The organism is Microbacterium panaciterrae (genome assembly GCF_039541635.1).
Taxonomy (GTDB): Bacteria; Actinomycetota; Actinomycetes; order Actinomycetales; family Microbacteriaceae; genus Microbacterium; species Microbacterium panaciterrae.
In genome coordinates, this window is the sequence record NZ_BAABGP010000008.1 from 111,507 (window position 1) to 166,281 (window position 54,775).

At 69.9% G+C, this 54,775-nt stretch carries 59 protein-coding genes and 1 tRNA gene (2 of these 60 only partly in view); 36 read left to right on the forward strand and 24 right to left on the reverse strand.

Going from position 1 to position 54,775, the window contains the following annotated elements:
- Positions 1-138, reverse strand: partial view of a hypothetical protein gene (locus tag ABD882_RS05435; protein WP_345185126.1) — the beginning only. Its footprint begins 318 nt before the window's first position; only the first 138 of its 456 coding nucleotides appear in the window; its start codon is at positions 136-138; its stop codon lies beyond the left edge, outside the window.
- A gap of 134 nt (positions 139-272) precedes the next feature.
- A complete protein-coding gene (locus tag ABD882_RS05440) occupies positions 273-1,241 on the reverse strand; it encodes a COX15/CtaA family protein (RefSeq protein WP_345185128.1) in 969 nt (322 codons plus the stop codon).
- Positions 1,242-1,476: 235 nt separating this feature from the next.
- On the opposite strand from ABD882_RS05440, the gene sufB reads away from it, so the two are divergent.
- From sufB to ABD882_RS05470, 6 genes are all read left to right on the forward strand, one after another.
- Positions 1,477-2,895: a Fe-S cluster assembly protein SufB gene (sufB, locus tag ABD882_RS05445; RefSeq protein WP_345185130.1), complete on the forward strand. Its 1,419-nt coding sequence runs from the start codon at positions 1,477-1,479 to the stop codon at positions 2,893-2,895.
- Between the two features lies 1 nt (position 2,896).
- Positions 2,897-4,117, forward strand: a complete 1,221-nt coding sequence (gene sufD / locus ABD882_RS05450) for a Fe-S cluster assembly protein SufD (RefSeq protein WP_345185131.1) — start codon at positions 2,897-2,899, stop codon at positions 4,115-4,117.
- Positions 4,114-4,449, forward strand: coding sequence for a non-heme iron oxygenase ferredoxin subunit (locus tag ABD882_RS05455; protein WP_345185134.1), 336 nt, complete (start codon positions 4,114-4,116; stop codon positions 4,447-4,449). The genes sufD and ABD882_RS05455 overlap by 4 nt, the downstream gene beginning before the upstream one ends.
- Positions 4,450-4,507: 58 nt before the next feature.
- Entirely contained in the window at positions 4,508-5,278 is a 771-nt protein-coding gene (gene sufC / locus ABD882_RS05460; RefSeq protein WP_345185136.1) for a Fe-S cluster assembly ATPase SufC, read from the forward strand.
- A gap of 9 nt (positions 5,279-5,287) precedes the next feature.
- Positions 5,288-5,617: a metal-sulfur cluster assembly factor gene (locus ABD882_RS05465; RefSeq protein WP_345185138.1), complete on the forward strand. Its 330-nt coding sequence runs from the start codon at positions 5,288-5,290 to the stop codon at positions 5,615-5,617.
- Positions 5,618-5,695: 78 nt separating this feature from the next.
- Positions 5,696-6,853 carry a MalY/PatB family protein gene (locus tag ABD882_RS05470; RefSeq protein ID WP_345185140.1) on the forward strand — a complete coding sequence of 386 codons (1,158 nt, stop codon included), beginning with the start codon at positions 5,696-5,698 and terminating at the stop codon, positions 6,851-6,853.
- Positions 6,854-6,886: 33 nt separating this feature from the next.
- Here the strand turns inward: ABD882_RS05470 and ABD882_RS05475 are convergent, their stop codons facing one another.
- Positions 6,887-7,474 carry a TetR family transcriptional regulator gene (locus ABD882_RS05475; RefSeq protein ID WP_345185142.1) on the reverse strand — a complete coding sequence of 196 codons (588 nt, stop codon included), beginning with the start codon at positions 7,472-7,474 and terminating at the stop codon, positions 6,887-6,889.
- 72 nt (positions 7,475-7,546) lie between these two features.
- Here ABD882_RS05475 and ABD882_RS05480 point away from each other — a divergent pair, with 72 nt between their 5' ends.
- The 4 genes from ABD882_RS05480 (at position 7,547) to abc-f (ending at position 11,142) form a co-directional block, all read left to right on the forward strand.
- Complete coding sequence (locus ABD882_RS05480) at positions 7,547-8,164, forward strand: biotin transporter BioY (protein WP_345185143.1); 618 nt, start codon at positions 7,547-7,549, stop codon at positions 8,162-8,164.
- Positions 8,161-8,841, forward strand: a complete 681-nt coding sequence (locus tag ABD882_RS05485; RefSeq protein ID WP_345185145.1) for an energy-coupling factor ABC transporter ATP-binding protein — start codon at positions 8,161-8,163, stop codon at positions 8,839-8,841. Before ABD882_RS05480 ends, ABD882_RS05485 begins: the two co-directional genes overlap by 4 nt.
- The gene (locus tag ABD882_RS05490; protein ID WP_345185146.1) at positions 8,838-9,431 is read left to right on the forward strand and encodes an energy-coupling factor transporter transmembrane component T family protein; all 594 of its coding nucleotides are present in this window, start codon (positions 8,838-8,840) and stop codon (positions 9,429-9,431) included. Before ABD882_RS05485 ends, ABD882_RS05490 begins: the two co-directional genes overlap by 4 nt.
- Positions 9,432-9,543: 112 nt before the next feature.
- A complete protein-coding gene (gene abc-f / locus ABD882_RS05495; RefSeq protein ID WP_345185149.1) occupies positions 9,544-11,142 on the forward strand; it encodes a ribosomal protection-like ABC-F family protein in 1,599 nt (532 codons plus the stop codon).
- A 36-nt stretch (positions 11,143-11,178) separates the two neighbouring features.
- On the opposite strand, the gene ABD882_RS05500 is transcribed toward abc-f, so the two are convergent.
- Genes ABD882_RS05500 through ABD882_RS05515 form a run of 4 tightly spaced genes read right to left on the reverse strand, consistent with a single transcriptional unit; the run spans position 11,179 to position 13,170 of the window.
- On the reverse strand, positions 11,179-12,003 hold the full coding sequence (locus ABD882_RS05500) for an SURF1 family cytochrome oxidase biogenesis protein (protein WP_345185151.1): 825 nt from the start codon (positions 12,001-12,003) through the stop codon (positions 11,179-11,181).
- Entirely contained in the window at positions 12,000-12,218 is a 219-nt protein-coding gene (locus ABD882_RS05505; protein ID WP_425563330.1) for a hypothetical protein, read from the reverse strand. The genes ABD882_RS05500 and ABD882_RS05505 overlap by 4 nt, the downstream gene beginning before the upstream one ends.
- The gene (locus ABD882_RS05510) at positions 12,215-12,577 is read right to left on the reverse strand and encodes a DUF3099 domain-containing protein (protein ID WP_345185153.1); all 363 of its coding nucleotides are present in this window, start codon (positions 12,575-12,577) and stop codon (positions 12,215-12,217) included. The genes ABD882_RS05505 and ABD882_RS05510 overlap by 4 nt, the downstream gene beginning before the upstream one ends.
- A 38-nt stretch (positions 12,578-12,615) precedes the next feature.
- A complete protein-coding gene (locus ABD882_RS05515; RefSeq protein WP_345185155.1) occupies positions 12,616-13,170 on the reverse strand; it encodes a DUF4190 domain-containing protein in 555 nt (184 codons plus the stop codon).
- 116 nt (positions 13,171-13,286) lie between these two features.
- On the opposite strand from ABD882_RS05515, the gene fabG reads away from it, so the two are divergent.
- A complete protein-coding gene (gene fabG, locus ABD882_RS05520; protein ID WP_345185157.1) occupies positions 13,287-13,997 on the forward strand; it encodes a 3-oxoacyl-ACP reductase FabG in 711 nt (236 codons plus the stop codon).
- A 33-nt stretch (positions 13,998-14,030) separates the two neighbouring features.
- Here the strand turns inward: fabG and ABD882_RS05525 are convergent, their stop codons facing one another.
- From ABD882_RS05525 to ABD882_RS05535, 3 genes are read right to left on the reverse strand one after another with little or no spacing between them, the layout of a single operon-like run.
- Positions 14,031-14,723 carry an alpha/beta fold hydrolase gene (locus ABD882_RS05525; RefSeq protein ID WP_345185160.1) on the reverse strand — a complete coding sequence of 231 codons (693 nt, stop codon included), beginning with the start codon at positions 14,721-14,723 and terminating at the stop codon, positions 14,031-14,033.
- A gap of 33 nt (positions 14,724-14,756) precedes the next feature.
- The gene (serB, locus tag ABD882_RS05530) at positions 14,757-15,392 is read right to left on the reverse strand and encodes a phosphoserine phosphatase SerB (protein WP_345185162.1); all 636 of its coding nucleotides are present in this window, start codon (positions 15,390-15,392) and stop codon (positions 14,757-14,759) included.
- Between the two features lie 43 nt (positions 15,393-15,435).
- A complete protein-coding gene (locus ABD882_RS05535; protein WP_345185164.1) occupies positions 15,436-16,680 on the reverse strand; it encodes a glucose-1-phosphate adenylyltransferase in 1,245 nt (414 codons plus the stop codon).
- Positions 16,681-16,726: 46 nt separating this feature from the next.
- On the opposite strand from ABD882_RS05535, the gene glgA reads away from it, so the two are divergent.
- The 3 genes from glgA to ABD882_RS05550 all read left to right on the forward strand — a co-directional run bounded on the left by glgA (position 16,727) and on the right by ABD882_RS05550 (position 19,093).
- Positions 16,727-17,911, forward strand: coding sequence for a glycogen synthase (glgA, locus tag ABD882_RS05540; protein ID WP_345185165.1), 1,185 nt, complete (start codon positions 16,727-16,729; stop codon positions 17,909-17,911).
- A 16-nt stretch (positions 17,912-17,927) separates the two neighbouring features.
- Positions 17,928-18,713 (forward strand): ABC transporter ATP-binding protein, encoded by a 786-nt coding sequence (locus ABD882_RS05545; RefSeq protein WP_345185167.1) that lies wholly within the window; start codon positions 17,928-17,930, stop codon positions 18,711-18,713.
- A 122-nt stretch (positions 18,714-18,835) separates the two neighbouring features.
- Entirely contained in the window at positions 18,836-19,093 is a 258-nt protein-coding gene (locus tag ABD882_RS05550; RefSeq protein ID WP_345185168.1) for a type B 50S ribosomal protein L31, read from the forward strand.
- 171 nt (positions 19,094-19,264) lie between these two features.
- Here the strand turns inward: ABD882_RS05550 and ABD882_RS05555 are convergent, their stop codons facing one another.
- Complete coding sequence (locus ABD882_RS05555; protein ID WP_345185170.1) at positions 19,265-19,996, reverse strand: 3'-5' exonuclease; 732 nt, start codon at positions 19,994-19,996, stop codon at positions 19,265-19,267.
- A 91-nt stretch (positions 19,997-20,087) separates the two neighbouring features.
- Here ABD882_RS05555 and ABD882_RS05560 point away from each other — a divergent pair, with 91 nt between their 5' ends.
- Positions 20,088-20,987 (forward strand): alpha/beta fold hydrolase, encoded by a 900-nt coding sequence (locus ABD882_RS05560; protein WP_345185172.1) that lies wholly within the window; start codon positions 20,088-20,090, stop codon positions 20,985-20,987.
- Here ABD882_RS05560 and ABD882_RS05565 read toward each other — a convergent pair.
- A complete protein-coding gene (locus ABD882_RS05565; protein ID WP_345185174.1) occupies positions 20,959-21,432 on the reverse strand; it encodes an Lrp/AsnC family transcriptional regulator in 474 nt (157 codons plus the stop codon). The two genes, ABD882_RS05560 and ABD882_RS05565, sit on opposite strands and share 29 nt — an antisense overlap.
- Before the next feature lie 160 nt (positions 21,433-21,592).
- Between ABD882_RS05565 and ABD882_RS05570 the strand changes: the two genes are divergently transcribed.
- The 3 genes from ABD882_RS05570 to ABD882_RS05580 are packed head-to-tail and all read left to right on the forward strand — an operon-like array spanning position 21,593 to position 25,111.
- Positions 21,593-22,702 carry a thiamine pyrophosphate-dependent enzyme gene (locus ABD882_RS05570; protein WP_345185176.1) on the forward strand — a complete coding sequence of 370 codons (1,110 nt, stop codon included), beginning with the start codon at positions 21,593-21,595 and terminating at the stop codon, positions 22,700-22,702.
- Between the two features lies 1 nt (position 22,703).
- Entirely contained in the window at positions 22,704-23,729 is a 1,026-nt protein-coding gene (locus ABD882_RS05575; RefSeq protein ID WP_345185178.1) for an alpha-ketoacid dehydrogenase subunit beta, read from the forward strand.
- On the forward strand, positions 23,726-25,111 hold the full coding sequence (locus ABD882_RS05580; RefSeq protein ID WP_345185179.1) for a dihydrolipoamide acetyltransferase family protein: 1,386 nt from the start codon (positions 23,726-23,728) through the stop codon (positions 25,109-25,111). Before ABD882_RS05575 ends, ABD882_RS05580 begins: the two co-directional genes overlap by 4 nt.
- A 1-nt stretch (position 25,112) precedes the next feature.
- Here the strand turns inward: ABD882_RS05580 and ABD882_RS05585 are convergent, their stop codons facing one another.
- The 3 genes from ABD882_RS05585 to ABD882_RS05595 all read right to left on the reverse strand — a co-directional run bounded on the left by ABD882_RS05585 (position 25,113) and on the right by ABD882_RS05595 (position 27,893).
- Positions 25,113-26,390, reverse strand: coding sequence for an MFS transporter (locus ABD882_RS05585; RefSeq protein ID WP_345185842.1), 1,278 nt, complete (start codon positions 26,388-26,390; stop codon positions 25,113-25,115).
- Between the two features lie 94 nt (positions 26,391-26,484).
- Complete coding sequence (locus tag ABD882_RS05590; RefSeq protein WP_345185180.1) at positions 26,485-27,069, reverse strand: histidine phosphatase family protein; 585 nt, start codon at positions 27,067-27,069, stop codon at positions 26,485-26,487.
- The gene (locus ABD882_RS05595) at positions 27,066-27,893 is read right to left on the reverse strand and encodes a Sir2 family NAD-dependent protein deacetylase (RefSeq protein WP_345185843.1); all 828 of its coding nucleotides are present in this window, start codon (positions 27,891-27,893) and stop codon (positions 27,066-27,068) included. Before ABD882_RS05595 ends, ABD882_RS05590 begins: the two co-directional genes overlap by 4 nt.
- A gap of 92 nt (positions 27,894-27,985) precedes the next feature.
- On the opposite strand from ABD882_RS05595, the gene ABD882_RS05600 reads away from it, so the two are divergent.
- On the forward strand, positions 27,986-28,801 hold the full coding sequence (locus ABD882_RS05600; protein ID WP_345185182.1) for a TrmH family RNA methyltransferase: 816 nt from the start codon (positions 27,986-27,988) through the stop codon (positions 28,799-28,801).
- 21 nt (positions 28,802-28,822) lie between these two features.
- On the opposite strand, the gene ABD882_RS05605 is transcribed toward ABD882_RS05600, so the two are convergent.
- The gene (locus tag ABD882_RS05605) at positions 28,823-29,644 is read right to left on the reverse strand and encodes an SGNH/GDSL hydrolase family protein (protein ID WP_345185183.1); all 822 of its coding nucleotides are present in this window, start codon (positions 29,642-29,644) and stop codon (positions 28,823-28,825) included.
- Positions 29,645-29,715: 71 nt separating this feature from the next.
- Positions 29,716-30,963 carry an LCP family protein gene (locus ABD882_RS05610; RefSeq protein WP_345185185.1) on the reverse strand — a complete coding sequence of 416 codons (1,248 nt, stop codon included), beginning with the start codon at positions 30,961-30,963 and terminating at the stop codon, positions 29,716-29,718.
- A 199-nt stretch (positions 30,964-31,162) separates the two neighbouring features.
- On the opposite strand from ABD882_RS05610, the gene ABD882_RS05615 reads away from it, so the two are divergent.
- Together ABD882_RS05615 and ABD882_RS05620 are read left to right on the forward strand one after the other, a co-directional pair.
- A complete protein-coding gene (locus ABD882_RS05615) occupies positions 31,163-32,905 on the forward strand; it encodes a DEAD/DEAH box helicase (protein ID WP_345185187.1) in 1,743 nt (580 codons plus the stop codon).
- A gap of 167 nt (positions 32,906-33,072) precedes the next feature.
- Positions 33,073-34,179 (forward strand): VIT1/CCC1 transporter family protein, encoded by a 1,107-nt coding sequence (locus tag ABD882_RS05620; RefSeq protein WP_345185190.1) that lies wholly within the window; start codon positions 33,073-33,075, stop codon positions 34,177-34,179.
- A 68-nt stretch (positions 34,180-34,247) separates the two neighbouring features.
- Here ABD882_RS05620 and ABD882_RS05625 read toward each other — a convergent pair.
- A tRNA-Leu gene (locus ABD882_RS05625) sits at positions 34,248-34,332 on the reverse strand.
- A 109-nt stretch (positions 34,333-34,441) separates the two neighbouring features.
- On the opposite strand from ABD882_RS05625, the gene ABD882_RS05630 reads away from it, so the two are divergent.
- Together ABD882_RS05630 and ABD882_RS05635 are read left to right on the forward strand one after the other, a co-directional pair.
- Positions 34,442-35,743, forward strand: coding sequence for a M20/M25/M40 family metallo-hydrolase (locus tag ABD882_RS05630; RefSeq protein ID WP_345185191.1), 1,302 nt, complete (start codon positions 34,442-34,444; stop codon positions 35,741-35,743).
- A 9-nt stretch (positions 35,744-35,752) separates the two neighbouring features.
- A complete protein-coding gene (locus tag ABD882_RS05635; protein ID WP_345185193.1) occupies positions 35,753-36,577 on the forward strand; it encodes an undecaprenyl-diphosphate phosphatase in 825 nt (274 codons plus the stop codon).
- Between the two features lie 38 nt (positions 36,578-36,615).
- Here the strand turns inward: ABD882_RS05635 and ABD882_RS05640 are convergent, their stop codons facing one another.
- On the reverse strand, positions 36,616-37,461 hold the full coding sequence (locus ABD882_RS05640) for a PAC2 family protein (RefSeq protein ID WP_345185194.1): 846 nt from the start codon (positions 37,459-37,461) through the stop codon (positions 36,616-36,618).
- A 109-nt stretch (positions 37,462-37,570) separates the two neighbouring features.
- On the opposite strand from ABD882_RS05640, the gene ABD882_RS05645 reads away from it, so the two are divergent.
- The 9 genes from ABD882_RS05645 to lnt are packed head-to-tail and all read left to right on the forward strand — an operon-like array spanning position 37,571 to position 47,452.
- Positions 37,571-38,257, forward strand: a complete 687-nt coding sequence (locus ABD882_RS05645) for an HAD family hydrolase (RefSeq protein WP_345185196.1) — start codon at positions 37,571-37,573, stop codon at positions 38,255-38,257.
- On the forward strand, positions 38,254-39,300 hold the full coding sequence (locus ABD882_RS05650; protein WP_345185197.1) for a tRNA (adenine-N1)-methyltransferase: 1,047 nt from the start codon (positions 38,254-38,256) through the stop codon (positions 39,298-39,300). Before ABD882_RS05645 ends, ABD882_RS05650 begins: the two co-directional genes overlap by 4 nt.
- 10 nt (positions 39,301-39,310) lie before the next feature.
- Positions 39,311-40,255 (forward strand): FKBP-type peptidyl-prolyl cis-trans isomerase, encoded by a 945-nt coding sequence (locus ABD882_RS05655; protein WP_345185199.1) that lies wholly within the window; start codon positions 39,311-39,313, stop codon positions 40,253-40,255.
- Positions 40,256-41,245: a helix-turn-helix transcriptional regulator gene (locus ABD882_RS05660; RefSeq protein WP_345185201.1), complete on the forward strand. Its 990-nt coding sequence runs from the start codon at positions 40,256-40,258 to the stop codon at positions 41,243-41,245.
- Positions 41,245-42,249, forward strand: a complete 1,005-nt coding sequence (locus ABD882_RS05665; protein WP_345185203.1) for a helix-turn-helix transcriptional regulator — start codon at positions 41,245-41,247, stop codon at positions 42,247-42,249. The genes ABD882_RS05660 and ABD882_RS05665 overlap by 1 nt, the downstream gene beginning before the upstream one ends.
- A 37-nt stretch (positions 42,250-42,286) precedes the next feature.
- Positions 42,287-42,553: a Sec-independent protein translocase subunit TatA gene (tatA, locus tag ABD882_RS05670; RefSeq protein ID WP_345185205.1), complete on the forward strand. Its 267-nt coding sequence runs from the start codon at positions 42,287-42,289 to the stop codon at positions 42,551-42,553.
- Between the two features lie 59 nt (positions 42,554-42,612).
- Complete coding sequence (gene tatC / locus ABD882_RS05675; protein ID WP_345185207.1) at positions 42,613-43,368, forward strand: twin-arginine translocase subunit TatC; 756 nt, start codon at positions 42,613-42,615, stop codon at positions 43,366-43,368.
- Entirely contained in the window at positions 43,365-45,839 is a 2,475-nt protein-coding gene (locus ABD882_RS05680) for a DEAD/DEAH box helicase (protein WP_345185209.1), read from the forward strand. The genes tatC and ABD882_RS05680 overlap by 4 nt, the downstream gene beginning before the upstream one ends.
- Positions 45,840-45,853: 14 nt before the next feature.
- Positions 45,854-47,452: an apolipoprotein N-acyltransferase gene (gene lnt, locus ABD882_RS05685; protein WP_345185211.1), complete on the forward strand. Its 1,599-nt coding sequence runs from the start codon at positions 45,854-45,856 to the stop codon at positions 47,450-47,452.
- On the opposite strand, the gene ABD882_RS05690 is transcribed toward lnt, so the two are convergent.
- The 4 genes from ABD882_RS05690 to ABD882_RS05705 all read right to left on the reverse strand — a co-directional run bounded on the left by ABD882_RS05690 (position 47,449) and on the right by ABD882_RS05705 (position 50,200).
- Positions 47,449-47,832: an RNA polymerase-binding protein RbpA gene (locus ABD882_RS05690; protein WP_345185213.1), complete on the reverse strand. Its 384-nt coding sequence runs from the start codon at positions 47,830-47,832 to the stop codon at positions 47,449-47,451. The genes lnt and ABD882_RS05690 overlap by 4 nt on opposite strands.
- Before the next feature lie 118 nt (positions 47,833-47,950).
- Positions 47,951-48,733 (reverse strand): glycerophosphodiester phosphodiesterase family protein, encoded by a 783-nt coding sequence (locus ABD882_RS05695; protein ID WP_345185215.1) that lies wholly within the window; start codon positions 48,731-48,733, stop codon positions 47,951-47,953.
- Complete coding sequence (locus ABD882_RS05700) at positions 48,730-49,704, reverse strand: SPFH domain-containing protein (RefSeq protein WP_345185216.1); 975 nt, start codon at positions 49,702-49,704, stop codon at positions 48,730-48,732. Before ABD882_RS05700 ends, ABD882_RS05695 begins: the two co-directional genes overlap by 4 nt.
- 19 nt (positions 49,705-49,723) lie before the next feature.
- Positions 49,724-50,200 (reverse strand): NfeD family protein, encoded by a 477-nt coding sequence (locus ABD882_RS05705; protein WP_345185218.1) that lies wholly within the window; start codon positions 50,198-50,200, stop codon positions 49,724-49,726.
- Between the two features lie 139 nt (positions 50,201-50,339).
- Here ABD882_RS05705 and ABD882_RS05710 point away from each other — a divergent pair, with 139 nt between their 5' ends.
- On the forward strand, positions 50,340-51,104 hold the full coding sequence (locus ABD882_RS05710) for an SDR family oxidoreductase (RefSeq protein WP_345185219.1): 765 nt from the start codon (positions 50,340-50,342) through the stop codon (positions 51,102-51,104).
- Positions 51,105-51,176: 72 nt separating this feature from the next.
- Here the strand turns inward: ABD882_RS05710 and ABD882_RS05715 are convergent, their stop codons facing one another.
- Positions 51,177-51,761, reverse strand: a complete 585-nt coding sequence (locus tag ABD882_RS05715) for an HdeD family acid-resistance protein (RefSeq protein ID WP_345185220.1) — start codon at positions 51,759-51,761, stop codon at positions 51,177-51,179.
- A 120-nt stretch (positions 51,762-51,881) separates the two neighbouring features.
- Between ABD882_RS05715 and ABD882_RS05720 the strand changes: the two genes are divergently transcribed.
- From ABD882_RS05720 to ABD882_RS05730, 3 genes are all read left to right on the forward strand, one after another.
- Positions 51,882-52,322 (forward strand): helix-turn-helix transcriptional regulator, encoded by a 441-nt coding sequence (locus ABD882_RS05720; RefSeq protein WP_345185223.1) that lies wholly within the window; start codon positions 51,882-51,884, stop codon positions 52,320-52,322.
- A gap of 10 nt (positions 52,323-52,332) precedes the next feature.
- Positions 52,333-52,743, forward strand: coding sequence for a VOC family protein (locus ABD882_RS05725; protein ID WP_425563340.1), 411 nt, complete (start codon positions 52,333-52,335; stop codon positions 52,741-52,743).
- A 99-nt stretch (positions 52,744-52,842) separates the two neighbouring features.
- Positions 52,843-54,775: the 5' portion of an ATP-binding cassette domain-containing protein gene (locus ABD882_RS05730; protein ID WP_345185225.1), read on the forward strand. Its footprint extends 422 nt past the window's final position; the window shows 1,933 of its 2,355 coding nt (coding positions 1-1,933); its start codon is at positions 52,843-52,845; its stop codon lies off the right edge, out of view.

The following is a 54,775-nucleotide window of genomic DNA, read 5'->3' on the forward strand; positions in this document are numbered from 1 at the left end:
GCCGAGGGTCTTCGTCATAGTGCCGAGATGCTGGGCGATCAGGACCGCTCCGCCGGCGGCCAGACCGACCGAGGCGACGAGAAGGATCCAGAACGGGACGCTGCGGATCAGAGCGGGACGGGACTGTAGGGGTTTCATGCCCCCAGGGTTCCTGGCGCACCCATGCACGGCCTCTGCATCGGCTATGAGCCGAATATGTGCGCTGACGGGACGGGGGGAACGGTCCCGGCATTTCGGGTGCCGGGACCTGCGTGGGTGACGCCGTGGAATTCTCAGTCGATCGCGATCGCGTCGTCCGTGTCGATCGGCCGCTTCAGCTGCAGCACGAGGGCGGTGCAGACCGCGACGAGGACGGCGGCGAGGACCATGTGCACGCCGACGGCGAGCGGCGGCAGCGCGTTGCGGGCCTGGTAGAGGCCGATCGCGATCTGCACCAGCTCCACCGCCAGCAGGCCGATCGCCCAGGCGCGGATCGCCGTGAGACCACGCAGGAACGCGATCACCACCAGCACGAGCGTGAGCGCGAACAGGGTGTACGCCGGCCACGAGTGCACATGCTCGAGCACGGTCGCGTCGAAGCCGTTGCGGAGCGTCACGGCGGGGTCGCCCGAGTGCGGACCGGCACCGGTGGTCAGCACGCCGACGACGACCGTGACGGCCAGCACGAACGAGGTGATGTGGGTCAGGATCGCGACGCCTGGGGGCACCGTCCGCTCGCGCGCCCCGCGGGGCCGGTCCATCCGCACCAGGAACGCGGCCGTGACAGCGACGAGCCCGAGCGAGACCAGGTAGTGGAAGGCGACCATGTTCGGGTGCAGCGCGAAGATCACCAGGATCCCGCCGACGACGCCCTGCAGCAGCACGCCGCCGAACACGATCCAGGCCATCGTCCAGAGGTCCTTGCGCTGGGTGCGCAGCCGCGAGATCAGCACGATCACCAGGACCGCGGCGAGCCCGACGAAGAAGCTCAGCCCGCGGTTGCCGAACTCGATCAGGGAGTGATAGCTCTGCTGCGCCGTGGGGAACAGCGAGTCCGGCGTGCACAGCGGCCACTCGCAGCCCAGCCCCGAATCCGTCAGCCGCACGGCGCCGCCCGTGCCCACGATCGCGATCTCGAGCACGAACGAGATCCACGCCACGACGCGGACCCTCGCGTCGACGCGATCCGGCAGCCACTCACGGATGCGGCCCAGGAATCCGGGTCGTGCAGCGGCAACGGGCGAGGTCGCGGTCTCGGGCATAGCTCCTCCGGACCCTCCCGGCGCGGCGGACTGCGGCCCGCATGTCAGGGGGAACCTGTAGAATCTTGGGTGTGTGGTGATGGCCGCGGAAGCGCGGGCAGCATCCCGCACAGTTTAGGCGCGAACGCTATGCGTCCATGATGAGGGCCCAGAGCGGCACCCGCTTCCCGCAGACTCGGCGGGATCGACGGTGTGCCGGGGCGGATGAACCGTTACGGCCCAAGAGGAGAGTGTGATGTCGGATGTGCTGATCGACCGCCCGGAACTGGATGGGCTGGGGGTGTACGAATTCGGCTGGCACGACGCAGATGCGGCGGGCGCCAGCGCGCGTCGCGGCCTCTCCGAGGGCGTCGTGCGTGACATCTCGGCGCTCAAGAGCGAGCCCGAATGGATGCTGAAGAACCGTCTGAAGGGTCTCGCGCTCTTCGGCCGCAAGCCGATGCCGACCTGGGGTGCCGACCTCAGCGAGATCGACTTCGAGAACATCAAGTACTTCGTGCGCTCCACCGAGAAGCAGGCGCAGTCGTGGGAAGACCTCCCCGCCGACATCCGCGAGACCTACGAACGACTCGGGATCCCCGAGGCCGAGCGCCAGCGACTGGTCGCGGGCGTCGCCGCTCAGTACGAGTCCGAGGTCGTGTACCACCAGATCCGCGAGGACCTGGAGGCGCAGGGCGTGATCTTCATGGACACCGACACGGCGCTGCGCGAGCACCCCGAGTTCTTCACCGAGTACTTCGGCACCGTGATCCCCGCGGGCGACAACAAGTTCGCCGCTCTCAACACCGCGGTCTGGTCCGGCGGATCCTTCGTGTACGTGCCCAAGGGCGTGCACGTGGAGATCCCGCTGCAGGCGTACTTCCGCATCAACACCGAGAACATGGGCCAGTTCGAGCGCACGCTGATCATCGCCGACGAAGACAGCTACGTGCACTACATCGAAGGCTGCACGGCGCCGATCTACAAGTCGGACTCGCTGCACTCCGCGGTCGTCGAGATCATCGTGAAGAAGAACGCCCGGGTGCGCTACACGACGATCCAGAACTGGTCGAACAACGTCTACAACCTGGTCACCAAGCGCGCGGTCGCGTACGAGGGCGCCACCATGGAGTGGGTCGACGGGAACATCGGATCCAAGGTGACGATGAAGTACCCGTCCATCTACCTGATGGGTGAGCACGCCAAGGGCGAGACGCTCTCGGTCGCCTTCGCCGGCCCCGGTCAGCACCAGGACGCCGGCGCCAAGATGATCCACATGGCGCCGTACACGCAGTCCTCGATCGTGTCGAAGTCGATCGCCCGCGGCGGTGGCCGCGCCGGCTACCGCGGTGAGGTCCGCGTCGACGCGAACGCGCACCACTCCGCGAACACGGTCCGCTGCGACGCACTGCTCGTGGACACCAAGTCCCGCTCCGACACGTATCCCGCGATCGACATCCGTGTGGACGACGTGCAGCTCGGCCACGAGGCCACCGTGTCGAAGGTCAGCGAGGAGCAGCTGTTCTACCTGCAGTCCCGCGGCATGCCCGAGGACGAGGCGATGGCGATGATCGTGCGCGGCTTCATCGAGCCGATCGCGCGCGAGCTGCCCATGGAGTACGCGATGGAACTGAACAAGCTCATCGAGATGGGCATGGAAGGATCGGTCGGCTGAGATGACGGCCCCCACCACCGCACCCGAGGCCACCGCGCCCTCCGAGGTACAGGACACCCACGCCCATGTCGATCCGGCCGCCCAGGTCGCGCACGCCGGAAAGACGATTCCCGTGCAGACCCGCTCGGAGCGCCTGCACTCGTTCGACCCCGCCGAGTTCGGTGCGCCGACTGGCCGCGAGGTCAACTGGAAGCACACTCCGGTCGCGCGGCTGACACCGCTGTTCGAGATCGCAGGATCCGGCGCAGGGGTCGCTGTCGAGATCAGCGACGAATCGTTCCTGCGGCCCGCGCTCGGGTTCGGCGACGCCCCTCGCGGCGAGGTCTTCCGGCCGGAGGACGTCGTGGCAGCCGTGGCCTGGCAGGGCACCGCCGAGGCGACCCACCTCGCGATCCCCGCCGGCGACGAGATCACGGAGCCGATCTTCGTGCGCCTGACCGGCCAGGATGCGGGGATCCGCGCCGATGAGCATCTCGTCATCGAGGCCGGCGTGAACAGCTCGGCCACGGTCGTGCTCCAGCACACCGGTGCCGCCCAGCTCGCGCAGAACGTCGAGATCCTGGTCCGCGACGCCGCCAAGCTCACCCTGGTGACGGTGCAGCAGTGGCAGGACGACGCGATCCATGCCTCCTCGCACCAGGCGCGGATCGATCGCGACGCGCATCTCACGCACATCGTCGTCAGCTTCGGCGGCGGCGTCGTGCGCGTGAACCCGACCGTCGAGCTCGCCGGAGCCGGCTCTGAGGCGCGCCTGTACGGCCTGTCGTACGCGGACGCCGGGCAGCACCTCGAGAGTCAGGTCTTCCTGCACCACAAGGGCGCGCACACCACGGGCGACGTGCTCTACAAGGGCGCGCTGCAGGGTGCGGGCGCGCACAGCGTGTGGATCGGCGACGTGCTGATCGGCCCCGACGCCACCGGCACCGACTCTTACGAGGCGAACCGCAATCTCGTGCTCACCGAGGGTGCGCGCGCCGACTCGATCCCGAACCTCGAGATCGAGACGGGCGACATCCTCGGAGCCGGGCACGCCAGCGCGACAGGTCGTTTCGACGACGAGCAGCTGTTCTACCTGCAGTCTCGCGGCATCGACGAGCAGGAGGCGCGCCGGCTGGTGGTGCTCGGGTTCCTCAGCGACATCGTCCAGCGCGTGCGCATCCCGGCCCTGGAGGAGGAGCTCCTGCAGGCGATCGAGGTCGAGCTGGCGGCGGTGGACGCGTGAGCGCGCAGCGCGCCTGCGCGGTCAGCGAACTGCAGGAGGACACGCCGCTGCGCGTCGTGCTGGACGACGTTCCGATGGCGGTCGTGCTCGATTCCGAGGGCGTGATCCACGCGATCGGCGACACCTGCACGCACGGCGACGTCTCGCTCTCGGAGGGTTTCGTCGAGGGCAAGACTCTGGAGTGCTGGGCCCACGGATCCGCCTTCTCGCTGTGCTCCGGCAAGCCGCTGAACCTGCCGGCCTACGAGCCGGTCCCGGTCTACATCGTCGAGATCGACGGCGACGACGTCATGATCGACCCCACTCTCACGAAGGACGTCAGCGCTCTCTGAGCGCCGGTCACCGCACCGCGTCCCCTTACGAAGCTTCACGACAACGAAGGAATCATCCATGTCTGTCCTCGAGATCACCGACCTGCACGTCACGGTCGAGACCGACGCCGGCACCACGCCGATCCTGAACGGGATCACGCTGACCATGCGCACGGGCGAGACCCACGCGATCATGGGCCCGAACGGATCCGGCAAGTCGACGCTCGCCTACACGATCGCCGGCCACCCGAAATACACCGTCGCGAGCGGCTCGATCACCCTCGACGGCGAGGACGTCCTCGCCATGACCGTCGACGAGCGCGCCAGGGCCGGCCTGTTCCTGGCCATGCAGTACCCCGTCGAGATCCCCGGTGTCACCGTCACCAACTTCCTGCGCACGGCCAAGACCGCGCTCGACGGCGAGGCGCCCGCGATCCGGCAGTGGACGAAGGACGTCAAGCACGCCATGTCGAACCTGCGCATGGACCCGAAGTTCGCGCAGCGCAATGTGAACGAGGGTTTCTCCGGCGGCGAGAAGAAGCGCCACGAGATCCTGCAGCTCGAGGTGCTCAAGCCGAAGATCGCCGTGCTCGACGAGACCGACTCCGGCCTCGACGTGGACGCGCTGAAGATCGTCTCGGAGGGCGTGAACCGCGCCAAGGAGCAGACGAATCTCGGTGTGCTGCTGATCACGCACTACACCCGCATCCTGCGCTACATCCGCCCGGACTTCGTGCATGTGGTGGTCGCGGGCAAGATCGTCGAAGAAGGCGGCGCCGAGCTCGCCGACCGGCTCGAGGACGAGGGCTACGACCGCTTCCTCGACCCCAGCGCCCCCGTCGAAGCGTAGGCTGGAACCATGACCGCGACCCTGACCGGAGAGAAGTACGACGAGGTCACCGAGGCGCTCAAGGACGTCGTCGATCCCGAACTCGGGATCAATGTCGTCGACCTCGGTCTCATCTACGATCTGTCCTGGGACGAGGAGAACGACGCCCTCGTCATCCACATGACGCTCACCAGCGCCGGCTGCCCGCTGACCGACGTGCTCGAGGAGCAGACGGGCCAGGCTCTCGACAACGTCGTGGACCAGTTCCGCATCAACTGGGTGTGGATGCCGCCGTGGGGTCCGGAGCGGATCACCGACGACGGGCGCGACCAGATGCGCGCCCTCGGCTTCGCGATCTGAGCCGACGCGCTTTCGAAGGCCTGACGCCGTATGACGGCGCCGGGCCTTTGGCGTCGCTGCGCTCGATAGGCTCGGACGGTGACGATCGCCCCGCTCCAGGCTCTGCCGCTCGACCAGCTCCGCCGCCGTTCCAGCACGAAGTGGCGCACCTATCCGGAGGATGTGCTGCCGCTGTTCGTCGCCGAGACCGACTTCCCGCTCGCCGACGCGGTCACGCAGCGGCTGCGTGACGCGCTCGACCTCGGCGACACCGGCTACACCCCGCCGGACCCGGGGCTGCGTGACGCGTTCGCCGCGTATGCGCAGCGCCGCTTCGACTGGACGGTGCAGCCCGACCGGATCCGCTCCACGTGCGATGTGATGATGGGCGTCGTCGAGATCCTCCGCGCCGTCATCGCCCCCGGCGACCGGGTGATCGTCACCCCACCCGTCTATCCGCCGTTCTACGACTGCGTAAAGGAGGCGGGCGGCGTCGTCGAGCGCGTGCCGCTCGTCGACGTGGACGGATCCTGGGCGCTCGATCTCGACGGGATCGAACGATCCCTGGCCGCGGGTGCGCGCGCCGTGCTGCTGTGCAACCCGCACAACCCGACCGGCACCGTGCATGCGCGGGCCGCGCTCGCGCGCCTGGCCGAGATCGCCGCCGCGCACGGAGCCGTCGTGGTGAGCGATGAGATCCACGCCCCGCTGGTGCAGCCGGGCGTTCCGTACACCCCGTTCCTGGCGGCGTCGCCGGAGGCGGCGGAGATCGGCTACACCGTCACCAGCGCCAGCAAGGCCTACAACCTGGCCGGTCTCAAGTGCGCGATCATGGTGACCGCGAGCGAGCAGACGGCGGCGGTCGTGCGGGCGCTCCCGCCCGAGGTCGAGTGGCGCACCGGCCTGTTCGGAGCCCTCGCCGGCGTCGCCGCGTGGAGCCAGGACAGCGACGCGTGGCTGGATGCGCTCCTCGCCGCCCTGGACCGCAATCGCCGGCTGCTGGCCGAGCTGCTGGCCGAGCATCTGCCGGAGGCCCGGTACCGGATGCCGGACGCGGGCTACCTCGCCTGGGTCGACCTGCGCGACCTGGGCTGGGGTGACGACCCTGCGGGCCGGATCCTGCGCGATGCGCGTGTCGCGCTGAATCGCGGCCCCACCTTCGGCGACGAGGGCCACGGGCACGTGCGCATCAACCTCGGCTGCGCCCCGGAGGTGCTCACCGAGGCCGTGCAGCGGATCGCTGCGCTGCGCGGCTGAGCGGACTGCCCGTCGGCCTGATCCCGGGCCGGATCATCCCCGCGCCGCGGACCGAGGGACCGCGCCGCGGCTGAGCATCCCGATGCCGGCCTCGAAGACCGCGGCGGAGTCGTCCGGCACGGCATCGCCGGGCGTCGCGGCGGCGCCGTGGCTCTCGCCGTGCATGCGCTGCTGCACGAGGGAGGCGTGGCCGAGGATGAACTGCAGAACAGCCGCGGCCGCGAGGTCGGGCGCGTCGACGCCCGCAGAACGCAGCGCGGTGAGCAGCACCTCGTGCGCGCGGGTCGAACTCGGACGCAGAGCCGCCGAGCTCATCACGACCTCCGCGCCGTCGCGATAGGCGAGCAGCGCGTCGCGCACACTGCGCGCCGCGGGGAGAAGCGCGTCGTCCCCGTCGTGGGCCAGAAGGGAAGGCGCGATTCGGGCGAGGATCCGCTCCGCGACCGCGGCGAGCAGGTCCTGCTTGCTCGAGAAGTGCCAGTACAGCGCGCTGGGCTGCACATCCAGCTCCGTCGCCAGGCGCCGCATCGTGAGGTCGGGGAGGCCGTACCGATCCAGCAGGTCGAGGGCGACGCTCACGATGTGCTCGCGGTCGTGCCGTCCGGTGCGCGCAGGGGTCATGCGATGAGTATACTGAACGCCGTTCAGGTGAACAGTGTTCAGGTACCGATCCCACTCTCTCGAGGAGCCCGCATGACAGCCACGACCTCCCGGCCCGCCGCACGCCTCGGCGCCGCGGACCTCGCCCGCATCGCCGTGTTCGCCGCCCTGATCGTGGTGCTCGGAGCCGTCGTCGTTCCGCTGGCCGGGGGAGTGCCCGTCACCGGGCAGACGCTCGGAGTGATGCTGGCAGGCACCGTCCTCGGGGCGCGGCGCGCGCCCTGGGCCGTGCTGCTGGTGCTGGTGCTCGCCGCGGTGGGGCTGCCGGTCCTCGCCGGAGGGCGAGGCGGCCTCGGCGTGTTCGTGGGGCCCAGCGCGGGGTACCTACTGGGCTGGCTGGCGGGCGTGGTCGTGATCGGGTTGATCGCGCGCTCCGGTGCTGGGCGGCTGCAGTGGTGGCGTGTGGCGCTCGGCTGCCTCGTCGGCGGCGTCGGCGTCGTGTACCTGTTCGGCGCACCCGTGCAGGCACTCGTGCTCGGCACCCCGTTCTGGCCGACCGCGCTGGCCAGTCTCGTCTTCCTTCCCGGCGATCTGATCAAGGTCGCGCTGGCCACGGTCCTGACTCTCTCCCTCGCCCGCGCCTACCCCCCGGCGTTCGGGACGGCCTTCCGGCTGCGCGAGGCCGCGCCGCGGGGGATCGCGGCCCCGTGACCGTGACCCGGATCCTGCTCGATTCCGTCTCCGTGATCCGCGACGGCCGGCGGATCCTCGACGATGTGTCGCTGGACCTGGACAGCTCCAGGATCGCCGTGATCGGCGAGAACGGATCGGGCAAGTCCACGTTCGCGCGGCTGCTGAACGGGCTGCTGACACCCTCGCACGGCCGGGTGATCGTGCACGGCCTGGATCCCGCGCGCGACGGGGCCGCGCTGCGCCGCAAGGTGGGGTTCGTGTTCACCGATCCGCAGGCCCAGATCCTGATGCCGACGCCCGCGGAGGACCTCGCACTGTCGCTGCGCGGGCTGCCGCGTGCCGAAGCCGCCCGGCGCGTGGCCGAGACGCTCGCCGAGCACGGCCTCGCCGAGCGGGCGGACGTGCCGGCGACGGAGCTGTCCGGAGGGCAGAAGCAGCTGCTCGCACTGGCCTCGGTGCTCATCACGGAGCCGGCGCTGCTCGTCGCCGACGAGCCCACCACTCTGCTGGATCTGCGCAACGCCCGGCGGATCGGCGATCTGCTGCTCGCCCAGGAATCGCAGCTGGTCGTGGTGACGCACGATCTCGAGCTCGCCGCGCGCTGCGACATCGCGGTGCTGTTCCGGGATGGTCGGGCCGTGGCGGTCGGGGCTCCTGCGGAGATCCTCGAGGAGTATCGGATGCAGTGCGCATGATCTCGCTCTACGTGCCGGGCAGGAGCGTGGTGCATCGCCTGCCCGTGGGCGCGAAGCTCGTGATCCTCGCGATCTGCGCCCTGGTCATCTCGCTGCTCCCGCAGGACGGGATCGTCGGGGCCGTGTGCCTGCTCGTCGTCTGCACGCTGTATCCGCTCGCGCGGCTGCGGTGGCGCGTGCTCGGCGCAGAGCTCTGGCGACCGCGCTGGCTGGTGCTCGTCCTGGGGGCCGCGCTGTGGATCTTCGCCTCGCCGCTCGCCGCCTGGGTCAGTACGACGCGGGTGGTCGCGCTGGTGCTGCTCGCGAGTCTGCTCACGCTCACGACCCGGATGGGAGAGCTGATGGCGGTGCTGGTTCGGATCCTGCATCCGCTGCGGCGGCTCGGCGTGGACCCGGATGCCGCCGCTCTCGCGGTGTCGCTGACGATCACGATGATCCCGGTGGTAGCGGGCTTCGCGGCGCAGCTGCGCGAGGCGCAGCGTGCGCGGGGTGTGCGCTTGGGCGTCCGTGGGGTCGTGCCTCTGCTCGTGCGCACGCTGCGGCACGCGGATCAGGTCGGCGAGGCGCTCAGCGCCCGCGGCCTCGGGTGATCCGCCCCGCCCTGCCTGAGGGCGCACGCAGATCGGAATCCGTGACCGCGCCTATACTGGGAGGCTGGCCATCCGGCCGCCGAACCCCCTTGCTGAAGAACGGACGTCTGCTGTGCTCGCCGTGCACGACCTCGAGATCCGCGTGGGTGCGCGCCTGCTCATGGAGAACGTCTCCTTCCGCGTCGCCGACGGCGACAAGATCGGCCTGGTCGGCCGCAACGGCGCCGGCAAGACCACGCTCACGAAGGTGCTCGCGGGGGATCTGATCTCCGCCGACGGCAAGGTCGAGCGCAGCGGCGAGCTGGGCTACCTGCCGCAGGACCCCCGTTCCGGCGATCCGGAGATGCTCGCGCGCACCCGGATCCTGGACGCGCGCGGTCTCGGCTCCCTGCAGCTGGGCATGCGCGAGGCCTCCGAGCAGATGGCGTCGTCCGACCCCGCGGTCGCCGAGAAGGCGATGAAGCGGTTCGGCAATCTGACCGAGCGCTTCGAGGCGCTGGGCGGGTACGCGGCCGAGGCGGAGGCCGCGTCGATCGCGAACAACCTGTCGCTGCCGGATCGGATCCTCGACCAGCCGCTGAAGACCCTCTCCGGCGGTCAGCGCCGTCGCATCGAGCTCGCCCGGATCCTGTTCTCCGACGCGCAGACGATGATCCTGGACGAGCCCACCAACCACCTCGACGCGGACAGCGTGGTGTGGCTGCGCGAGTTCCTGAAGGGCTACAAGGGCGGGCTGATCGTGATCAGCCACGACGTCGAGCTGGTCGGCGAGGCCGTCAACCGGGTGTTCTACCTGGACGCGAACCGTCAGACCATCGACATCTACAACATGAACTGGAAGAACTATCTGCGCCAGCGGGTGGCGGATGAGGAGCGCCGCAAGAAGGAGCGCGCGAACGCCGAGAAGAAGGCGACCTCGTTGCAGCAGCAGGCGGCCCGCTTCGGGGCGAAGGCCAGCAAGGCCGCGGCCGCGCATCAGATGGTCGCCCGCGCGGAGAAGCTGCTCAGCGGCCTCGACGAGGTGCGCCAGGTCGACCGCGTCGCGAAGCTGCGCTTCCCCAAGCCCGCGCCCTGCGGCAAGACCCCGCTCATGGCGTCCGGCCTGTCGAAGTCCTACGGCTCGCTGGAGATCTTCACCGACGTGGATCTCGCGATCGACCGCGGCTCCAAGGTCGTCGTGCTCGGCCTCAACGGCGCGGGAAAGACCACGCTGCTGCGGATCCTCGCCGGGGTCGACAAACCGGACACCGGCGGACTCGAACCGGGGCACGGTCTGAAGATCGGGTACTACGCCCAGGAGCACGAGAACCTCGACGTCTCGCGTTCCGTGCTCGAGAACATGATGTCGGCCGCCCCGGACATCAACGAGACCGAGGCGCGCAAGGTGCTCGGATCCTTCCTGTTCACCGGCGACGATGTGCTCAAGCCCGCGGGCGTGCTGTCCGGTGGGGAGAAGACCCGGCTGTCGCTCGCGACGCTGGTCGTCTCCGCGGCGAACATGCTGCTGCTCGATGAGCCGACGAACAACCTCGACCCGGCTTCGCGCGAGGAGATCCTGGGTGCGCTCGCGCACTACGAGGGCGCCGTGGTGCTCGTCTCGCACGACCCTGGAGCGGTGGCCTCGCTGAATCCGGAGCGCGTGCTGATCCTGCCCGACGGCGTCGAGGACATCTGGTCGAAGGACTATCAGGACCTCATCGAACTCGCCTGAGGTCCGCCCTGCCGCGCCTCGGGCGCCGCGGGCGAGTCACCGGTCGACGGCGTCGAGCAGCGCGTCCTCATCGTCCATGTCGCGGTCGCGGCGCCGACGCGGTTCACGGGGCGGACGTCCGGCCGCCTCGTCGCGATGCTTGATGACCTCGGTGCGGATCACGTAGCCGATGAAGATGAAGCCCATCACGGCGAAGAGGATCCACTGGATGGCGTACGACAGGAAGGGTCCCGGATCGTTCGACGGCGCGTCGAAGGCGAACGGACGCGAACTCGGCGCCGGCGATTCGGAGACCAGTTCACCGTAGGCACTGGTCTCGACCGGAACGGATCCGCCGATGGTGTCGGCGACGAGCGGGAGGTTGATGCTCGGCACCTGACCGGCAGGGGCGCCCCGGCCGGAGGGAGGCAGCGGCTCGCCGGGACGCAGGCGAGCCGTGAGCGTGACCTCGCCCTTCGGCGGAACGGGCACCGAGGTCGGCACGTCCTTCTCGCCCGGAGGGACCCAGCCCCTGTTCACGATGAACAGCCGGCCGTCGTCGGTGCGGAACGGCACGAGCACCTCGAACGCGCTTGTGCCGCCGTGCGGGCGGTTGCGCACGAGCAGCTGATCCTGCGGCTCGTATCGGCCGTGCACCTGCACGGGATGCCACTCGTCCGAGGGCCGCATGGTCGCGCCGGGCGCGAGCAGCGAGGTGAGCGGCACCGGCTTCGCGTCGTAGTTCTGCTGGACGAGTTCGAGCTGGGTCTGACGGCCGTCGTTGCGGGTGAACTGCCAGTTCGACAGATAGGCGCACACGAGGGCGAACAGGATCGCCACGACGAGATAGGCACTCCAGCGGAGCAGACGCTGACGCATCATCCGAGTTCGCCCTCCGCGATCCGGGTGTCGACGCTGACCGGGAAGTCCCGGGCGCTCAGATAGTCGCGCAGGAATGCGAGGTGCTCGTCGCACGCGAGCCAGACCTTCTGCCGTTCAGGGCCGTGGATGCGCGGATTGCGCCATACGATGCGGTACGTCGCCGGCGCACGGCACCCCGCCCGCGAGCACTTCGCCGCGGTGTTCTTCACGATCACGGGCGCGACTCGGCGCCGTGCACGGTCGGCGCCGTCTCGGAAAGCGTGATCACGTCGTGCGCGGGGGGCGTCTGCTGATCCGCGCCCGACGCGGCCTCGATCCCGATCCGCGGCGACTCGACCGTCGTGACGACCGAGTCGTCACCGGCGTTCGCGAACACGACGGCGATGTAGGGCAGCACCGCGGCGGCGATCCCGAACACCCAGGTCCACCAGCCGATCGGCTGCACGAAGAACATCAGCAGGAAGCACACCATGCGGATCGACATCGTGATGACGTACTGGCGCACGCGTCCCTGCGCCTCGTCGCGCGGTGCGCGCGGGAGGGAGGTCACGGCGGCGTCTGGAGTCCTTCTCACGATGACTCCAGCCTACGCCGCCGCGACCGCGGCGGCGCTCAGTACGAGCTGCCGCTCTGCGAGATGGCGAAGATGAGGCCGATGATCACGAACCCGCCGATGATGAGGTTGAGCGCGGCGCCGACGTATCCCAGTACGAGGCCGGTGATGCCCAGGCCCTTGCCGCCCAGCTCGGGGTCGCGCTTGATCCGGCCCAGGCTCATGTGGCCGGTGATGATCGCGGCGACCGATGCGAGGAACGGAAGGACCAGATAGGCGACGATGCAGAGCACTACACCGGCGATGCCGCAGATGAGCGCGGTGATCGCCAGTCCGTTGGACTTCTTCGGCGTCGCGTAGGGCTGCCCATAGGGCTGGGCGTACGGCTGGCCATAGGCGGGGGCGCCGGGCGGTGCATAGCCCGGTGCGGCGGGTGCTGCTCCAGGATAGGTCGGTGCCGCCCCGGGATAGGCGGGGGCGGGCGGAACCGGCGCCTGCGGGGCGGGAGCCGCACCCGGATACGCAGGCTGCTGCTGCGGAGGCACGGGCGCGCCGGGATACGGGGGCGGCTGCTGCCCCGGGTTCTGCGGGTATCCGCCCTGGTCATTGCTCATGGGAATGTCCTCCTGGTTCACCTCAAAGATTCCGTGCCGCCAGGGCCGTGTCAATTCCCGGAGCAGGATTCCGTCGCTAGGCTTGCGTGCCGTACACCTCACTCTGGGAGACCTGCATGAGCACTGATCGAGTCGTCCTCGTCACCGGCGGCAACCGCGGCATCGGCCGCGCCATCGCCGAGCGCTTCGTGCGGGACGGATACCGGGTGGCTGTGACGGCCCGCAGCGGCGAAGGACCGGAAGGAACCCTGACCGTCCGCGCCGACGTGACCGATGCCGCCGCCGTCGACGCGGCGTTCACCGAGGTCGAGCAGAAGCTCGGTCCGGTCGAGATCGTTGTCGCCAATGCCGGCATCACCAAGGACACCCTGCTGCTGCGCATGAGCGAGGACGACTTCGACAGCGTCGTCTCCACGAACCTCGGCGGATCCTTCCGCGTCGTGAAGCGGGCATCGAAAGGAATGCTGAAGGCGCGGTTCGGCCGGGTGATCCTCATCTCCAGCGTCGTCGGGCTGTACGGCTCCGCAGGGCAGGTCAACTACTCCGCCTCGAAGAGCGGCCTCGTCGGTTTCGCGCGCTCACTCACGCGGGAGCTCGGCGCGCGCGGCATCACGGCGAATGTCGTCGCTCCCGGCTTCATCGAGACCGACATGACGGCCGAACTCCCCGAAGACACCCAGAAGCAGTACAAGGCGAGCATCCCCGCCGGACGGTTCGCGTCGGCGGATGAGGTCGCCGGCGTCGTCACCTGGCTCGCGTCCGACGACGCGGCCTACATCTCCGGTGCCGTGATCCCCGTCGACGGCGGCCTCGGCATGGGCCACTGACCCGCCCCCTTCTCCGCCTGGGCTGACCCCGCGTCAGCGCACCGCCGCCACGAGCAGCTCGGCGAGCCTTTCCGGCACCGAGAACTGCGGCCAGTGCCCGGATCCGATCCGGACGACCTCGACATCGCGGATCTTCCGATACTCGTCGCCGTAGGCGCCCCACCGGGCGACATAACCCTCCACCTCGTTCTGCGTGAGCGAGCCCATGAGCAGCGTGACGGGCACGTCGTAACGGCGCTCGTCGGAGAGCACGATCGGATCCGTGGGCACGTGCGCGGGCACGCTGAGCGCGGTGCGCGCCGTGGCGGCCCTGGTCGGCACATCGAGGTCGCGCACCTCTTCATCGGGGAAGAACTCCCATCCCGGGAACGGGATCACGCCGTCGACGAGGTCGAACTCGCTGATGCCGGAACCCGCCGGCGGTGGCACCGAGTCGACGAACACCGCTCGGGCGACCCGATCGGGACGTGCGTCGACCGCACCCCAGATGACGTTGCCGCCCCCGGAGTGCCCGACGAGCACGACCTCGTCCTCGGCGCGATCGACGGCGTCGATGACCGCATCGATCCAGTCCTGCAGGCGGATCCCCGAGGAGGACGCGGCGCCCTGCCCGAGCCCGGGCATGGTCAGCGCGACCGGGGTGTGGCCCGCCTCATGCAGCGGGCCGACGACCGGCGCCCAGGAGTCGCCGTCGAGCCAGAGTCCGGGAACGAGGATGATGTCCATGATCCGACGCTACGACGGGCCACGGACATGGTGCTACGGCAGCAGCGGGATGACCTCGGCCAGATCCCGCGGACCGATCACGAGCGCCGCGGCCGCGCGCACCGCCGGCTTCGCGTTGAACGCGAGGCCGAGCCCCGCGACGGCCATCATCCGGAGGTCGTTCGCGCCGTCCCCGATCGCGATCGTGGCGTGCGGAGCCACACCGAGCTCGGCGGCCCACTCCTGCAGGGCGACGGCCTTCGCCTCGGCGTCGACGATCCCGCCCTCGACCCGGCCGGAGAGGGCGCCGTCGATCACCTCCAGCCGATTCGCACGCCAGCGATCCACGCCGAGATCGGGCGCGACCGTGTCGAGGATCTCGTGGAAGCCCCCGGAGACGACGCCGACGACACCGCCGCGCGCATGCACCTCGGTGATCAGTTCACGCACGCCCGGCGTCGGCTCGATGCGCGACAGCACGCGCGCGAAGGCCGCGACGGGCACACCGGCCAGCGCAGCGACGCGCGAGCGCAGGCTCGTGGCGAAATCGACCTCACCGCGCATGGCGGCCTCGGTGGCAGCCTGGACCTCGTCGCGGCGGCCGGCCTCTTCCGCGAGGAGCTCGATCACCTCGTTGCGGATCAGCGTGGAATCGGCATCGAGGACGACGAGGAAGCGCGCGGAGGTCACCCGACGAGCGTAGCCGCCGAGGCGGGCGCGACGTGGCGGTGTGTCAGCGCTCGACGGTCACGCCCTTGCCGACCACGGTCAGTCCGGTGTCGGTGATCGTGAAGCCACGGGCGAGGTCGCGCTCGCGATCCACGCCGACGGTCGCGCCGTCCAGCAGCACCACGTTCTTGTCCAGGATCGCGCGGTGCACACGGGCGCCCTGACCGACCCGCACGCCGTCGAACAGCACGGAGTCGGTGATCGTCGATCCGCCCGCCGCGAGCGTCCACGGTCCGACGACGCTGCGCTCCAGGTGCGTGCCGGAGAGCACCGATCCGAGCGACACGATCGAGTCAATGGCGTTGCCGATGCGGCCGACCGAGTCGCGCACGAACTTGGCGGGCGGCGAGTTCACCGCCTGCGAGTGGATCGGCCACTCCATGTTGTACAGGTTGAAGATCGGCAGCGTGGAGATGAGATCCATGTGCGCGTCGAAGAACGACTCGATCGTGCCCACGTCCCGCCAGTACGAACGGTCGCGCGGGGAGGATCCCGGCACCTCGTTCTGCTTCATGTCGTAGAAGGCGGCCTCGCCGCGGTCGACGAAGTAGGGCACGATGTCCCCGCCCATGTCGTGGTTCGACGTCGCCAGCTCGCCATCGGACTCGACCGCCTCGATGAGCGCGTCGGTGTCGAAGATGTAGTTGCCCATGGATGCGAGCACCTCATGGGGCGAGTCCGGCAATCCGGTCGGATCGGACGGCTTCTCCAGGAACTGGTTGATGCGCCCCGATCCGTCGGCGGCGACGTCGATCACGCCGAACTGGGAGGCGAGGGCGAGTGGTTGGCGGATGCCGGCCACGGTCGCGCGTGCTCCCGATGCGATGTGCGCGTCGAGCATCTGCTGGAAGTCCATCCGGTACACGTGATCGGCGCCGATGACGATCACGATGTCGGGCTTCTCGTCGAGGATCAGGTTCAGGCTCTGCAGGATCGCGTCCGCAGACCCGGAGAACCAGCGCTTGCCCAGACGCTGCTGGGCCGGCACCGAGGCCACGTACGAGTCGAGCAGCGCCGACATCCGCCAGGTCTGGGAGATGTGCCGGTCGAGACTGTGCGACTTGTACTGGGTCAGCACCACGATCTGTCTCAGCCCGGAGTTGATCAGATTCGAGATCGCGAAATCGATCAATCGATACTGCCCGCCGAACGGAACAGCTGGCTTGGCGCGATCCGCGGTCAGGGGCATGAGGCGCTTGCCCTCGCCCCCGGCGAGGATGATCCCGAAGACCTTCTTTGGTGCCGACATGCGTCCACCATAGAGCCAGGTCGATGCATGTACTAGCGTTCACGACATGCGCGTCGACATCATCACCAAAGAGTACCCACCGGAGATCTACGGAGGGGCCGGTGTGCATGTCGCGGAGCTCGTGAAGGCCCTGCGTTCGAGCATGGAGGTGCGGGTCAGAGCCTTCGGCGCGGAGCGGGATGAACAGGGCACGACAGCATACCGAACGCCAGATGAACTCGCCGGCGCGAACGCCGCGCTGCAGACCCTGGGCACCGACCTCGTGATCGTTCCCGACGTCGCCGGGGCGGACGTCGTGCACAGCCACACCTGGTACGCGAACTTCGCCGGGCACATCGCCGCGCAGCTGCACGGCATCCCGCACGTGCTGACCGCGCACAGCCTGGAGCCGCTGCGCCCGTGGAAGGCCGAGCAGCTCGGCGGCGGGTACGCGGTGTCCAGCGGCATCGAGCGGCTCGCGTACGAGAACGCGGCGGCGATCATCGCCGTGAGCGCCGGGATGCGCGCCGATATCCTGCGCAGCTACCCCCAGGTGGATCCGGCGAAGGTGCGGGTCATCCACAACGGCATCGACGTCGAGGCCTGGCACCCTGTCGAGGATGCCGACTTCGTGCGCGCGCAGGGCATCGATCCGGATCGCCCCTCGATCGTCTTCGTGGGCCGGATCACTCGCCAGAAGGGCCTGCCGTACCTGCTCCGCGCCGCGGCGCTGCTGCCGCCCGAGGTGCAGCTCGTGCTGTGCGCCGGCGCCCCGGACACCCCGGAGATCATGGCGGAGGTGCAGGAGCTCGTGCGCGGGCTGCAGGGCACTCGCCAGGGCGTGGTGTGGATCGAGCGCATGCTCCCGCGCCACGAGCTCTCGGCGATCCTGACGGCCGCGACGACGTTCGTGTGCCCGTCGATCTACGAGCCGCTGGGCATCGTGAATCTCGAGGCGATGGCCTGCGGCGCGGCCGTCGTCGGCACCGCGACAGGGGGGATCCCGGAGGTCGTCGACGACGGCGTCACCGGGCGTCTGGTCCCGATCGAGCAGGTGCAGGACGGCACCGGGACCCCGGTGGATCCCGACCGCTATGTCGCCGACCTGGCGGCGGTGCTCACCGATGTCGTCTCGGATCCGGCACGTGCGAAGGCCTACGGCGAGGCCGGCCGGATCCGCGCTGCCGCGGACTTCAGCTGGGCCGCGATCGCCGACACGACGCGGGCGCTCTACGAGGAGCTGACGGCCTGACCGATAGGCTGGCACCATGCCTGCCGTCCTCGAATTCTCGGATGTCGTGGTCCGCCGCGACGGCCGCAACATCGTCGATCACCTCACCTGGACGGTCCAGGACGACCAGCGCTGGGTGGTCCTCGGGCCCAACGGCGCGGGCAAGACCACGGTTCTCCAGCTCGCCGACACGCTGATGCACCCGACCACGGGCCGAGTCGACATCCTGGGGGAGACCTTGGGCCGCACGGACGTGTTCGAGATCCGGCCTCGGATCGGGTTCGCGTCCTCGGCGATGGCCCGGCGCATCCCCGGTGACGAGACCGTGCTGAACACCGTGATGACGGCGGCGTACTCGGTGATGGGCCGCTGGAACGAGAGCTACGAGTCGCTCGACGAGCGGCGTGCGATGCGCGTGCTCGAGCAGTGGCACCTCGAGCATCTGGCGGAGCGGTACTTCGGCACGCTCAGCGATGGCGAGCAGAAGCGCGTGCAGATCGCGCGCGCCGTGATGACCGATCCGGAGCTGCTGCTGCTCGACGAGCCCTCGGCCAGCCTCGACCTGGGCTCGCGCGAAGAGCTGCTCGGGCTGCTCAGCGGCTTCGCCCAGTCGCCGACCACGCCCGCGATGGTGATGGTCACGCACCACGTCGAGGAGATCCCGGTCGGGTTCACGCACGTGCTGCTGCTGCGCGACGGCGCGATCGTCGCCGCCGGACCCATCGAGCAGACGCTCACCGCCGAAGCACTGAGCCAGGCGTTCGGCATGCCGATCGCGCTCGACCGCGTCGACGGCCGCTACGCCGCGCGCGCCGCGTCCTGACGGCAGCTCGCGACCGGGTTCCTGAGCCCGGCGGAGGACTGCTAAACTAGACCCTCGGTGCTTTCTGCACCACAGACTTCCCTCGTCCCTGGCACAATCCAGGGCACCACGTAAGGAATCCCATGAAGACTGACATCCACCCCGACTACCAGGCTGTCGTGTTCCGCGACCTCGGCTCGGGCGACACGTTCCTGACCCGTTCGACGGTGACCAGCGACAAGACGATCGAGCTGGACGGCGTGGAGTACCCCGTCATCGACGTCGAGATCTCCTCCGCCTCGCACCCGTTCTACACGGGCAAGCAGCGCATCATGGACTCGGCCGGCCGCGTCGAGAAGTTCAACCAGCGCTTCAAGAACTTCGGCGGTTCCTCCAAGTAATCGCCTGTGCGAAGGCCCCCGGCTCCTCGGAGCCGGGGGCCTTCGTCGTATCCGCGGGTGTGTGCGTGGATGCTCGGGAGCGAGCGCTTCGCGCGGAGAAGTACGCCAGCTTCGGACTGATGCGCGGATTCGGTCCGAACTTCGTGCACATCTCCGAGGCAGGCGCCCGGGTCACACGTCGAGGCGGATCCGGTCGTCGTCGCGGACGGGCCAGCGGCCGTCGAGTCGCTCTGCGGGATCGATCCGGCCGATGCGCACGAAGTAGTCCGTGAGGCTCGCGGCCTGGGCGCGGGCCCAGCCGATCTGACGGGTGTGCAGCTCGCCCGCGCTCTCCGGCATCGGGAACCGCTGCGCGAGCGCCTGCGCGACCCGTCCCGCGGCGACCGCGTCGGCCGAGGCGTCGTGCGCGCCGGTGAGGTCGACACGGTAGTGCGCGGCGACGATCTCCAGCGTGCGCTTGCCGGGACGGTAGCGGTCGTAGGCCTTGTCGATGACGAGCGGATCGATCACGGGCGACGGCGACTCCAGCGGCGCGATCCCGTGCCGCCGCGCCTCGTGCGTCAGCAGCGAGAAGTCGAACGCGGCGTTGTACGCCACGATCGGCACGCCCTGATCCAGCAGCGACCGCAGCGCGCCCACGATCCCGGCCACGACCTGCGCGGCGGGTGCGCCGTTGCGGCGCGCCCGCTCGGACGTGATGCCGTGGATCGCGGTGGCGGCGTCCGGGATCGGGATGCCCGGATCGGCGAGCCAGGTGCGGGCGGCGATCTCGGCGCCGTGGTGGTCGAGGACGCCGACGTGCGCGCTCACGATCCGGTCGCGGGTCACATCGATGCCGGTCGTCTCGAGGTCGAACACGCCGACGCGGGTCAGCCACGAAGGGAGGGCCGGGGAGGTGCTCATGCCGCCACGGTAGAGGGAGTCGCCGACATCGCGATCCTGACGCGCGGTGCAGGCGCAGAGCGGCTCCGCGACCCGCCCGTAGACTCGAGGAATGCCTGCACCCTCGCCCTATGCCGCGCGCCTGGACCTCGTGCCCGTGCAGCGGCGCGAGGCCGAGATCCTCGGCGGACGCACGGCGTACTGGACCTATGGGCCCGAGGATGCCGCGGTCACGGTGCTCGCGGTGCACGGTTTCCGGGGAGAGCACCATGGCCTGGAGCCGGTCGTCGCGTACCTTCCGGAACTGCGCATGATCATGCCGGATCTGCCGGGATTCGGCGAGACGGCCCCGCTGCCCGGCCGGGAGCACGACGTCGACGCATATGCAGAGTGGCTCACGGCGTTCGCGTCCGAGGTGGCCCCCGGCGCCGTGATCCTGGGGCACTCGTTCGGTTCGATCGTCGCGTCCGCGGCCGTCGCCCGGGGACTGCCCACACCGCGGCTGATCCTGGTCAATCCGATCGGAGCCCCGGCGCTGGAGGGACCGAAGGCGGTGCTCACGCGCCTCGCGATCCTCTACTACGCACTCGGCGCACGCCTCCCGGTGGGGATCGGCACCGAGCTGCTGCGCAACAGGATCATCGTGCGGATCATGAGCATCGCGATGGCTAAGACCGCCGATCCTGCGCTGCGTCGTTTCGTGCATGACCAGCACGACACGTACTTCTCACGGTTCTCCGACCGCGAGGTGCTGCGTGAGGCGTTCGTCACGAGCGTGTCGCATGACGTCCGCGAGTTCGCGCCCGAGATCGCCGTTCCCACGCTGCTCGTCGCGGCGCAGCGGGACGACATCACGCCGATCGAGGCGGAGCGCGCCCTGGTGGAGATCTTCCCGGACGCGTCCCTCGTCGAGATCGCGCATGTGGGGCACCTGATCCATTACGAGACCCCGGCCGAGGCGGCCGGCGCGATCAGGCGGTTCCTCACGCCTCTCGGCGCGCCAACCCCATGAGGCCGCCGACCCGGAACGGGATCACCTCGCCCATCGCGAGGGAGGTCTCGGTGCGCTCCACGCCGTCGATCGACAGGATCCGCGCGTCCGTGTCGAAGAGGTGCCGGGCATCCCGGCAGGCGACCAGCGCCAGCAGATCGATCGATCCGCTCAGCCCGTAGGCCTGCACCACCTCCGGCACACGCGCGAGTTCGGCGATGATGCGCGGCAGTTCGGTCTGCCGCACGCCGATGCTGATGAAGGCCTGCAGCGGGAACCCGAGAACGCCGGGGGAGAAGGCGCGCTCGTAGGGGAGGAACACCCCGGTCTGATCGAGCCGGGCCATGCGCGCCTGGATCGTGTTGCGGGACAGCCGGAGCTTCTCCGCGAGGGCGACGACGGTGGTGCGCGGGTCGGCGGACAGGATCTCGAGGATGTCGAGGTCGGTGCGGTCGAGGACTGGCATGTTGCCAAAGGGTAGCACTCGTCGAGGGTCGCTTTCTTGGCAACATGCTCAACGGACTCGAGGATGCTTGGGCGAGGTGCTGAATAGACGTACGCTCAAGCCATAGCGAAGATGCGCTGGACGCCGCCCCACGAAGGCGGATCCCTTGAGGAGGACGATGATGTCTACACACCTTGATCCCATCACCGACTTGGCTGTCGGGCTGGAGCAGCCGGTGAGCCTGATCGATCCGCATGGCCGGCGTCTGCAGGATCCGCGGCTGGCTCCCTACGCCGCGGACGTCGCCGCGGCCGACCTGCTCGCGCTGTACCGCGACATGGTCGCACTGCGCCGGATCGACACCGAGGGCGTCGCCCTGCAGCGTCAGGGCCAGCTCGGCCTCTGGGCGCCGTGCCTGGGCCAGGAGGCCGCCCAGATCGGATCCGCCCGCGCCCTCAGGAACGACGACGTCGTCTTCCCCAGCTACCGCGAGACGGGCGTGATGCTCGCACGCGGCGCGCAGCCGGGAGACTACGTGCGGATGTGGCGCGGCGAGGAAGGCTCCTCGTACGACCCCGCTGTCATGCACATGGCGCCGCTGCAGATCATCATCGGCGCGCAGACCCTGCATGCGGTCGGCTACGCGCTCGGCATCCTGCACGACGGATCCGACCAGGCTGCGGTCACGTACTTCGGCGACGGCGCGACCAGCCAGGGCGACGTCAACGAGGCCATGGTGTTCGCCTCGTCCTACGGCGCTCCGGTGGTGTTCATCTGCCAGAACAACCACTGGGCGATCTCCGAGCCGGTCGCCGTGCAGTCGCAGCATCCGATCGCCGGGCGGGCGCCGGGCTTCGGCATCCCCAGCCTGCGGGTCGACGGCAACGATGTGCTCGCCGTGTTCGCCGCGACGCGCTGGGCGCTCGAGCAGGCGCGCGCGGGCTCCCCGGCGTTCCTCGAACTCGTCACCTACCGGATGGGCCCGCACACCACGGCGGACGACCCTACCAGGTACCGGGATCCGGCCGAGCTCGAGTACTGGCGCGGCAGGGACCCGCTCGCCCGGCTCGAGGCGCTGCTGCGTGTGGAGGGCACACTCACCGACGAGATCGCCGCGGGTCTCGCATCCGACGCGGATGAGGCGGCGATGCAGATGCGCGCGGCGTGCCTGGGCATGACCACGCGGGCGCCGCTCGCGGTGTTCGACGGCGTGTACGCCGAACCGCACACCGGTCTCGACGAGGAGCGCGCCGACTACGCGCGCTACCTCGCGACGCTCGCGGAGGCGTGACATGACGCAGATGACGATGGGCAAGGCGCTCGGCGCCGCTCTTCAGCGATCGCTGCAGGACGACCCGAAGGTGCTCCTGCTCGGTGAGGACATCGGCAAGCTCGGCGGCGTGTTCCGGATCACCGACGGCCTGCTGGACGAGTTCGGTGCGGAGCGCGTGATCGACACCCCCCTCGCGGAGTCCGGGATCGTCGGCACCGCCGTGGGGCTGGCGATGCGCGGCTACCGTCCGGTCGTCGAGATCCAGTTCGACGGCTTCGTCTATCCGGCGTTCGATCAGATCGTCTCGCAGGTCGCGAAGCTGCACTATCGGACGCAGGGTCGTGTGCCGATGCCGATCACGATCCGGATCCCGTGGGCCGGCGGGATCGGCGCGGCCGAGCACCACTCCGAGTCGCCCGAGGCGCATTTCGTGCACACCGCAGGGCTCCGCGTCATCGCCGTCTCCAACCCGCAGGACGCGTACGCGTGCCTGCGCCAGGCGATCGCGAGCGACGACCCGGTGATCTTCTTCGAACCCAAGCGCCTCTACCACGCCAAGGGCGAGGTCGACCTGCAGACGCCGCTCGCCGATGTCGCCCCGATGGGGCTCGCGACGGTGGTGCGCGAGGGGTCGGACGCCACGATCATCACGTACGGGGCGATGGTGCGCACGGCCCTCGACGCCGCCGAGGCCGCCGAGGCGGAGGGCCGCTTGCTGGAGGTCATCGACCTGCGCTCGCTCTCGCCGATCGACTACGGCACGGTCTGCGCCTCGGTGCGGCGCACCGGACGTGTCGTGGTCGTGCATGAGGCCGCCCGCGAGGCCGGTGTGGCCGCCGAGGTCATCGCCAGCATCACGGAGAAGTGCTTCACCTGGCTCGAGGCGGCGCCGCTGCGCGTCACCGGTCATGACATCCCGTATCCGCCCGCGAAGCTGGAGAAGTTCCACCTGCCGGACCTGGATCGGATCCTCGACGCCGTCGACCGCGTGCTCGACGACGACCAGCTGCTGGCGACCCAGCCGATGAACGGGGCGGAGCGATGAAGCAGGAGTTCCGTCTTCCGGATCTCGGCGAAGGGCTCACCGAAGCCGAGATCGTGCAGTGGCTGGTCGCCGAGGGCGACACCGTCACGCTGAACCAGACGCTCGCCGAGGTCGAGACCGCGAAGGCGATCGTCGAGCTGCCCTCGCCGCACGCCGGAGTCATCACGGCCCTGCACGCCGCCGCCGGAGACGTCGTCCTGGTGGGATCGCCCCTGGTGGGATTCGAGATCGAGGGTGCGGAGGATCCGGTGCCCGCAGCGTCTCCCGCCGCAGGATCGGCCGCCTCGGCTGAGGACGGCTCGGGACCGAACCTGGTCGGCTACGGCGCGGCGCCGAGCACGGGCCGTCCGATGCGACGGGCGCGGCGCAGTGCGGCGGCGGTCGCGACGGCGGACGTCGACGTCCGCGTCGCCGCGCCGCACGACGCGATCGATGAGACGCCTGCCGTGCCCGAGCAGCACGAACGGCCGCGTTCGACGCCCCCCGTGCGCGCCTACGCCAAGGGGCACGGCGTGGATCTGGCCCTCGTCGCGGCCGCGCTCGGCGATCGGGTGATCACCCGCGCCGATGTCGACACCTACCGTGAGCGGGTCGCGCAGCGGAGCATCGGTGCGGCGACAGCCCCGCCGAGCGTCGCTGTCGCGCCGACCACCACCGCGCGCCCCGTCATGGCGGGAGAGCGCAGCACCACCCGGATCCCGATCCGCGGCGTCCGCAAGCACACCGCGGAGGCGATGGTGCAGAGCGCATTCACCGCCCCGCACGTCACGACGTTCCACACGCTCGATGTCACGGCGACCACGGAGCTGATCGCGTCGCTGCGTGCGAGTGCCGCACCGGATGCACCGCGCATCGGCGTGCTCACCGTGGTGGCGAAGGCCGTGTGCCTCGCGCTCGCGCACTACCCGGGACTCAACGCGCGCTGGGACGGCGAGGCGGGCGAGATCGTGCAGCAGCACTTCGTCGATCTCGGCATCGCCGCGGCCACCGAGCGCGGGCTCATCGTACCGATCATCCGGGATGCGGAGCGGATGACGCTCGGCGGGCTCGCCGCCGCCGTCGCCGAGCTCACCCGCACGGCGCGCAGCGGCAAGACCGCGCCGGCCGACCTCACCGGCGGCACCTTCTCGCTCACCAACATCGGCGTGTTCGGCATCGATGCGGGCACCCCGATCCTGCCTCCCGGGCAGACCGGGATCCTCGCGCTGGGCGCCGTGCGCCGACTGCCGTGGGAGTACAAGGGCGAGATCGCGCTGCGGGACGTGATGACGCTCAGCCTGTCCTTCGATCACCGCATCGTGGACGGCGCTGAGGGGGCGCAGTTCCTCAAGGCGGTCGCCGACGTTCTGCAGGAACCGGGTCGGGCGATGCTGCTGGCCTGAGTCACGCCTTCGGGGTGCGGCGATCCAGACCCAGCACACGCCGGGTCAGGCGCCGCTCCCGGATGATGAACGCCGTGCCGATCACCCACAGCGGGAGCTGGGTGAGGAACGCCCAGCGGAACGCGTCCAGCGAGTAGGTGGCGGGGGTGCCCGCTCCCTGCAGGTCGAGGGCGAGGCCGATCAGGAAGATGGCGACGAGAGCCGCCAGGAACCCGCCGCCGTTGACGACGCCGGTCGCGGTGCTGAGCCGGTGCTGCGGATTGTGCGTGCGGGCGTGGTCGAACGCGACCATCGACGCGGGGCCGCCGGTGGCGAGGGCGATCGCGAGCAGGATGAGCAGCCAGAGCGGTGCGGTGCCGGGCCAGAGGATGACGGCGAGCCACGCGATCACCTGCACGGCGATCGTCGGCAGCACGAGCATGAGCGACCGGCTGGTCGGATGCCGGGAGGAGAGTGCACCCAGCACCGGACCGAACAGGATCCCGAACACCACGTAGACGGTGGTCACCAGCGAGGCGGCGCCGATCGAGAGGTGCTGCCCGTTGGTGAGGAACGGGATGCCCCAGAGCATCATGAAGGCCGTTCCGGCGAACGGCGTGGTGAAGTGCGTCCAGAAACCCAGCCGCGTGCCGGGATGCGCGAGCGCGGCGCGCAGGGTCACGCGCAGATCCATCTGCGAGGTGACCACCCGGATCGCGCCGGTGTCGGTGTTCACCGAGACGTCTTCGGTCAGCTCGGGCGGACGATTGCGGATCAGTGCGAACAGCAGCACGCTGAACAGCACCCCGAGCCCGGCCAGGCTCCCGAACGTGACCGACCATGACGTGGAGTGCAGCAGCACGGGCAGCGGCAGCAGCGCCACCAGCTGACCCAGCTGGCCCACGATGCCGGTGAGCTGAGCCATCAGCGGACCGCGCTGCGACGGGAACCAGATCGCCACGAGGCGCAGCACGCCGGGGAAGATCGCGGCATCCCCGGCGCCGAGGATCATGCGCGCGACGATCGCGATGCCCACGTTCGGCGCGAACGCCATCACGAGCTGGCCTACCGACATGAGCAGCATTCCGGCGACCATGATCGGGCGCGATCCGAACCGGTCCAGCAGCAGCCCGACCGGGACCTGCATGAGCCCGTAGACGGCCAGCTGCAGCACGGCGAACAGCGACAGCGTCGAGGCGTCGGCCTGGAACAGGTGCGCGGCATCGACCCCGACGGCCGACAGCGAGGTGCGGTTCGTGATCGACAGCACGTAAGCCGTGACGCCCACGATCCAGATCATCCACATCCGCCAGGTCGGAGCGGGGGCAGGATTCACGGTTCTCCTCGGGTCGGCGGCGCCTTCGATCCTACGCCCGGGGCATTCTCGCCCCCGCTCAGACGACGACAGTGTCGAGCAGCCGGATCCCGCCACCGTCCATCGCGAAACGGTGCACGGAACCGTTGCCGAGGGACTCGCCCGGCGCGGGGAGCGTCCCGCCGGAGGCGTGTTCGAGGAGCGCGCGGATCACGCCGCCGTGCGTGGCGACCAGCACGGATTCCTCGCGGGGCGCCGAACGGCGGCGGGCGGCGAGATCGATGCGCTGCAGCGAAGCCAGGGCACGGTCGGTGAGCTGCTGCACGGTCTCCGCACCGGGCACCTGGTCGCGCTTGCCGCGGAAGCGGTCGACGTACTGCTCCCAGAGCATCCCCTCGGCCTCGCCGAACTCGTGCTCACGCATTCCTGCGGTGGTCAGGGGCGCAGGCAGGGCAAGGGCGCCGGCGATGATCTCGGCCGTCTCGACCGCGCGGGAGAGCGGACTGGTGTAGACGTGGTCGAACCGGGTGCCGGCCAGGCGGACGGCGACCTCCTCCGCCTGTGCACGCCCCGTGTCGTTGAGCGGGATGTCGGTGGAGCCCTGGATCCGGCCCTCGAGGTTCCAGTCGGTCTGGCCGTGGCGGACGAGGGTGATCAGGGTCATGGCAGCAGCTCCAGGAGTGTCGGCAGCACGATGCTCGTGGACGCGGCGATCGTGGCCGACGCCCACACGTCGGCGCGGGTGGGTTCGAGGTCGACGATGACGAGCGGCAGGTCCCTGCGCCGGGCGCGTTCGATGATGCGGATCCCGGAATTCACCACGAGAGACGACCCGGCCACGACGAGGGCGTCTCCCGAGCGCAGCAGCGCCTCGGCGCTCGCGAACCGCGGGGCCGGCACGAACTCGCCGAAGAACACCACGTCCGGCTTCAGGGCGCCTCCGCACACCGTGCAGACGGGAAGTGCGAAACCCTCCGTCGTCTCGGGCCTGACATCGCCGTCGGGTCCGAGCAGGACCTCGGTAAGCACGTCGAGCCACGGGTTTCGGGCATCGATCTGCGCGGCGACGGCGTCGCGCGCAAAGCTCTGACCGCAGCGCAGGCAGAGGACGGCGCGCATCGTCCCGTGCAACTCGACGACCCGCTCGGAGCCGGCAGCCAGATGCAGCCCGTCCACGTTCTGCGTGACCACCCCGACGGAGCGTCCGGTGCGCTCCAGCGCCGCGATCGCGCGGTGCCCCGCGTTCGGGGTGGCGGTCCCGAAGGAGCGCCAGCCCAGGTGCCCGCCCAGCCAGTACCGGCGCTGCGCGTCGTCGGATCCGAGGAACGCCTGCAGCGTCATCGGCGCGCGGCGCGGCGCGGATCCTTCCCCGCGATAGGCGGGGATCCCTGAGTCGGTGGACAGCCCCGCCCCGGTGAGGAATGCGATCCTTCGCCCGGCCAGCAGGTCCGCTGCGGCCTCGATCTGCGCGCGCAGCGGCGTCGTCATGCTCTTCACCGGACCTCCCCGCATGAGTCTATGGGCCGTCCGGAGCGCGCGGCTGGGCGTGCGCCGAGGGCTGCGGATGCGAGAGTAGGGGCGTGCCAGAGTTCCGCATCGATGACCCCGCCGATCCTCGCCTCGACGACTATCGCGACCTCACCGACACGGCGCTGCGCACCCGCAGCGAGGCCGAGCGCGGGCTCTACATCGCCGAGTCGTTCAAGGTCATCACCCGGGCGATCGGCGCCGGCCACCGGCCGCGCTCCGTGCTGACGCAGGAGCGCTGGGCGCCGGGGATCCGCGCGCTGCTGGACGACGCGGAGGTGCCGCTGTACATCGCCGCCGACGACGTGGTGGAGGCCGTGGCGGGGTTCCCGGTGCACCGCGGCGCACTGGCAGCCATGCACCGCCCGGTCGAGCCGTCCGTGACCGAGCTCATCGCCGGGGCGCGCACGCTGCTGATCCTGGAGGGCCTCATCGAGCACGCGAACGTCGGCTCGGCGTTCCGGGCGGCCGCGGCGCTCGGCGCGGACGCGGTACTGGTGTCCGCGCGCTGCGCCGATCCGCTGTACCGGCGCAGCGTGCGGGTGAGCATGGGCACGGTGTTCCAGGTGCGGTGGACGAGATTCGCCGATTGGGACTCGCTGCGGGCGGAGCTCCGGGCCGAAAGGATCGCGGTCGCGGCGCTGACGCTGCAGGACGACGCGGTGACGCTCGACGCCTATGCCGCCGATCGTCCCGAGCGGGTCGCGCTGGCGTTCGGCTCCGAAGGCCCAGGGCTCAGCGCGGAGGCGCTGGCCGCCGCCGATGCCGTCGTGACGATCCCGATGTCGGGCGGGGTGGATTCGCTCAACGTCGGCGCCGCGGTCTCCGTCGCACTCTGGGCGCTGGGGCACCCACCGGCACGACGCTGACCCGCCCACGCCTGCGCAGGATCACGCGTCCGGCAGCACCATGGGCATCGGCTCGGGGCGCTTGGCCGCGACGTCGTCGCCGGAGGACTGGTGCCGCAGGCGGCGCAGCACCCAGGGCACCAGGTGCGTGCGCGCCCAGACGAGATCCTCGCTGCGCGCCTCCCGCCAGGTGCGCCGCGGGGCCGGATCCGGCCGCATCGCCTGCAGTTCGTTGGGCACGTTCAGCGCGCGCAGCACCATGCGGGCGACCTCGTGGTGACCGAGCGGATTCATGTGCAGCCGGTCATCGGCGAAGAACCGCGGATCCTGAATGGGCTTGAGCCCCCACTGATCGGCCACGATGCAGTCGTGCCGCTCCGCGATCGCGCGGACGTTCTCGTTGTAGATGGCGACCTTGCCGCGGAACGGCCGGAACACCGGGGTGAAGTTCGTGTCGATCCCGGTGATCAGCACGAGCGCCGCGCCCGTGCGGTCCAGACGCGTGACCATGTCGTCGAGCAGCACGGCGATCTCGTCGGGATCCGTGCCGGGGCGGATCACGTCGTTGCCGCCGGCGCAGAGCGTGATCAGGTCCGGGTTCAGCGCGATCGCTGGCGCGATCTGCTCATCGCTGATCTGGGCGATGAGCTTGCCGCGGACGGCGAGGTTGGCGTACGCGAAGTCGTCGCTCTGCGCGCCGAGCACCTCGGCCACCCGGTCCGCCCAGCCGCGATGACCGCCGGGCGTCGTCGGATCCGGATCCCCGATGCCCTCGGTGAACGAGTCGCCGAGCGCGACATAGCGCCGCCACGGGTGCGGGTTCTCGTTGGGGACGTAAGGGGTGCGCGGCTCGTGACCGGACATGATGCTGCTCCTTCGTGCGACCGCGCGTTCGGCGCGGCACCGGGTCCGAGACTACTCGCGGACGGCCCGGATCAGCCGCTCGAGTCGCCGTTGGTGCAGGTCTGCTGGGCGGCGGTGCTGCCGCGCACGTTGTCGGAGAGCGGAACGGCGGACGCCGCCGGCGTGGGGGTCGCCGACGGGGAGGCGGAGGGATCCGGGGCGGCGGTCGGCGTGGACGGCTCGACCGTCACGCCGTCGTTGACCGTGTTCTGGTGGGTGATCAGCACCGGCTGGTTGGCGGCGACGGCGGCCCACAGCGTCTGCGCGGAGGAGTCGTCGGGGATGACGCGGTTCGGGTTCTCCGGATCGGTCAGGTTGGGGTACTGGATGAACGTGATGTCGGCGGGCTGCACGTCCTTCACGGCGAGCGCGAGCTGCAGGATCGTGGTGGGGTTCGCGAGGGTCGTGCTGGCCTCGAGGTTGGTCAGGGCGATGTTCGCGATCTTGAGCACCTCCGGGACGTTCGAGAGCACCTTGCCGCTGGTGAGCTGCCGCGCCAGGCTGCCGAGGTACTGCTGCTGATTGCCGATCCGCGCCAGATCGCTGCCGCTGACGAGCCCGTGCCGGGTGCGCAGGAACTGCAGCGCCTGCAGGCCCTGGATCGTGTGCTGACCGGCGCTCAGATCCAGGCCCGTGTAGGCGTCGTTGATCGGCGTCGCGAGGCACACCTGGACGCCGCCGATCGCGTTGGTGATGTCGATCACGGTGCCGAAGTTCACCGCGGCGGCGAAGTCGACCTGCTGACCGGACAGTGCGGAGACGGTCTTCGCGACGCAGGACAGCCCGCCCTCGTCGTACGTCGTGTTGATCTGCGCGGCGCTCTGCGCGGAGACCTGCGTGCCGTCCTTGGCGGTGCAGGACGGCACGGGCACGATCATGTCGCGCGGGAAGCTCACGACGGTGATGCGACGCGGGGTGTTCGAGACGTGCATCAGCACGGTGACGTCGTTGTTGACGCTCGAGGCATCCGGACCGTCGCAGCGCCCGGGGAACAGGTACGAGTACTTCGGTTCGCAGGCGTCGATGCCGACCACGAGCAGGTTGAAGCCGCTCTTGTACGCGGCGATGTCGGGCGCCACCGCCGGGCCGCCCTCGAGCTGCACGCTGTTGTGCGCCACCGCCGAGGTGAGGTCGGTGAGCACATAGCCGACGACCCCGATGGTGCTCACGAGCGCGACGGCCAGGCCGATGCCGATCAGGCGGAGCAGTCGTGTCCACACGCGCGGACCACGGCTGCTGCTGTGCTGCGCGATCGGGCGCGCCGCCGAGTGTCGTGTCACGGGTGTCCTTCGGGCCGGCATCCATCGGGTCGGGCGCTCCGAGAGGAATGCCGTTCTGGAATGTACGGCGACCCGCCGTGGATCGGCTGTGCCGATCCGGTGGGAATGCTGGGACAGCCCCGTCGGGCACGCGGGCATCTCCCGGGCGAGGATCCGACGCGCGCGGGAATGTCGGCGGGCTCGTCTATCGTGGAATCCCATGCTCTCCCCGTCCTTCCCCCAGCGCGCGCCGTGGGGCACCGCAGACCGGTTGCGGGCGTGGCAGCAGGAGGCGCTCGAGGAGTATTTCCGGGTCGAGGCGCGCAGGGACTTCCTCGTGGCGGCCACTCCGGGCGCCGGCAAGACGACGTTCGCCCTCACGCTCGCCGTCGAGCTCCTGCGCACGAACGAGATCGACCGCATCATCGTCGTCGCCCCCACGGAGCACCTCAAGACGCAGTGGGCCGACGCCGCGGCGCGCGTGCACATCCGTCTCGATCCGCGTTTCCGCAACAGTCACTGGGCGCCGGCGCGGCAGTACCACGGCGTGGTGGTGACCTACGCGCAGGTGGCCGCGAAGTCGTCCGTGCACCGGCACCTGACGCAGGACGCGCGCACGCTCGTCATCCTCGACGAGGTGCACCACGGCGGTGACGCACTGAGCTGGGGCGATGCGATCCGCGACGCCTACGGGCCGGCGAAGCGTCGCCTCCTGCTGAGCGGCACGCCGTTCCGCAGCGACACCGCGCCGATCCCGTTCGTCGATTACCTCCCGGACGAGTCCGGCGCCCGCGTGTCGAGCACGGATTACGCCTACGGCTACGGGCGCGCCCTGCAGGACGGCGTCGTGCGCCCCGTGCTGTTCCACATGTACGCGGGCAAGATGCGCTGGCGCACGAGCGCCGGCGATGAGCTCGAGGCGCACCTCGGCCAGGACAACACGAAGGACGTCACCTCTCAGGCCTGGCGTACCGCGCTGGATCCGGAGGGGGAGTGGATGCCCGCGGTGCTGTCCGCCGCCGACCGCCGCCTGACCGAGATCCGCCACCACGTGCCGGATGCGGGCGGCCTCGTCCTCGCGACGGACCAGACCGTGGCTCGCGCGTACGCCAAGATCCTGCACTCGCTGACCGGGCAGCGTCCGACGGTCGTGCTCTCCGACGACGCGACCGCCTCGGAGCGCATCGAGAAGTTCAGCGGGTCGAACGACCGCTGGATGGTCGCCGTGCGCATGGTGTCGGAGGGCGTGGACGTGCCCCGCCTGGCCGTCGGGGTCTACGCCACCTCGTCCTCGACGCCGCTGTTCTTCGCCCAGGCGATCGGTCGCTTCGTGCGTGCGCGCCGCCGCGGGGAGGCGGCGAGCGTGTTCCTGCCGAACGTTCCCGTGCTCATGAAGCTCGCGAACGAGCTGGAGCGGCAGCGCGACCATGCCCTGGACCGGCAGTCGAAGGACGAGGACGGGCTCGAGGATTCGCTGCTGGAGGACGCGAACCGCGAAGACGACGCGTCGGACGCGCTCACCCAGGAGTTCAGCTACCAGGCGATCTCCTCGCTCGCGCATTTCGACCGCGTCGTCTTCGACGGCAAGGAGTTCGGCCAGCTCGCCGAGCCGGGCACACCCGAGGAGGAGGAGTTCATCGGGATCCCGGGTCTTCTCGAGCCGGAGCACGTGCACGAGCTGCTGATGCAGCGGCAGTCCCGGCAGTCCCGTCTGCGCGAGGCGCGGGAAGCGGTGACTCCCGCCCAGACCACCACGCTGCCCGAGCCGCTGCACCGCACGCTGCGGGAACAGCGGCAGCTGCTGAACAGCCTCGTCGGGGTGTACGCGCGTCAGACCGGGGATCCGCACGGCGCCGTGCACGCCGAGCTGCGTCGGCTCTGCGGCGGCCCGGCGGTCGCCCAGGCCACGGTCACCCAGCTGCAGTCCCGCATCGACCTGCTCCGCCGCCGCGTGCGGTCCTGACCCCAACCCCGGTCCCTGAGCCTGTCCCCGGTCCCTGAGCCTGTCCCCGGTCCCTGAGCCTGTCGAGGGTTCGGATCCCCGAAATGCTGTCAATCCCCGTCTCGGCACGGACCCCGACGGATCCGGTCGATAGCGTGGAGCGGTTGCCCCGACCACGAAGGACATCGATGAGCACCCCGGATCCCGCGCCCGCCGCGCCCACCGCCGCCGACCGCCGTCGCTGGACGCGCTACCTCGTCGAGGAGCGCGCAGAGGCCCACGTCTACCAGCAGCTCGCGCAGCGCCGGGAGGGCGAGGAGCGGGAGATCCTGCTCGAGCTCGCGGCGGCGGAGGGCCGGCACGAGGCGCACTGGCTCGAGCTCCTCGGCGGCGAGCCCGCGCGGCTGCCTCGACCCGGGCTGCGCACGCGTCTGCTCGGCTGGATGGCCGGGCGGTTCGGATCGATCTTCGTGCTGGCCCTCGCGCAGAGCGCGGAGGCGCGGTCGCCGTACGACTCCGAGGTGTACGCCACGCCCGCGATGCGCGCCGACGAGAAGGTGCATTTCGAGGTGGTCCGCGGACTCGCGGCACGAGGGCGGCGTCGCCTGTCCGGATCCTTCCGCGCGGCCGTGTTCGGCGCGAATGACGGCCTGGTCAGCAACCTGGCGCTGGTGCTCGGCATCGGAGCCACCGGAGCGAGCAGCGGGTTCGTCCTGTTCAGCGGGTTCGCGGGCCTCCTGGCGGGTGCGCTGTCGATGGGGGCGGGAGAGTTCGTCTCCGTGCGGTCGCAGCGTGAGCTCCTCGAGGCCACCCAGGAGAACGGCCACGGCGACGCGGCCGCGAGCGATCTCGATCTGGACGAGAACGAGCTCGCCCTCGTGTATCGGGCCCGCGGCATGGAAGCGGACGAGTCGCTCGCGCGCGCCCGCCGCGTCGTGAGTGCGGCAAAGGCGGGCAGGGCCCAGCGAACCGGGCCGCTGCGGCTCCCTGTCGATGAGGGAGACGACCATGAGATCGTCGGCAACGCCTGGCCCGCCGCGATCTCGAGCTTCCTGCTGTTCGCGTCCGGCGCGATCGTGCCGGTGCTGCCGTGGATCTTCGGCATGCAGGGCATCCCGGCGGTGCTCGTGGCGCTCGCCCTCGTCGGCACCGCCCTGCTGAGCACAGGGGCGACCGTCGGCGTGCTGTCCGGCGGCCCGCCGCTGCGCCGGGGGCTGCGCCAGCTCGCGATCGGCTTCGGCGCCGCCGCGGTGACATACGTGCTGGGCCTGCTGTTCCACGTCAGCCCTGGTTGAGAGGAACGGAGCCGCGGCGGGGACGACAGAGGCCCGGATCCTGATGGATCCGGGCCTCTGAACCAGCGTGCGCGAGGGGGGACTTGAACCCCCACGCCCTATTCGGGCACTAGCACCTCAAGCTAGCGCGTCTACCTATTCCGCCACCCGCGCTGGTGTTTTCGGCTGTTGCCAACCGAGGAATGACACTACCACGTTCGCCGGACCCCCTCGAACCCGGGTGCGCGTCGGGCGCGTCGTACGGGTTCGGTAGCCTGGGGTCATGCCCGAGCCGGATGCCGAACTTCCCGAGGTGGCGCGGATCGCCGCCGAGCTGATCCGCATCGACACGTCCAATTTCGGTGGCGGCGATGCGAAAGGCGAACGCGAGGCCGCCGAGTACGTCGGCGCCTACCTGGAGTCCCTGGGTCTGGAACCCGAGTACTACGAGCCGATCCCGCGCCGCACGAACGTGATGGCCCGCGTTCCGGGACGCAACAGGGACAAGCCGGCCCTCGTGGTGCACGGCCATCTCGACGTCGTCCCCGCGATGGCCGCGGACTGGACCGTCGACCCGTTCGCCGGTCTCGTGCGCGACGGCATGCTGTGGGGCCGTGGCGCGGTCGACATGAAGAACATGAATGCCATGATCCTGACCTCCGTCGCGGAGATTCTGCGTGCGGGGGAGCAGCCGGAGCGCGACCTGATCCTCGCGTTCTTCGCCGACGAGGAGAACGGCGGCGTGGAGGGCTCGGCCCTCGTCGTGCAGAACCGTCCGGAGTGGTTCGAGGGCGCCACCGAGGCCATCAGCGAGGTCGGCGGCTACTCCATCCCGGTCGGGGACCAGCGCGCCTACCTGCTGCAGGTGGGGGAGAAGGCCCTGATGTGGATCCGCCTGATCGCCCGCGGCCGAGCCGGCCACGGCAGCAGATTCCATCCCGACAACGCGGTCACCAAGCTCGCCGAGATCGTCGCGACGATCGGGCGCACGCAATGGCCGATCCAGCTCACCGACACGACCCGCGACTTCCTGGACCGGATGAGCGCGATCACCGGCCTGCCCGTCGATGACCCCGATGCGCTCGTGGCGACGGCGGGTCCCGCGGAGGCGTTCCTGCGCTCGACCCTGCGCACCACGAGCAATCCGACCGTTCTGCAGGCCGGCTACAAGCACAACGTGATCCCCGAGCGCGCGGAAGCGCTCATCGACGTGCGCGTGATCCCCGGTCACGAGGAAGAGGTCCTCGACCAGCTCCGAGCTCTCGTCGGCGACGACGTCGAACTCGAGATGGTCGTGCAGGACATCGGCATGGAGACGCCGTTCACCGGATCCCTCGTGGAGGCGATGGTCGCGGCCCTCGGCCGGCACGACCCGGGGGTGCCGGTGATCCCGTATCTGCTCGGCGCGGGCACCGACAACAAGGCGCTGGCGTTCCTCGGCATCACCGGATACGGGTTCGCCCCCCTGAGGCTGCCCGCGGATCTCGACTTCACCGGCATGTTCCACGGCGTGGACGAGCGAGTTCCGGTGGAATCGCTGGTGTTCGGCCAACGCGTGCTGACCGACCTGCTGCGCACCTACTGAAAGCGATCCATGCACCTTCTCGAAGCCATCCTCCTGGGCATCGTGCAGGGACTCACCGAGTTCCTGCCCGTCTCATCCAGTGCGCATCTGCGCATCGTCGGCGCCTTCCTGCCGGAGGTGCGGGATCCCGGAGCCGAGTTCACCGCGATCACGCAGATCGGCACCGAGGCCGCCGTCGTGGTGTTCTTCTGGCGCGACATCGTGCGCATCGTCCGGCACTGGTGGCTCGCGCTCATCGGCCGCATTCCGCGCAACGACACGGACGCGCGGATGGGCTGGCTGATCATCATCGGCAGCATCCCGATCGTGGTGCTGGGGCTGGTGTTCAAGGACCAGATCGAGACCGTGTTCCGCTCGCTGTGGCTCGTCGCGATCATGCTCATCGTGTTCGGCGTGCTGCTGGGCGTCGCGGACGCGATCGGCGCCCGCCGCCGAGCGCTCAAGGATCTGACGCTCGGTCACGGCATCGTCTTCGGCGTCGCCCAGTCGCTCGCGCTGATTCCCGGCGTCTCCCGCTCCGGCGGCACCATCACGGCCGGCCTCCTGCTCGGCTACGAGCGTGCGGCGGCCGCGCGCTACGCCTTCCTGCTGGCGATCCCGGCGGTGTTCGGCTCCGGCTTCTACGAACTCGTGAAGGGAATCGGCAAGCCGGGAGTGTTCTCCCCGGGCGAGACGCTCGCCGCGACCGGGATCGCGTTCGTTGTCGGCCTCGCTGTCATCGCGTTCTTCATGCGCTGGATCTCGCAGCGCAGCTTCCTGCCGTTCGTGGTGTACCGGATCCTGCTCGGCATCGCGCTGATCGTCCTGCTCGCGACGGGCGTCATCGCGGCCTGAGCGCCCGTCGCCCGTCCGCGCGCCCGCCGCGCAGCAGGTCAGCGCTTGTGGTCGCCCGGCCCCTCGCCGTTGCGGAAGAAGCGCTCGAAGGCCTGCGCGATCGCCTCGCCCGAGGCGTCCGGCGAGTCCCAGGTGTCGCGCTTGGCCTCGAGCTGCTCGATGTACGCCGCCATCTCCTCGTCCTCGGCGGCGGCGGCGTCGATCGTCGCCTCCCACATGGCCGCCTCGGTGGCGAGCTGGCCGCGCGGCACGTCGACCCCGGTCACCTCGTACAGGCGATCCAGCAGCGCGAGCGTCGCCTTCGGGGACGAGCCGCCGGTCTGCACGTAGTGCGGCACATTGGCCCAGAGTGACAGCGAGGGGATCCCCGCCTCCTCGGCCGCCTGCTCGAGCGCGGAGAGGATCCCGATCGGTCCCTCGTACGTCGACCGCTCGATCGCGAGCGCATCGCGCACGTCGGCATTCTCGCTGGAGGCGAAGATCGAGATCGGGCGGGTGTGCGGCACGTCCGACAGCATCGCGCCGAGCGTCACGAAGCCCGTGATGTCCTCCTGCAGTGCGGCGTCGATGAACTCCGCGCTGAACGCCTGCCAGGCGCGGGCCGGCTCCGTCCCCATGAGCAGCCAGAGCCGGGGCTCCTCGGCCTCGCCGGCCGGGCGCAGCATCCGTGCGCGGGGCCAGCGCAGACTGCGCGTCCCCTCCGCGGAGCGCTCCAGGGTGGGTCGCGCCCATTGGTAGTCGAAGTAGAGCTCGGGATCGACGGCGCGCACGAGATCGTACGTCCCGCTGTCGTCGATCTGCTCGACAGCCGCGGAGGCGGCCTCTCCCGCGTCGTTCCAGCCGTCGAAGGCGGCGACGACGATCCGGGATCCGAGTACCTGCACGACATTCCTCTCGACCCACGGCGGTCGCCGCGGGTTCCATCCAGGCTAGTCCCCGTCCGCGCGGGAGGCGCGGCCAGGGACCGCGTTCCCCCGCCGGTACCATGGAGCAGTGACACAGCACCCGCACGCGGTCCTCTGGGACATGGATGGCACCCTCGTCGACACCGAGCCGTACTGGATGGACGCCGAGACCGAGCTGATCGCGTCCTACGGCGGCACCTGGTCCCACGAGCAGGCCCTGCAGCTGGTCGGGAGCGGGCTGATCGACAGCGCCCTCATCCTTCAGCGCGCGGGCGTGCAGATGGGCGCGGAGGAGATCGTCGACCATCTCACCGAGCGCGTCCGCGTGCGGCTGCAGCAGGACGGTGTGCCGTTCCGTCCCGGCGCACTGCAGATGCTGCGCAGTCTGCGCGCGGCGGGTGTGCCCACGGCACTGGTCACGATGTCGCTGCGGCGGATGGCCGAGGACATCGTCGCCCTGATCGGCTTCGACGCGTTCGACGTCGTCGTCGGCGGCGATGACGTGCCGCGCCCGAAGCCCTTCCCCGATCCGTACCTGCAGGCGGCCGAGGCGCTCGGCGTCGACATCGTCGACACGGTGGCGCTCGAGGACTCGCCGACCGGACTGCAGGCCGCGATCGCCTCGCGCGCGGTGTCGATCGGCGTGCCGCACATCGTCCCGCTGGACGAACTGGGCGCCGACGTGCTCTGGGACACGCTCGAGGGTCGCACCGTCGCAGATCTGACCTCGGAGTTCGCTCGGGTCCGCGTGGCCCGCGCGGAGGTGGCGCGATGAGCGGCGCCGCGGTGGCGGACACTCGGCCGCGCGGTCCGTTCCGCGAGGGCGATCGCGTCCAGCTCACGGGCCCCAAGGGGCGCATGCACACGATCACGCTGCGCGCGGACGGCGAGCTGCACACGCACCACGGCGTGCTCCGGCATCGTGAGCTGATCGGGCTTCCGGACGGATCCGTCGTCGCGAACAGCTCGGGCAGCGAGTACCTCGCGCTGCGTCCCCTGCTGCGCGACTTCGTGATGTCGATGCCGCGCGGCGCTGCGATCGTCTACCCCAAGGATGCTGCGCAGATCGTGACGCAGGCCGATATCTTTCCTGGCGCAACGGTGGTGGAGGCCGGTGTCGGCTCCGGAGCGCTGTCGCTCTCGCTGCTGCGTGCGATCGGACCGTCCGGGCGGCTCGTGTCGTTCGAGCGCCGTGAGGACTTCGCCGAGGTCGCCACGGCGAACGTCGAGACGTTCCTCGGTGAGCTGCCGGACTCCTGGAAGGTCGTCGTCGGAGATCTGCAGGATCAGCTGCCTGCCGAGTTCGGCGCCGGCACGGTCGACCGGGTCGTGCTGGACATGCTCGCGCCCTGGGAGTGCATCGACGTCGTCGCGGAGGCGCTCGCGCCGGGGGGCGTCGTGCTCTGCTACATCGCCACGGCGACCCAGCTCTCGCGGGTCGCGGAATACCTGCGCGGCACGGGCCTGTTCACTGAGCCCGAGGCATCCGAGACGATGGTGCGGGGCTGGCATGTCGAGGGCCTCGCGGTGCGACCGGATCATCGCATGGTCGCGCACACCGGATTCCTGATCACGGCGCGCCGGCTCGCGCCGGGGGCGATCCCGCCCGACGTGAAGCGCCGCGCCACGAAGAAGCCGACCTATGGCGATGAGGATGTCGAGACGTGGACGCCGGGGGCGGTCGGCGATCGGGAGATCACCGACAAGAACCTGCGCAAGCGCGTACGCGAGGCGCAGCGTGCCGCCGGCGGCGCGCGTCTGGCGGCATCCGGCGACGCGGCCGCGGGCGCGGTCGGCGCAGCGGATCCGTCCGCCTAGACTGGAGCGCGTGCGTAAGACAGCCGCTGCCCTGATCACCCTCGGCCTCGCCGCCCTCGCCCTGGCGGGATGCTCGAGTGCCCCCGCGTTCGACGGACAGGCGTGCCCGACTCAGCCGACCTCGACCCTCCGCGACTCCGTGTCGGTGACGGGCGACTTCGGCAAGGAGCCGACCGTCAAGGTCTCCACGCCGATGAAGGTCGACAAGACGAGCGTCGACGCGCTGATCCGGGGCGCAGGCCTCGCGATCACGACGAAGACGCAGCCCGTCAGCCTCGACTTCACGCTGTACGACGGCGCGACCGGCACGCAGATCGGCAGCACGGGCTTCAACGGCAAGGGCGCCCAGATCCTGGATCTCGCAACCCTTGCATCGCAGTCGAAGGAGTTCAGCGCCGCGCTGCAGTGCGCGACGGCCGGATCGCGGCTCCTGATCGGCCTTCCCGCGGGCGCCGCCGCGAAGGATGCGACGGTCGCCGTGGTCGACGTGCAGAAGGTGTATCTGCCGCACGCCGAGGGCGCGCTGCAGTACAACGACGCGCTCGGGCTGCCCACGGTCGTGCGGGCTCCCGACGGCCGTCCGGGCATCATCGTCCCGGATGCGAAGAAGCCCACCACCCTCGTCGCCCAGACGCTGATCAAGGGCACCGGTGCCGTGGTCAAGGCGACCGACACGGTGCGGGTCCAGTACACCGGCGTGGACTGGGATACCAAGACGGTGTTCGACAGCTCCTGGGACAAGCAGGCGGCCAGCTTCGCCCTGAACCAGGTCATCCCGGGCTTCGGCAAGGGCCTCGCCGGGCAGACCGTCGGATCGCAGGTGCTCCTGGTCGTCCCGCCGAAGGACGGCTACGGCGCGCAGGGCAGCGGATCCGTGAAGCCCAATTCGACGCTGGTCTTCGTCGTCGACATCCTCGGCATCGACCCGCCCGGCGCAACGAGCACAGGGCAGTAGATGGCCGCGCGGATCCCTGCGGAGGAGCGTCTGACGAATCTCGTCGTGGCGCTCATGGCCACGGAGATCGGCCTGACGAAGGCGCAGATCCTCGCGTCGGTGTCGGGCTATCGGCAGCGGTCGAACAGCCGGCAGGACGCGCTGGAGAAGATGTTCGAACGCGACAAGGACGACCTGCGCGCTCTGGGCATCCCGATCGAGACGCTCGGCGACCATGCCGACCCCAACGATCTGCGTGAGGCCCGGTATCGCATTCCGAAGGCGGAATACGACCTGCCCGTCGACATCGAGTTCACCTCCGCGGAACTCGCGGTGCTGCGTCTCGCGGGCAGCGTCTGGAGCGAGGAGTCGCTCTCCGGCGATGCGCAGGCGGGGGTGCGCAAGATCCGTGCGCTCGGCATCGACGTGGATGAGCCGATCATCGGCTTCGCGCCGCGGATCACCGCGCGAGACGCCGCCTTCGCGCCGCTGCAGGATGCCATCGAACGCAGCGTGGCGGTCTCGTTCGACTATCTGAAGCCGGGGGAGCAGGCGCCTCGTCGCCGGCACGTGCAGCCGCTCGCCCTGGTCGAGTACGAGGCGCGCTGGCACGTGTTCGGGCGTGACGTGGACGCGGACGGCGATCGGATGTTCCTGCTCACCCGCATCGTCGGCGACGTGGCGGTCACGGGGGAGTCCTTCCCCGCCGAGCTGCGCGAGGGGGCGGGGGAACGTGCTCTTGCGAGCCTGGAAGCGGTCGCCTCAGCGCATTCGGCGCTGCTCGAGGTGACGCCGGGAACCGAGGCGGCTCTCCGCCTGGGCCGCCGCGCTCAGCCGGCGGTGCAGGGGATCCGGCTGCCGTACGTCGACCTGCACATTCTCGCCGATGAGCTCGCCTCGTACGGGCCGGAGGTTCGCGTGGTGGACCCCGATCAGTTGCGGGCGGCCGTGATCGAGCGGCTCGCCGCCGTCACCGCGGTGCACGCGATGAACCAGAACGGCGGTGCCTGATGGCTGCGCACAAGCCGCTGCTCACCTCCGACCGCGTGCGCGCGTATCTGACTCTCGTGCCCTATCTGCTCGAGCGCGGGGAGGTGTCTCTGGCCGACGCCGCCGCCGAGTTCGAGATGACCGTGCCGCAGATGCGCGCGATGGTCGAGAAGCTGACGGTCATCGGCCTCCCCGGCGATGAGGGGTACTGGCAGGCGCCGCAGGAGCTCTTCGACATCAACTGGGATCTGCTCGACGAACAGGGGATCATCGAGATCACCAACGACGTCGGCCTGCGCCGGGTGCCGAAGTTCACGGCGCGGGAGGCGGCGGCGCTCGTCGCCGGCCTCCAGCTCGCCTCCGCCATGCCCGGCGTGGACGAGTCGGGCGTGGTGCAGGGGCTGATCGCCAAGCTCTCCCGGGGAGCGGCGGGCCTTCCCGCCGACGTCATCGTCGCGCCGGGCCCGGTGGATGCGGTGCGCACAGTGGTCGCCACGGCGCTGCAGGAGCACGTCGCGGTGTCGTTCACCTATCGCGCCCCCGATGCAGCGCCCACCACGCGCACCGTGGATCCGGTCACCGTGCTGATCACGAACGGACAGTGGTACCTGCAGGGCTGGTGCCACCTGCGGCGCGCCATGCGCACCTTCCATCTCGACCGGGTCAGCGAACCGCGTCTCACCGACATCCCGATCGAGCACGGCGACGAGCCGGTGCCGGAGCTGTTCGCAGGCGGTTCCGAGAACGGGGAGGCCGTGATCCGATTCCCGGAGCGGCTGGCGCCGCTGCTGCGCGACTATCTCGCGCGTGCGGACGCGCGCGTGGCGGACGGCGTCGTGACGGCGACTCTGCGTGTGGGGGATCCGCTCAGCCTGAAGCGGCTGGCCGCGCGGTTCGGCGGAGCGGTGGAGATCCTGGAGCCGGCCGCCGCTCGCAGCGCGGCGAGGGACTGGGCCCGCGCCGGTCTTGCGCTGTACAACGCGGACAATGCCGACGGCGCGGACAGCGCGTCCTCCGCACGGTAGACTTACGACACCACCCGAACAATCAAGGGAGATCATCATGCTCGGAGGGCTCAACGGATGGCATCTCGTCATCATCCTCGCCGTCATCCTGCTGCTGTTCGGCGCGGCCAAGCTCCCGGCGCTCGCCAAGAGCATGGGTCAGTCGGCTCGTGTCTTCAAGGGTGAGATGAAGGCCATGAAGGACGAGGACGCCGCACGCGACGCCGCCGCGCCTTCGGCCACCACGCCGGCCCCCGTGCAGAGCACGGCAGCCGAGACGACCGCCGCAGTCACCCCGCCGCACGACGCCGGCACCGCGCGCTGACGGGCGTGACCGACGCGTCACCCGCGACGGACGGGCGAAAGCCGCGTCGCGATCGAACCATGCCCCTCGCGGGGCACCTGATCGAGTTGCGCAAGCGGCTCGTGATCGCAGCCGGAGCGCTGCTGGTCGGCATGGTGATCGCGTTCTTCATCACAGACCCGATCCTCACCTTCGTCACCCAGCCCATCTACGAGGTCGCCAAGACCCGCCCGCACGCCCTCGTCGGCTTCACTTTCACGTCGGTGACGGCGCCGTTCGATCTGCGCATGCGCCTGGCGTTCTCGATCGGCATCTTCCTGTCGGCACCGGTGCTGCTGTGGCAGATCTGGGCATTCATCATGCCGGGACTCACGAAGAAGGAGATCCGGTACACGATCGGGTTCGTCGCCGCGGCGGTGCCGCTGTTCTTCGCGGGGTGCTACGTGGGCGTGCTGGTCATGCCGCACATCATCGAACTGATGGCGGGCTTCACTCCCGAGGGCGCCAACAACCTCTACAACGCGAACGACTACTACGACTTCATCTTCAAGCTGATGATCGTGATCGGCGTCTCGTTCATCATCCCCGTCTTCCTCGTCGCTCTGAACTTCGCAGGGATCATGTCCGGTCGAGGCATCCTGAAGGCGTGGCGGATCGCGATCCTGATCGCCTGCCTGTTCGCGGCGCTGGCGACCCCGGCCGCAGACGTGGTGAGCATGCTCATGCTCGCCGGGATCCTGATCGTGCTGTACTTCGCGGCCGCGCTGCTCTCGCTCCTCTTCGATCGGCGCAAGCACAAGCGCCAGCAGGCGTTCCTCGAGGAGCCCGCGGTATGACGTCCCCGGCGGATCGACAAGCCGCCGCCCGCGCCGCGCTGGACCATCCCGCGACCGCCGCCTTCGCGGCCACTCAGCGCTTCCAGCTCGATCCGTTCCAGATCGAGGGGTGCCACGCGCTGGAACGGGGCAGCAGCGTGCTCGTCGCCGCTCCCACGGGTGCGGGCAAGACGATCGTGGGGGAGTTCGCGATCCACCTCGCGATGTCCACCCCGGGAGACAAGGCGTTCTACACCACGCCCATGAAGGCGCTGTCGAACCAGAAGTTCCGCGAGCTCGTCGAGGTGTACGGCTCCGACCAGGTCGGCCTGCTCACCGGCGACGTGAACATCAACGGCTCCGCGCGCATCGTCGTGATGACCACTGAGGTGCTGCGGAACATGATCTACGCGGGGTCGCGGGCGCTCGACAGCCTGCGCTTCGTGATCATGGACGAGGTGCACTACCTGGCCGATCGCTTCCGCGGCGCGGTGTGGGAAGAGGTGATCATCCATCTGCCGCAGAGCGTGCGGCTGGTGTCGCTGAGCGCCACGGTGTCGAACGCGGAGGAGTTCGGCGACTGGCTCGACACCGTCCGCGGCGGCACCGAGGTGATCGTCTCGGAGATCCGTCCGGTCCCGCTGGAACAGCACGTCCTCGTCCGCGATGACCTGCTGCCGCTGTTCGACGATCGTGCCGGGATCGCGACCGCGCAGGTCAACCAGGAGCTGCTCCGGATCCGTTCCTTCGGCGGTCAGAACTACGAGCGCAATCACGACGCGCAGCAGCATCGCAGCGCCCGGCATGCCGGCAGCCAGGCGAAGCGCCCGCCGCGAGGCGGCAGACGACCGGTGCGTTCCGCGAACGTGCGCAGGATCGAGCGCCTCGACCGCCCGCAGGTGGTGGATCTGCTCGATCGCGCCAATCTGCTGCCCGCGATCTTCTTCATCTTCAGCCGGGTGGGCTGCGACGCGGCGGTGCAGCAGGTGCGCCGCTCGGGTCTGCGCCTCACCACCTCCGACGAACGACGCGAGATCCGCGAGATCGTGGAGGACCGGGTCCGCACGCTGCGCGACGAGGATCTCGCGGTGCTCGGCTACTGGGACTGGCTGGATAACCTGGAGCGCGGTGTCGCCGCGCATCACGCCGGGCTCCTGCCCGCATTCAAAGAGGTCGTCGAGGAGCTCTTCCGGCTGCGGCTGCTGAAGGCCGTGTTCGCCACCGAGACGCTGGCACTCGGCATCAACATGCCGGCACGGACCGTGGTGCTCGAGCGCATGGAGAAATTCAACGGCGAGGCGCGGGTCGCGATCACGTCGGGGGAGTACACCCAGCTCACCGGGCGGGCGGGTCGTCGTGGCATCGACGTCGAGGGCCACGCGGTCGTGCAGTGGACCGAGGGGATGGATCCGCAGTCGGTGGCGGCTCTCGCGTCCCGCCGGACGTACCCGCTGAACTCGAGCTTCCGCCCCACCTACAACATGGCCGTGAACCTGCTGGACCGGTTCGGTCGCAACCACTCCCGGGAGGTCCTGGAGTCGTCGTTCGCGCAGTTCCAAGCGGATCGCGCGGTGGTGGGCCTCGCCCGGTCGGTGCGCGAGGCCGAGTCGTCGCTGGAGGGCTATCTGGCCTCGATGACCTGCGACCGCGGCGACTTCACGGAGTACTCCGGGATCCGTCGCGAGCTCAGCGACCTGGAGAAGAAGAGCCGCGCGGATCAGCAGGCGCCCCGCGCCGCGCGCGAGAAGCGGCTGCGTCAGATCGAGGGACTGCGGCGCAGCATGCAGCGGCACGCGTGCCATCGCTGCCCCGACCGCGAGGCGCACGCCCGGTGGGCGGAGCGGTACTGGAAGCTCAAACGCGAGACCGATCGCACCCGCCGTCAGATCGAGAACCGCACCGGCACGGTCGCGCGCGTCTTCGACCGGGTGCTCGACGTCCTCGCGGTGGTCGGCTACGTGCAGGGCGAGGGTGAGGGGCTCACCCTGACCGACGCCGGGCGCACGATGCAGCGCATCTACGGGGAACGCGACCTGCTGGTGGCGGAGTCCCTCCGCCGCGGCCTGTGGCAGGGGCTGGATGCCCCCTCTCTCGCCGCGATGGCGTGCGCCCTGGTGTACGAGCCGCGGCGCGATGACGGTTCGGTGGATCCTCGTGACCTTCCCCGCGGCCGGTTCCGGATCGCGTGGGAGCGCACGCAGGAGCTCTGGGCCGAGCTCGACGACCTCGAGCACGACAACCGGCTGCCCGGGTCGGAGCGACCGTCCGCCGGACTCGCGGGTGCGGTGCACGCCTGGGCGCGCGGCTCGTCCCTCGACGCGGTGCTGGAGGACGCGGACATGGCGGCCGGCGACTTCGTGCGCTGGGTCAAGCAGACCATCGACCTGCTCGATCAGCTCACGATCGTCGCGCCGGACGCGGAGACCGCGCGCACCGCGCGCGCCGCCCTCGACGGCGTGCGGCGAGGCATCGTCGCTTACTCCTCGATGTGACGAGGGCGGAACCAGTGACGAGTCGCACCGTAGAGCGCCCGGAGGTCCGCGTCGGCGGGTCTGTCCGTCCGGTCCTGCCGCTCTGGGCGGCGCTGATCGCGGCCGCGGTCGCGGGTGGCCTGCTGACTCTCGCCTTTCCCGCCGTGTCCCTGTGGATTGCGGCCTTCCCCGCGATCGGACTGCTGCTGCTGGCGCTGATCGGACGACGAGGCTGGTCCGCGCTTCTCGTCGGATTCGTCTACGGAGCGGTGTTCTACCTGATCCTCGTCTCCTGGACGGCCCGGTATCTCGGGCCGATCCCGTGGTTGGCGCTCGGATTGCTGGAGGGAGCGCTGACCGCCGTGGCGCTCGTCCCGGTGACCCTCGCCTACCGCTGGATCCCCGTTCTCCTGCGACCGGGGATGCTGCGAGCCGCCGCTCTGTCCGCGGTGGTCGCGGCGCTGTGGATCGGCCGCGAGCTGCTCCTGGGGAACTGGCCCTACGGCGGCTTCCCCTGGGCGCGGGTCGCATTGACCCTGTCGGACACGGCGGCGGCCCGCGTGACGAGCTGGATCGGGATCAGCGGGCTCGGGTTCGTTATGGTGCTGCTCGTCGCGCTGCTGCTGGAAGCCGTCCGGGCGGCGATCCGCACCGACTGGCTGCCGCAGCTGCCCCTGCTCGCGGCGCCGGTCGTGCTGGTCGCCCTGCTGGCCTTCCTCCCCGCGTTCCCCACGACACCGCACGGCACCATGCGGATCGGCGCGGTGCAGGGCAACGGTCCCACGGGCTACTTCGATCACCGGGAACCGCTCTCGGTGCTCGCGGCCCAGACCGCGGCCTCCGAGCCGCTCTACGGCAAGCGGATGGATCTGCTGGTGTGGCCGGAGGGCGGGCTGGACGGGGATCCGTTCCAGTACGACCAGCTCGCCGGCGGACTCGACGAGGTGGCCTCGGGCGTGCGCGCGCCGATCCTCGCGAACGCGGCCACGCAGAAGGGCGACCTGTTCTTCAACACCTCGTTCCTCTGGCCGGATGAGAGTCACGGATTCCTCGCCCGTTCCGACGTGCAGACGCACTCCAAGCGGCACCCGGTGCCGTTCGGGGAGTACGTGCCGGATCGCGCGTTCTACAACGCGATCGTGCCGGATCTGATCGGGCTGATCGGCCGGGGGTACACGCCGGGCGCGGATGCACCCGTGATCCGCGTCGGCAAGACCCCGGTCGGGCTCGCGATCTGCTTCGACGTGATCTATGACGAGCTCATCGCCGAGGGCATCGACGGGGGAGCCCAGGTGCTCGTCTTCCAGACGAACAACGCCGACTTCCGCGGCACGGCGGAGAATCTGCAGCAGCTCGCGATTGCGCGCATGCGCGCCGTGGAGACCGGTCGCGCGGTCGTGAACATCTCCACCGTCGGCACGAGCCAGGTGATCCGGTTCGACGGGTCCACTCAGGCGTCCCTGCGCGAGAATCGCCCCGGGGCGCTGCTCGAGGATGTCGAACTGCGCACCGGGGCGACGTCTGGGGTGATTCTCGGTCCCTGGATCGAGCAGGTGCTGCTCTGGGGCGGCCTGCTCGTCGTCGTGGCATCCGGACTGGTCGGTCGGATGCGATGGGGCCGGTCGGGCGCTTAGGCGCCGATCCGCTCGCGGGTCGGGTCTTCGCCGGCGCCTCGACGGGCGCGGATGAAGGCGAGGCGCTCCTCCAGGAGCTCCTCGAGTTCGGCGCGGGTACGGCGCTCCAGGAGCATGTCCCAGTGCGTGCGCGCGGTCTTGTCGCCGTTCGCCTCGATCTCGACGGACTTGCCGTCGACCTGGAGCCGGGCCTCAGCGCCGCATCCGCGGCACTCCCAGGTCGTCGGCGCCTCGGCGTCGGCGGCGAACATCAGCGTGGTCACGTGCCCGCAGGTGTCACAGGTGTACGTGCTCTGCTGCCGTTCCATGAACACGACGCCCTCTTCGCTCTGAAGGCTCTGGGCGCCGAGTCGGATTCCTCGAAGGCTGCGATCTGCCATTGTGTGGTCCTCTCGTCGCCCTCAGGTATACAGGTCTGGCCTGTGCAGATGGTGCGAGGGGAGCAAACCGTGAAGGCTTTCACAGTCGATCCCCAGGGCTGGGCGCTGCGGGAGCCTCTCAGTTCCGCCCCAGGGTGCGGATCGCGAGATCCGCGCGATCCGTGACGATCCCGTCCGCACCTGCCTCGACCAGCGCGCGCATGCGCTCCGGATCGTTGACGGTCCAGACGTGCACCTCGACACCGGAAGCGTGCGCGGCCCGCACGAGCGCGGGGGTGAACACCCGCACGATCCCGAACCGCTCCGGGATCTGCACGGCGTCGAGCCCGCGCAGGATCCGGCGGGACCACCCCGCGAGCCGCAGGCGCGACGAGATCAGCAGCAGCGCGATGCTGCGCTGACCGCCGGAGGACGCCGGCAGCACCGACGCGCCCGCGGCCACCGCCGCGTCCAGCGCCGCGCGGCGGTTGTTCTCGTGGAAGCTCGTCAGCAGCACCCTGGCACCGTGCGCCGCGACCGCGCGGCCGACGTCATCCGCTGCCTCCCGCGCCTTGACGTCGATGTTGAAGCGCAACGCGGGAAACGACGCCAGCGCCTCGGCGAGCGTGAGCAGGCCGCCGTGCGCGGCGAAGAGTCCTCTGAGCTCGTCGGTGCGCACCTCCGACACCGGCCGGGGATCCCCCAGAAGACGCTGCAGCGTCTCGTCGTGGAACAGCACGGCGTCGCCGTCCGCCGTGGCACGGCAGTCTGCCTCGATGTACTGCGCCCCAGCGGCATCGGCGGCGGCGAGTGCCAGGGCCGAATTGTCGAACACGGACGAGTCCTCGCCCCCCGGGGTCAGCAGACCGCGGTGGGCGAGGACTCGCGGCACCGAGGTGCCCTGGAAGTACGGGTGCGTCACGCGTCGCCGGCGGACGCGGCGGGCGGGGGTGCGACGGGGGCTGCGGGGGCCTTCGGGGAGAACGGCGTGCCGGCGCCGGCGTTCGGGGTGAACGCCCCGCTGAAGTTCTTCAGCGCCTCCGTGAACTCGCTCGGAATGATCCACAGCTTGCTCGACGAGCTCTCGCTGATCTTCGGCAGCATCTGCAGATACTGGTAGGCGAGCAGCTTCTCGTCCGGCTGGCCCTGGTGGATGGCGTTGAAGACGTTCTGGATGGCCTCGGCCTCACCCTGCGCGCGCAGCACCGCGGCCTGCTTCTCGCCCTCGGCGCGGAGGATGTCCGCCTGCCGCTGACCCTCGGCCTCGAGGATCTGCGACTGCTTGTTGCCCTCGGCGGTCAGGATCACCGCGCGACGGTCGCGCTCGGCGCGCATCTGCTTCTCCATCGAGTCCTGGATGGAGTGCGGCGGGTCGATCGCCTTGAGCTCGACACGGCCCACGCGAATGCCCCACTTGCCGGTCGCCTCGTCGAGCACCACGCGGAGCTGCCCGTTGATGTTGTCGCGGCTGGTGAGCGCCTCTTCGAGGTTCAGCCCGCCGACCACGTTGCGGAGCGTCGTCGTGGTCAGCTGCTCGACCGCGCCGAGGTAGTTGGCGATCTCATAGGTCGCGGCGCGCGCGTCGGTGACCTGGAAGTAGACCACGGTGTCGATCGAGACCACCAGGTTGTCCTCGGTGATCACCGGCTGCGGCGGGAACGAGACGACCTGCTCGCGCATGTCGATCAGCGGACGCAGCCGGTCCACGAACGGCACCAGAAGGTTCAGACCCGGCATGAGGGTCTTGTGATAGCGGCCGAGACGTTCGACTACTCCGGCGGTCGCCTGGGGGATGATCCTGATCGCGCGCGCCAGGGTCACCAGCACGAAGATGATGACGGCGATCGCGAGGATCCACCCGATTGCGGCGGGGATGAAGGACGCGCTGTCCATGAAGGGCTGCTCCTGATTCCTAGTCGTGTTCGGTTCGGACGTATGCGGTGGCGCCTTCGATCCGGCTGACGCGGACGGGCGCGCCGGGGGAGAGCGGCGCCAGGACAGGAGCGTCGGAGGCGAGCCGGGCCGTCCAGGTCTCGCCGTTGCTGAGCTTGACCTGCCCGCTGATCGAGGTCACCTCGAGCAGGACGACGCCGTGCAGGCCGATCAGGGCCGCGACGTTGGATCGGGTGGTGTCTTCGCCCCGATGCAGCCGTCGCAGCAGCGGCGGTCGCAGCACGAAGATGAACAGCACCGCGGCGACCGCGGCGATGATCGCCTGCGCCCAGATCGGGACTCCGGTCAGCACGGAGAGCAGGCCCACCGCGCAGCCGAGCCCGAGCATGAGGAAAGTCATATCGAGGGTGAAGATCTCGATCACGAAGCACAGGACCATCAGCACGAGCCAGCCGATCCAGGCCCAGTCCGTGAAGACTTGCAAGACGGTGTCCATCACGCCCCCTCTTTCCCGTCAACCTATCACGCGGCTCGAGGCCGCCGACGAGTCACGCGCCGCGGAAACATGCGGGTTGGTAGGGTGATCTGGTCCCACTTCTGCGCCGCCGTGCGCACCCCTTCCCGAGGAGCCGAACGTGTCCCAGCCTCTTCCCGCCGCATCGCTGACCGGCAAGGTCGCTCTGGTGACCGGATCCTCCCGCGGCATCGGCGCCGACACGATCCGGTACTTCGCTGAGGCTGGGGCCGACGTCGTCATCAACTTCCGCAACAAGGCACCTCGGGCCGAGAAGCTCGCCGCCGAGGTGCGCGCGCTCGGGGGCCGCGCCCTGGTGATCGGCGCGGATCTCACCGACCCCGCGTCGGTCGCCGAGATGGTCGCCGCGGTGCAGGCGGAGTTCGGCGGTCTGGACATCCTCGTGCTGAATGCCTCTGGCGGCATGGAGGCGAACCTGGGCGAGGACTACGCATTGCGCCTCAACCGCGACGCGCAGGTGAACGTGCTGCAGACTGCCCTTCCGGCGCTGCGCGAGAGGGGGCGCATCGTCTTCGTCACGAGCCATCAGGCGCACTTCATCCGCACCACGCCCACCATGCCGGAGTACGAGCCCGTCGCGCTGTCCAAGCGGGCGGGCGAGGATGCGCTGCGCGAGCTGCTCCCGGCGATCGAGGCACAGGGGGTCGGGTTCGTCGTGGTCTCCGGCGACATGATCGAGGGCACCATCACGGCGACGCTGCTCGAGCGCGCCAATCCGGGCGCCATCTCGCAGCGCCGCGAATCGGCCGGTCGCCTGTACAACGTGTCGGAGTTCGCGGCCGAGGTCGCCCTCGCCGCGGTCGAGCCGATCCCCGCCGATCACACCCGGCTCATCGGCGACGTCAGCGGCTTCGTCGCCGAGTAGCAGCAGCGACGAGGGAGGCCCGGGCGCGCTGCGCTCGGGCCTCCCTGCGTTGCGGATCGGACTCGCGCGTCGTCAGCCGCCGAGTGCGCCGGCCGCCGTCTTGGCGTTCTTGCCGATCGTGATCGCGCGGAGGATCTGCGCGATGCCGAGGACGACGAGCGAAATGGCCAGGAACAGCCAGAAGAACGGCACCGCTGCCAGACCCAGGCTGATCACCGCGATGCCGGCGACGATGCTGAGCAGCGCGTACAGCAGCGTCCAGGTCCTGGATCCGTCCTGCCCCATCAGCGTGAGCGAGACGACGCCGTCGAGCAGCCAGCTGACGCCGATGAAGATCACGGTGACGAGGGCGAACGCGACGGCGGCGGCCTGGATGTTGGCGAACGCGATCACGCCGGCGACGATGTAGAGCACGCCGAGCACGATGTGTCCCAGGCGGGCCCACCCGGACTTGCCCGCTCCGAAGATGCCGAGCCCGACATAGACGACGCCGGCGACGATGAGGTAGGCGGCGACGATGCCGGTGAGGACGAACGCGGTCTTGACGGGCCAGATCAGCATGACAAGGCCGGCGATGAGGGCGATGACGCCGGAGATGGCGAGGAAAAGGCGAAGCGACTTCACGAGGCTCTTCGCTTCGGCAACTGCTTCGGACATGAGCGGACCCTTTCTGAGAGAACCCTGTGAGGGGATTCCCCTCAGCGTACAACCGCCCAACGGCAGCGGGGGAGAGGCCGCTCGGATGGTGCGATCGCGCGCCCGTGGCAGGATCGGAGGATGACGACGTCCGCCGCCGATGCCGATCGCCTGCGCGATCTGGTCGCGCTGAGGAAGGTGCGGGACCGCATCGACCGGGAGTACGCGCAACCGCTCGACGTCGAGGCACTTGCCGCGGGCGTGCACATGTCGGCGGGCCATCTGAGCCGCCAGTTCAAGCTGGTCTATGGCGAGCCGCCGTACTCCTATCTCATGACGCGGCGCATCGAGCGTGCCATGGCGCTGCTGCGGCGTGGAGACGTGTCGGTGACCGAGGCCTGTTTCGCCGTGGGGTTCCAGTCGCTCGGCACCTTCAGCACGCGCTTCTCCGAGCTTGTCGGCGTTTCGCCGAGCCGCTATCGCGCGGATCCGGGCCTGGGTCCGGGGATCCCGTCTTGGATCGAGAAGCAGGCCACCAGACCGATCAGGAATCGAGAAGCCAGCGGTGACGACCGCGCGTAGCGTGGCGGACATGGACATCACGATCAACGCCAGCTTCCTCCCGCACACCGATGCGGAGGAGTCGCTCCGCTTCTACCGCGACGTGCTCGGCTGGGAGCTGCGCAAGGACGTCGGCTATCAGCAGATGCGCTGGCTCACGGTCGGCCCCGTGAACCAGCCCGACACGGCTGTCGTGCTCACGCCTCCCGCGGTGGATCCCGGCATCTCCGACGACGAGCGCCGCACGATCCTCGAACTCATGGCGAAGGGCAGCTTCGGCGGCATCGTGCTCGCCACGGCGAATGTGGACGCGGCGTTCGCCGAGATCGAGTCGCGCGGCGGCGACGTCGTGCAGGAGCCGATCGACCAGCCATACGGGATCCGCGATTGCGCGTTCCGCGACCCTGCGGGGAACATGATCCGTCTCCAGCAGGCCGCCTGAACCTTCCGCGGTGCTTGCCGAGCTGTCGGCGGGCACCGCTATCCTGTGTCCGCACGACAGCGCCCTTTCACGCCCGCACGATACGGAGAAGACCCGCCGATGACCCAGCAGCACGCCGCAGACACGCATGACGCGATCCGGGTGCAGGGGGCCCGCGAGAACAACCTGAAGGACGTCTCGATCGAGCTTCCGAAACGGCGACTGACCGTCTTCACCGGCGTGTCGGGTTCGGGCAAGAGCTCGCTCGTCTTCGACACGATCGCGGCGGAGTCACGGCGCATGATCGACGAGACCTACAGCGCGTTCGTGCAGGGCTTCATGCCCTCCGTCCCGCGGCCCGACGTCGACGTCCTGGAGGGGCTGACGACGGCGATCCTCGTCGACCAGGAACGGCTCGGCGCCAACCCGCGCTCCACGGTCGGCACCGTCACGGACGCGAACGCGATGCTGCGGATCCTGTTCTCGAAGCTCGGCACCCCGTACATCGGCGGTCCCACGGCGTTCTCCTTCAACATCCCGACACAGCGGGCGAGCGGGGTGATGACCGGCCCCGGCGGCGAGAAGAAGATCGTGAAGGACGCGATCTACCTGGGCGGAATGTGCCCGCGCTGCGAGGGCAGGGGAGCGGTGTCGGATCTGGACCTCGGCCAGATCGTCGACGAGTCGAAGTCACTCAACGACGGAGCGATCATGGTGCCCGGCTACACCGCGGACGGCTGGATGGTGCGGCAGTTCGCGGAGTCGGGCTTCTACCCGGGAGACAAGCCGATCTCCGCCTTCACAGAGAAGCAGCGCCAGCTCTTCCTGTTCGGCGAGGTGACGAAGGTCAAGATCAACGGGATCAACATCACGTATGAGGGTCTGATCCCGAAGATCACGAAGTCGATGCTGTCCAAGGACATCGACGCGCTGCAGCCGCACATCCGCGCCTTCGTCGAGCGCGTCGCGACCTTCGCGGTGTGTCCGGAGTGCGACGGGACCCGGCTCACCGAGGGCGCGCGGTCGTCGAAGATCGAGGGAGTGAGCATCGCCGATGCCTGCCGGATGCAGGTGACGGATCTGGCGGCCTGGGTGCGCGACCTGGACCTGGCGGGCGCCGGACCTCTGCTGGACGCGCTGCGCGCGAACCTCGATGCGTTCGTGACGCTGGGCCTCGGCTACCTCTCGCTCGAGCGGCCGAGCGGCACCCTGTCCGGGGGAGAGGCGCAGCGGATCAAGATGCTCCGGCACCTGGGATCTTCGCTCACCGATGTCACCTATGTGTTCGACGAGCCCACGATCGGTCTGCACCCGCATGACATCCAGCGCATGAACCGGCTGCTCGAGCAGCTGCGCGACAAGGGCAACACGGTGCTCGTGGTCGAGCACAAGCCGGAGACCATCGCGATCGCCGACCACGTCGTCGACCTCGGACCCGGGGCGGGCAGTGCCGGGGGAAATATCTGCTTCGAAGGCACGGTCGAGGGGCTGCGCGCGAGCGGAACCCTGACCGGCCGTCACCTCGATGACCGTGCGACGGTGAAGCCGTCCGTCCGCGAGCGCAGCGGAGCGATCGAGGTGCGCGGTGCCACCACGAACAACCTCCGAGATGTCGACGTCGACGTTCCGCTGGGTGTGCTCACGGTCGTCACGGGCGTCGCCGGATCCGGCAAGAGCTCGCTGATCCACGGGTCGGTGGCCAAGGGCGACGGCGTGGTGTCGATCGATCAGACCGGGATCAAGGGGTCCCGGCGCAGCAACCCGGCGACCTACACCGGCCTGCTCGAGCCGATCCGGAAGGCGTTCGCGAAGGCCAACGGCGTGAAACCCGCGCTGTTCAGCGCCAACTCGGAGGGCGCGTGCCCGACCTGCAAGGGCTCCGGGGTCATCGTCACCGAGCTGGGCTTCATGGACACTGTGGAGACGCCGTGCGAGGACTGCGGTGGAAAGCGCTTTCAGGCGGGGGTTCTCGAGTACAAGCTCGCCGGGCTCGACATCACCGAGGTGCTCGACATGCCCGTCGCCCAGGCGCACGAGTTCTTCGCCGGGGGAG

Bases quoted from the DNA above. Each gene is read 5' to 3' on its own strand.
- ABD882_RS05630 (WP_345185191.1), top strand. From the start codon at position 34,442: ATGCCCGAGCCGGATGCCGAACTTCCCGAGGTGGCGCGGATCGCCGCC.
- ABD882_RS05440 (WP_345185128.1), bottom strand. From the start codon at position 1,241: ATGCCCGAGACCGCGACCTCGCCCGTTGCCGCTGCACGACCCGGATTC.
- ABD882_RS05475 (WP_345185142.1), bottom strand. From the start codon at position 7,474: ATGACCCCTGCGCGCACCGGACGGCACGACCGCGAGCACATCGTGAGC.
- sufD (WP_345185131.1), top strand. From the start codon at position 2,897: ATGACGGCCCCCACCACCGCACCCGAGGCCACCGCGCCCTCCGAGGTA.
- sufB (WP_345185130.1), top strand. From the start codon at position 1,477: ATGTCGGATGTGCTGATCGACCGCCCGGAACTGGATGGGCTGGGGGTG.
- ABD882_RS05680 (WP_345185209.1), top strand. From the start codon at position 43,365: ATGACGTCCCCGGCGGATCGACAAGCCGCCGCCCGCGCCGCGCTGGAC.
- ABD882_RS05700 (WP_345185216.1), bottom strand. From the start codon at position 49,704: ATGGACAGCGCGTCCTTCATCCCCGCCGCAATCGGGTGGATCCTCGCG.
- ABD882_RS05705 (WP_345185218.1), bottom strand. From the start codon at position 50,200: ATGGACACCGTCTTGCAAGTCTTCACGGACTGGGCCTGGATCGGCTGG.
- ABD882_RS05585 (WP_345185842.1), bottom strand. From the start codon at position 26,390: ATGATCTGGATCGTGGGCGTCACGGCTTACGTGCTGTCGATCACGAAC.
- fabG (WP_345185157.1), top strand. From the start codon at position 13,287: ATGAGCACTGATCGAGTCGTCCTCGTCACCGGCGGCAACCGCGGCATC.
- tatA (WP_345185205.1), top strand. From the start codon at position 42,287: ATGCTCGGAGGGCTCAACGGATGGCATCTCGTCATCATCCTCGCCGTC.
- ABD882_RS05620 (WP_345185190.1), top strand. From the start codon at position 33,073: ATGAGCACCCCGGATCCCGCGCCCGCCGCGCCCACCGCCGCCGACCGC.
- ABD882_RS05665 (WP_345185203.1), top strand. From the start codon at position 41,245: ATGGCTGCGCACAAGCCGCTGCTCACCTCCGACCGCGTGCGCGCGTAT.
- ABD882_RS05465 (WP_345185138.1), top strand. From the start codon at position 5,288: ATGACCGCGACCCTGACCGGAGAGAAGTACGACGAGGTCACCGAGGCG.
- ABD882_RS05550 (WP_345185168.1), top strand. From the start codon at position 18,836: ATGAAGACTGACATCCACCCCGACTACCAGGCTGTCGTGTTCCGCGAC.
- ABD882_RS05690 (WP_345185213.1), bottom strand. From the start codon at position 47,832: ATGGCAGATCGCAGCCTTCGAGGAATCCGACTCGGCGCCCAGAGCCTT.
- ABD882_RS05500 (WP_345185151.1), bottom strand. From the start codon at position 12,003: ATGATGCGTCAGCGTCTGCTCCGCTGGAGTGCCTATCTCGTCGTGGCG.
- ABD882_RS05535 (WP_345185164.1), bottom strand. From the start codon at position 16,680: ATGTCGGCACCAAAGAAGGTCTTCGGGATCATCCTCGCCGGGGGCGAG.
- ABD882_RS05650 (WP_345185197.1), top strand. From the start codon at position 38,254: ATGAGCGGCGCCGCGGTGGCGGACACTCGGCCGCGCGGTCCGTTCCGC.
- ABD882_RS05490 (WP_345185146.1), top strand. From the start codon at position 8,838: ATGATCTCGCTCTACGTGCCGGGCAGGAGCGTGGTGCATCGCCTGCCC.
- ABD882_RS05635 (WP_345185193.1), top strand. From the start codon at position 35,753: ATGCACCTTCTCGAAGCCATCCTCCTGGGCATCGTGCAGGGACTCACC.
- ABD882_RS05595 (WP_345185843.1), bottom strand. From the start codon at position 27,893: ATGACGACGCCGCTGCGCGCGCAGATCGAGGCCGCAGCGGACCTGCTG.
- ABD882_RS05480 (WP_345185143.1), top strand. From the start codon at position 7,547: ATGACAGCCACGACCTCCCGGCCCGCCGCACGCCTCGGCGCCGCGGAC.
- ABD882_RS05545 (WP_345185167.1), top strand. From the start codon at position 17,928: ATGCCTGCCGTCCTCGAATTCTCGGATGTCGTGGTCCGCCGCGACGGC.
- ABD882_RS05570 (WP_345185176.1), top strand. From the start codon at position 21,593: ATGTCTACACACCTTGATCCCATCACCGACTTGGCTGTCGGGCTGGAG.
- ABD882_RS05515 (WP_345185155.1), bottom strand. From the start codon at position 13,170: ATGAGCAATGACCAGGGCGGATACCCGCAGAACCCGGGGCAGCAGCCG.
- ABD882_RS05560 (WP_345185172.1), top strand. From the start codon at position 20,088: ATGCCTGCACCCTCGCCCTATGCCGCGCGCCTGGACCTCGTGCCCGTG.
- ABD882_RS05580 (WP_345185179.1), top strand. From the start codon at position 23,726: ATGAAGCAGGAGTTCCGTCTTCCGGATCTCGGCGAAGGGCTCACCGAA.
- ABD882_RS05575 (WP_345185178.1), top strand. From the start codon at position 22,704: ATGACGCAGATGACGATGGGCAAGGCGCTCGGCGCCGCTCTTCAGCGA.
- ABD882_RS05660 (WP_345185201.1), top strand. From the start codon at position 40,256: ATGGCCGCGCGGATCCCTGCGGAGGAGCGTCTGACGAATCTCGTCGTG.
- tatC (WP_345185207.1), top strand. From the start codon at position 42,613: ATGCCCCTCGCGGGGCACCTGATCGAGTTGCGCAAGCGGCTCGTGATC.
- ABD882_RS05615 (WP_345185187.1), top strand. From the start codon at position 31,163: ATGCTCTCCCCGTCCTTCCCCCAGCGCGCGCCGTGGGGCACCGCAGAC.
- ABD882_RS05555 (WP_345185170.1), bottom strand. From the start codon at position 19,996: ATGAGCACCTCCCCGGCCCTCCCTTCGTGGCTGACCCGCGTCGGCGTG.
- ABD882_RS05715 (WP_345185220.1), bottom strand. From the start codon at position 51,761: ATGTCCGAAGCAGTTGCCGAAGCGAAGAGCCTCGTGAAGTCGCTTCGC.
- ABD882_RS05565 (WP_345185174.1), bottom strand. From the start codon at position 21,432: ATGCCAGTCCTCGACCGCACCGACCTCGACATCCTCGAGATCCTGTCC.
- ABD882_RS05720 (WP_345185223.1), top strand. From the start codon at position 51,882: ATGACGACGTCCGCCGCCGATGCCGATCGCCTGCGCGATCTGGTCGCG.
- glgA (WP_345185165.1), top strand. From the start codon at position 16,727: ATGCGCGTCGACATCATCACCAAAGAGTACCCACCGGAGATCTACGGA.
- ABD882_RS05590 (WP_345185180.1), bottom strand. From the start codon at position 27,069: ATGACCCTGATCACCCTCGTCCGCCACGGCCAGACCGACTGGAACCTC.
- ABD882_RS05605 (WP_345185183.1), bottom strand. From the start codon at position 29,644: ATGTCCGGTCACGAGCCGCGCACCCCTTACGTCCCCAACGAGAACCCG.
- ABD882_RS05725 (WP_425563340.1), top strand. From the start codon at position 52,333: ATGGACATCACGATCAACGCCAGCTTCCTCCCGCACACCGATGCGGAG.
- sufC (WP_345185136.1), top strand. From the start codon at position 4,508: ATGTCTGTCCTCGAGATCACCGACCTGCACGTCACGGTCGAGACCGAC.
- ABD882_RS05525 (WP_345185160.1), bottom strand. From the start codon at position 14,723: ATGGACATCATCCTCGTTCCCGGACTCTGGCTCGACGGCGACTCCTGG.